Raw genomic sequence first — 57,671 nt, 5'->3', positions numbered from 1 at the left:
CTCCGGCCTGCGGGGCCTGCTCCTGCGTCGGGCCCGGCTCCGGCGCCGCGGGCGTCATCGCCTTGCGGTACGGGATCGTCAGCGTGATCAGCGCGGCCGCCACCGCGACCCCGCAGCCGATGAGCATCCCGGTGCGGAACGCGTCCTCGGACGGCAGCACGTATCCGCCCAGCGTCACCGTCATCTGGGACAGCACGACACCGATCACCGCGGACGACGCCGAGGTGCCGATGGAGCGCATCAGCGTGTTGAAGCTGTTGGCCGCCGCGGTCTCCGACTGCGGTACGCCACCCATGATCAGCGCGGGCATGGCCCCGTACGCGAGCCCGACACCGGCGGTGATCACGCACATGACGACCGTCAACTGCCAGGCGGCGCCCATCAGGAAGACCGAGATGCCGTAGCCGATCGCGATGACGACGCTGCCGAGGAGCAGGGTCACCTTCGGCCCCTGCTTGCCGGTGAGCTTTCCGCCGAGCGGTGCCACGATCATCATCATCAGGCCGCCGGGCATCATCCACAGGCCCATCGCCATCATCGACTGGCCGAGCCCGTAGCCCGTCTCCTTCGGGAGCTGGAGCAGCTGCGGCACGATCAGCGACGAGGCGTACATCGCGAAGCCGACGACGACCGAGGCCGCGTTGGTCAGCAGCACCTGCGGCCGGGCCGTGGTCCGCAGATCCACCATCGGCTGCTTCGTGCGCAGCTCCCACACGCCCCAGCCGAGCAGGACGACGACCGCGACGGCGAACAGGCCGAGCGTCGTGCCGCTGCCCCAGCCCCAGTCCGCGCCCTTGGACACGGCCAGCAGCAGGGCCACGAGCCCGATGCCCAGGCCGACGGCGCCCGCGTAGTCGAAGCCGCCCGCGTCCTCGCGGCGCCGCTCGGTGTCGGGGATCACGACCTTGTAGAGCACGGCGATGGCGGCGCTGAGGCCGGCCGACACCCAGAACAGCACCCGCCAGCTGCCGTAGTCCGCGACGGCGGAGGCGAACGGCAGGCCGAGCGCGCCGCCGATGCCGAGCGAGGCGCTCATCAGGGCGATCGAGGTGCCGAGCTTCTCCGGCGGTACGAGGTCGCGCAGCAGGCTGATGCCGAGCGGCACGAGGCCGACGCCCATGCCCTGGAGCCCGCGCCCGACGATCATCATCGTCAGGTTCGTGGAGAGCGCGGCGACGATCGATCCCGCGATCAGCGGCACGGTCGATATCAGCAGCATCCGCCGCTTGCCGTACAGGTCGCCGAGGCGGCCCATGATCGGCGTGGCCACGGCGGCGGCGAGCAGGGTGACGGTGACCACCCAGGTCGCGTTCGACGCGGAGGTGTCGAGGATCGACGGCAGCTCACCGAGCAGCGGCACGACCAGGGTCTGCATGACCGAGGCGACGATGCCGCCGAAGGCGAGGACGGCGACGATCCGCCCGGAGCCGGCCGAGTCCGTCGGACCCGCGCTTCCGGGCTTGGTGGCTTCCATGGCTGACGGTGCTCCTTAGTTCTTGCGGATTCCTGCTGGTTCCTGCACGGCGGGCATGTGCACCGTACAGTCGATGTGCATAATGCACAACATATGTATGGTGCACATCGCCCGTGATATACCTGCTGGGCAGGGAGTACGAGAAAGGTGAACGCGGTGAGTGACGGTGCGGGCAAGGACGAGACCACGCGCCAGGTCGAGTTCGAGACCATGCTGCTCGGCCGGCACGGCTATCTCTTCGGCTCGCGCTCCAGACCCGCCGACTGGCATCTCGACCGCAGCGCCTACATCCTGCTCACCCGCATCCAGCTCGTCGGCCCGATGTCGATCGGCCAGCTCAGCGACGCGACCGGGCTCGACGCGTCGACGCTCAACCGGCAGACCGCGGCGATGAAGCGCGCGGGGCTCGTCGAGCGGATCCCGGACCCGGACGGCGGGATCGCCCGCAAGTTCCGGATCACGCAGGAGGGCGAGAAGTCCCTCGACGACGACCGGGCCCGGTATCTCGGCATCCTCGAAGGGCTGCTGGACGACTGGAGCACGGACGAGGTCGCCGATTTCGCGGCGAGCCTGCGGCGGTTGAACCATGCCATCGAGCGCCTGGACGGGAGGCCGTGGCCGCGGCCTTGACGGGCCCTTTCGCCGTGGCGGGTCGAGGGCGTGTTCGCGGCTGCGGGCCGGTGGTCCTGCTGCGCGCGGTTCCCCGCGCCCCTGAAGCGAGCTCCGCTCGGCCAGGGGAAGGCGGCGCGCAGCGCATGCCTTCAGGGGCGCGGGGAACCGCGCGAGAAGCTCCACCGGCCCGCAGCCGCGTACCGGACATCACCCCGCTCACGGCGCCCGGGCGCATCAAGGCAGCGCCAACCCCCACGCCCCCTCGCGCACGGTCCAGGTCCGTCTGCGGACCGGGCCGCCGATGGCCACCGAGTCCGCCCGGTAGCGGAAGTCCTGGCCGGTCACGGTGACCGTACGGGCCTGAACGGTCAGCGGCGCCGCCGAGGGGCACCGCACCTCCACCCGGGCGAGCCCGGTCCCGGTCGTGGGTCCCACCGAGACCCCCTCCACCGGCTGGTCCAGGTCGACCAGGGTCACCCCGTCCGCCTCGACCCGCAGCCGTGCCGGGGCGGCGGAGTCCGGCGGAGCCACCCGTACGGGCCGCGCCGCCAGCGACCGCACCAGCGACCGGCACGTCCGCAGCCACGGCCGGGCGAGGGACGCGTCCGGGGCCTCCGCGACCGGCGGGATGCGCAGATCGCCGAGCACCACCCCGTCGCTGTCGTCGACCAGCAGATCGAGCCGGCGCTCCGCCCCGTAGAGCGCGGCGCGCGCGGCGGCGACCGTGCCGCCCGGCACCCCGAGGGAGCGCGCGAGGGACACGGACGATCCCACCGGCACCATCGAGAGCACCGCCCCGGCCAGCTCCCGCTCCCGGTGCAGGAGCGACACGGCACGCAGCAGCGCCCGGTCGTCACCGACCAGCACGGGCCGCCGCGCACCCCGCTTGGCCAGGGCTTTCGCGAAATCCTCCGGGTTCTGCGGCAGGCACACCTTGGCCGCCGCGCCCGCACACAGCACATCCTTGGCGATGCGCACGGACTCCCCGTCCGCGCGCCGGGCGAAGGGATCGACGATCACCAGAAGCTGCCGCGACAGCCCCTCGCTCGCATCGTCCGCGCGGTCAGATGGATGGTCCAAAGCCGCCACCTCGGCCTTGCCTCGCTTCCTCGGGTAGCATCTTTGTGCAAGAGCCCCTTGCGCTATTGCGCCAGGGGCTTCGTCTATTCCGGGGCACCCCAAGGCTCACGAAGGCCCGCCGCACCGACGCGGCGCCGGCCCCTGACCTTGGACATGCCCCGCCCGGAAGGGGTGTACGCCTGTGCCCGCACTTGTGCTGCTCGGTGCTCAGTGGGGTGACGAAGGCAAGGGAAAGGCCACCGACCTGCTCGGTGGATCCGTGGACTATGTAGTGCGCTACCAGGGCGGCAACAACGCCGGCCACACGGTTGTCGTAGGCGACCAGAAGTACGCGCTCCACCTTCTCCCTTCCGGGATCCTCTCGCCGGAGTGCACGCCGGTCATCGGCAACGGCGTCGTCGTCGACCCGTCGGTCCTGCTCTCCGAGCTGAGCGGTCTGAACGAGCGCGGCGTCGACACGTCCAAGCTCCTGCTCAGCGGTAACGCGCACATCATCACGCCGTACAACGTGACCGTCGACAAGGTGACGGAACGCTTCCTCGGCAAGCGCAAGATCGGCACCACCGGCCGCGGTATCGGCCCGACGTACGCGGACAAGATCAACCGCGTCGGCATCCGCGTCCAGGACCTCTACGACGAGTCGATCCTCACCCAGAAGGTCGAGGCGGCCCTCGAGGTCAAGAACCAGCTGCTCACCAAGCTCTACAACCGCCGCGCCATCGAGGCGCAGCAGGTCGTCGAGGAGCTGCTCGGCTACGCCGACAAGATCAAGGGCTACGTGGCCGACACGACCCTGATCCTGAACAACGCGCTCGACGAGGACAAGGTCGTGCTCTTCGAGGGTGGCCAGGGCACGCTGCTCGACATCGACCACGGCACGTACCCCTTCGTGACCTCGTCGAACCCGACCGCGGGCGGCGCCTGCACGGGTACCGGCGTGGGCCCGACGAAGATCGGCCGCGTCATCGGCATCCTGAAGGCGTACACGACCCGTGTCGGCGCGGGCCCGTTCCCGACGGAGCTCTTCGACCAGGACGGCGAGGACCTGCGCCGCATCGGTGGCGAGCGCGGTGTCACCACCGGCCGTGACCGTCGCTGCGGCTGGTTCGACGCGGTGATCGCCCGCTACGCGACCCGCGTCAACGGCCTCACCGACTTCTTCCTCACCAAGCTCGACGTCCTCACCGGCTGGGAGCAGATCCCGGTCTGCGTCGCCTACGAGATCGACGGCAAGCGCGTCGAGGAACTCCCGTACAGCCAGACCGACTTCCACCATGCGAAGCCGGTGTACGAGTACCTGCCCGGCTGGTCGGAGGACATCACGAAGGCCAAGACCTTCGCGGACCTCCCGAAGAACGCGCAGGCGTACGTCAAGGCGCTGGAGGAGATGTCCGGCGCCCCGATCTCGGCGATCGGCGTCGGCCCCGGCCGCGACGAGACGATCGAGATCAACTCGTTCCTGTAGGACGGCCGTTCTCGTGCGGCGGTTCTCGTGCGGCGGGTCTCGTGCGGGAGCTGCCGTGCGGCGGTTCACGTGCGGCGGTTCTCATGCGGGAGCTGCCGTACGGCCGTTCTCGTACGACGTCGAGTGCCCCGGTTCCGCCATTGGCGGGCCGGGGCACTTTTCGTGGGCCGTCAGCCCCCGAGCACCGCGCCGAACTGGGGCGTGCCGGCCGTGGACACGCCCACGGCCGAGGGGGACAGCGAGAGCGCGCCCGTCGTGGTGATCTTTCCGCCGCTGGACCTGAGGACGGTCAGCGCGCCGTTGCCCGCGTTCTCGCCGGCGACGCCGACGGCGAGGTCCGACCGGCCGTCGCCGTCGAAGTCCGACAGCAGGACGTCGGTGCCGAACTGGTCGCCGCGCTCGCTGCTGCCCGGGACCCCGGCCGTGGCCTGGGTGAAGCTCTGGGCGCCGGTACCGGTGACGCCCGAGGCCGAGCCGTACAGGACGGTCACGGCGCCGCTGTCGTCGGTGCCCGAGGCCGCGCCGTCCTCGGCGGGCGTGCCGACGACGATGTCGCTGTGCCCGTCACCGTTGACGTCGCCGACGCTGACCTCCCAGCCGAACAGGTCCGACGCCTCGCCCGTGCCGGGAACGCCCGCGGTGTCCTGGGAGATCGCCGTGGAGCCGCCGTCGGGCCCGGTGGCGGAGCCGTAGGTGACGTGGATGCTGCCGCCCGCGGAAGTGCCGGGCTGGCCCTCGGAGTTGGAGCCGTCGGCGGACAGGCCGGTGACCACGTCGCCGAATCCGTCGCCGTTGAGGTCACCGATGTCGCTGATGATGCCGCCCGGCAGCGCGGTGGCGGTGGCCGAGGGGCCGGACGTGGTGCCGGGCAGGTAGTAGTTGACGAGGTAGTCGCCGTCGCCGACGTGGTTGCCGCTGACGACGAGGTCGTCCCTGCCGTCGGCGTTCACGTCACCGGCCGTGAGCTTCCGCAGGTGGTAGGGGCTGCTCGTCCGCAGCGGGGTGCTGACGGAGGTGGCCGAGCCGACCGTGCCGGTCCTGGAGATGCCGCCCTTGAAGACGCGGACGTCCTTGGAGGTGTCCGCCGTGGCGAGGTCGGTCTTCGCGTCGCCGTCGAAGTCGCCCGCCACGACGTCGAAGCCGAAGCGGTCGTGGCTGGAGGGCGCCGGGTCCGCGATGGTCGTACCGCCCTTGAGGCCGCTGGAGGACCCCCACAGGACGGTGACGGTCCCGCCGTCGGTGTCCCCGGGCATGTCCTCGTACGGGGTGCCGACCGCGAGGTCCGTGAAGCCGTCACGGTTGAAGTCCCCCGGCGACGTGGCGTACCCGAACATGTCACCGGCCTCGGGCGTGCCGGGCACACCCGAGGAACTCTGGGTGAGCGTGGCGCGCTTGGCGGCGCCGATCCCGTTCGCCGAACCGTAGAACACCGTGATCTGCCCGGCCCGCGCCTGCCCGCCGACCGTGGCCTCGGGGGAGGAGACCGCGACGTCCGGGTACCCGTCGAGGTTGAAGTCGGCCTCGTGCGGCTGCGTCGCGGAGGCGCCGGGCACCGCCGACGCCGACCCGGCGGAGAGCGCGACCAGGCTCCCGGTGAGTGCGGCCGCGGCGGCGGTCGCGGCGGCGAGCCGGGCCCGGCCTGGTCTGTGGGCGGAGGTGCGCTTGTGCTTCGGCATGGCGGTGCTCCTGCGGCGGTTCACTGTGACGGTTGGCGCACAGGAGACTCGCGTGGGGTGCCGAAGGTTGTAGGTGCCGGGGCGCCGGAGCCGGGCCCCGCTCAGCCTCCCTTGGTGTAGGTGAACACCTGCTGGTGGCCCGTCGAGTCGATGAGGGTGCGGCGCAACGTGTTCGAGGACAGGAACTCGACCGTGCTCGGTGTGCCCTTGCGGCAGGCGGAGGACGGCTCGGCGACCACCGGGTCGGTGCCCGCGACCTGGAGGGAGGAGTCGGTGGCCGAGGCCAGCCGGCCCTTGAACACGCAGTGGTACGACGCGTAGTTCTCCTGCGTGCCGTCCTGGGTCAGCGTCAGGACCGTGTCGCCCGGCTCGCCCTGCTCGATGACGAGGACGCGGGAGATCGGGCCGTACGTGTTGCCCTTGTCGTTCGTCCACGTGCCGAGGAACTTCTCGGGTATGTCGCCCGCCGCCGACTGCGGGGTCTCGGCCGGTGTCGTGTTCTGCGGCGTCGGCGAGTCCTGGCCCTGCGTGGACGGCGTGGACGGCGTGGACGGGGTGGCCGAGGCCGGCGCCGACATCGAGGACGGCGTGCTGCCGGCCCCGGGCGACGGGTCCTTGCCGTCGTCCTTCATCAGCGCGTACACCGAGCCGCCCGCCCCGAGCGCCACCACCAGGGCCACCACGACCAGCGCCGCCGTGGAGCGGGCGCGGCGGGGCGGCTCCGCAGGCGGCAAGGTACCGAGCGGCGCCGGGCCGTAGGGCGGGGTCTGGCCCCAACTCCCCTGCGGGTAGCCGTAGGCGGGCTGGTGCGGGTAGCCGTACGCGGGCGGATTCGGCGTCGCCGCGGGAGCCGGCGGCGGGGCCGGGGCGTCCGCGCCCACCACCATCGTGGGCAGGTGGTTCACCGGAGGCGCGGCGCCGGGCCTGCCGGGGGGCGGCGGCGCGTTCGGCGGTTCGGCGGTCGGGCCGTCCCCCTTCGCGGTGCCCGCTGGGCCCGTCGCACCCACTGAGCCCACCGAGCCCACCGAGCCCACCGAGCTCTCGGGGTCCTCCGAGTCCAGCAACTGCACGGCATGGCGCCCCAGTTGGGCCACCAGCGCGCCAGGCAGCCACGGGTCGAGGGTGCGGCCGCCGACGCCGAGGGTGTCCTCGGCGCCGGTCCGCGCCAGGATCTCGTCGGGCGAGGGCCGCTCTCCCGGCTGCTTGCGCAGACAGTCCCGCACGAGATCCTGCAGGCCCTCCGGGAGGCCCGTCAGGTCCGGCTCCTCCTGGGCTATGCGGAACATCAGGGCGTGCACCCCGCTGTTGGACGTGCCGAACGGCAGCGCGCCGGTCGCCGCGTACGCGAGCACGGAACCCAGGCAGAACACGTCGCAGGCCGGGGTGATCCGGTCGCCGCGCACCTGCTCGGGCGCCATGAAGCCGGGCGAGCCGACGAGCGCGCCGGTCCGCGTCAGCCCGCCGTCGGTGACCGTCTCCAGGGCGCGGGCGATACCGAAGTCGATGACGCGCGGCCCGTCGATCGTGACCAGCACGTTCGACGGCTTCAGGTCGCGGTGGATGAGCCCGGCCGCGTGAATGTCCTTGATGGCGTGCGCGAGGCCCGCGGCGAGGATCCGCACCGAACGCTCCGGCAGCGCGCCGTAGTCGTGCGAGACGACCTGCTGCAGCGAGGGCCCGGCCACGTACGCCGTCGCCAGCCAGGGGATCTCCGCGCCCGTGTCCGCGTCCAGGACGCTCGCCGTCCAGGCCCCGCCGACCTGCCGCGCCGCCTGCACCTCCTGCCGGAAGCGGTTCCTGAACTCCTCCTGCTCCGCGAGCTCCTCGCGCACCAGCTTCACGGCGACGGTGCGCCCGCGCTCCGAGCGCGCGAGATACACCTGCCCCATGCCACCCGCGCCCAGGCGCCCCAGCAGTCTGTACGCGCCTATGCGCTGCGGGTCCCCTGGTCCCAACGCCTCAAGCCGCTCCATGTCGCGCCACCCTCCCCCGTACGTGTGCAACAAAACGAGAATAGTGCGGGTATACGACAGAGAGGGCGGTAGCGGCTTCTACAGTTCCGTAACGGACGTGTCGGATAGGGGCAGTTGACGCGCACCCACGCGACTCCCGTCCCCTTAACTCCCGCCAGGGGCGCCGTTAACCCGCCGTTCCCTAGCGTCCCCGGCATGGACAGCAGCCATTCCCTCGGCCAGCTCGCCGCCCATCTGGGCCTCGACCTCGCCGCCGTCACCCTCCTCACCTTCGGTGTGTTCTACCCACGCCATCGCAGGCGCGAGCTGGTGCCCGCCTATCTCGCCCTGAACACGGCCCTGTTCGCGGTGGTCGCCGCCCTCGGCGAGGTGGGCAGGGGCGGCGGACTCGCTCTGGGTTTCGGCCTGTTCGGCGTCCTGTCCATCGTCCGGCTCCGCTCGGACGCGCTGCGCCACCAGGAGGTCGCGTACTACTTCGTCACGCTGGTGCTCGGCCTGCTGTGCGGGCTGCGCGCGCTGGGCCTCGGCGTGACGGCGGCCCTCGCCGCGCTGCTCCTGCTCGTCGTCTACGTCGCCGACCACCCACGCCTGTACGCCCGCGACCGCCGGGCCGTCGTCACCCTCGACGCGGTGTACGCCGACGAGGGCGCGCTCCGGGCCGAGCTGGCGCGCACGGTCGGGCAGCCGTACGGCTGGACGGTGCGGGAGATCGACCACGTACGCGACCTGACCGTGGTGGAAGTTCGCTTTCGACAGACGGAAGTTCGGGAACAATGGGTGGCCCCCGTACGTCCGAAGAGCACGACCACCGTTACTGCCGCCCATCGACAGGAGACCGTGTGATCCCCGCCGTACGTGCCATCGGCCGCGCCGCACTCGCCGCCCGGCCCCTCTCCCTCGACGAACTCAACAGCAAGGCCGAACTGTTGGCCCGCCGGGACCACAGCTATCTCGTCCCGGTGGAGATCTTCGAGGACTTCGCGGCGCTGCTCACCGATCCGCGCCGCGCGGGCGGCCCGTTCCGCGCGCTGTCCGTGAACGGGCGGCGCTGGTTCGGCTACCGCTCCACGTACTACGACACGGCCGACCTGCGGACCTACCACGATCACCGGCAGGGGCGCCGGCTGCGCTACAAGATCCGTGAGCGCCTCTACCAGGACAGCGGGGAGCGGCAGTTCGAGATCAAGCTGAAGAACGGCCGCGGCGAGACGGTCAAGCACCGGCGCCGGGTGAGCGGCGACGCCCCGGTGCTCGACGAGGCCGGGCGGGGGTTCCTGGCCGGGGTCCTGAGCGGCGCGTACGGGCTCCCGTCCCCGGAAGGGCTGCGGCCCTCCCTGGTCACGGACTACCAGCGCGCGACGTTCGTCGCCGACGGGCAGCGGGTGACGTGCGACGCGGGTCTGGTCGTACGGGACGTCGTCGACGGGCGGGCCGTGCGGGCCTGCGGCGGGCTGGTGCTGGTGGAGACGAAGACGCGGGGCCACCTGACGGAGGCGGACCGGATTCTGCACCGGTACGGGGTGCGTGCCGCCGAGTTCACGAAGTACTGCGGGGGGTTCGCCGCGCTGCGCCCGGAACTCGGGGTGAACCGCTGGTCCCGCGCGGTGAAGCAGGCGTTTCCGCGGAGCGCCTCCTAGCTCGGTCGCTGTTGTCGGTGGGCGGCCCCGCGTCTCGTCGTGGCTGGTCGCGCAGTTCCCCGCGCCCCTGAAGCATGCGCTGCGCGCAGCTTCCCCGATGAGATGCCGCACGAAGTGCGCATCTCAGGGGCGCGGGGAACTGCGCGCAGCAGGACCACCGGCCGTCAGGTCGCGGCGAGACCCTGTGGGGCAGACGCGGATCTTTCAGGGGCGCGGGGAACTGCGCGAGAAGCCCCACCGGGCCGCAGACTCAGGCGAAAGCGGGCGCGGGGCACCCTCACGCGCCCCCTCGACCCGGCAGACGCGGATCCTTCAGGGGCGCGGGGAACTGCGCGCAGCAGGACCACCGGCCGTCAGGTCGCGGCGAGACCCTGTGGGGCAGACGCGGATCTTTCAGGGGCGCGGGGAACTGCGCGAGAAGCCCCACCGGGCCGCAGACTCAGGCGAAAGCGGGCGCGGGGCACCCTCACGCGCACCCTCGACCCGGCAGACGCGCCGCAGGCCACCGTAGGGTCACCACGGCGCCGGGTCCTGCGAAGGACACCTCGCCGCCGGACTCCTCCGCGGTGCGCCGCGCGATGGACAGGCCGAGCCCGGTGGACCCGCCCCCGCTGGCCCCCCGGGAGACGGCCCGCGCGGGCAGCCCGGGCCCCTCGTCGGCCACCACCAGCTCGGCCCCGCCCGCCGGCAGCTCCCGTACGCACACCCGGAAACCGACCCCGAGCGGCGTGTGGTCGAGCACGTTCCCGATCAACGCGTCGAGCGCGGCGGCGAGTTCGTCCTCCGGCACCGCGACCACCAGCGGAGCGTCCGGCACCGACACGTCGAGCGTCCGTTCCTGGTCGGAGACGAGCGGCTCCCAGAACGCCGTACGCTCCCGGGCCACCGCCACCAGATCCGCCCCGGCGGGCTCCCGCAACGGCCGCCGCGCCTTGCGGATCACCTCGTCCACGCCCCGCTCCAGGGCGGCGACACTCGCCCCTATGCGCTCCGCCTCCTCCGCGTCCCGCAGCCCCTCCGCGTCGAGCCGCAGCGCCGCGACGGGGGTGCGCAGCCGGTGCGCGAGGTCGGCGGCGTTCTCCCGCTCGGCGGTGAGCAGCTCGTCGATGCGGGCCGCGAGATGGTTCAACTGGGATGCCACGGAACGGAGTTCGGGCGGCCCGTCCGGCTCCACCCGCGCCGTGAGGTCACCGGTCGCGAGCCGGTCCGCGGTGCCCGCGAGCGCCCGCGTCGCGCCGACGAGCCGCGCCCCGAGCCGGTCCGCGAGCACCAGCCCGATGAGGACGAGCCCGACCCCGATCCCGGCGAGCGTCAGCCACGACGACAGCATGCCGTCGTACAACTGGCCCGTGCTCATGGTCACTTGGACCACGGCGGTGCCCGCGGCCGCGCCCTGGACCGGCACCAGGACCTGCCGTCCCCCGCCCGAGGGCTCGTAGGTGAACGCCCGCCCCTCCCGGGCGAGCCGCACCGCGTCGGTCACGGCGGCAGGGGCGCCGATGACCGCGCCGTCGGCGAAGACGATCGATGTCCCGGGCCCGGAAGCCGAGTTGACGCTCTCCACGGCCTGTTCGGCGTCGGCCCGCTCCGACGCCCGGCCCAGCGTGGGGCCCATCGCGGCGGCCACCCACTGCGCGCGGGCCGTCGCCTCCGCGGTCGCCCGGTCCGCGGCGTGGCTGCGGGTGAGCAGCGTGAGCGGGACGAGCAGCGCGGTGAGCACCAGGGCCGTGGTCGCGGCCGTGAGCAGGAGCAGGGTCCGGCGCATCTACGGCTCCTCGCTGCCCTGCGGTGCCATCAGCTTCACGCCCACCGTGCGCACCGTGTGCAGATAGCGCGGCGCCTGCGCGCTCTCCCCCAACTTCCGTCTCAGCCAGGACAGATGGACGTCGACCGTCTTGTCGGCACCGCCCAGCGGCTGCTGCCACACCTCGGCCAGCAGCTCCCGGCGCGAGACGACCTGGCCGGGGCGCCGGGCGAGATGCGCGAGCAGGTCGAACTCGCGCGGCGTCAGCTCCAGTCGGCGCCCGTCGAGGGTGACCTCGCGCGCTCCCGGGGACATCACGAGCCCGCCGACCCGGATCGGCTCCTCGGCGTCGCCGGGCAGCCCGAGCCGCCGCAGCACCGCCTTGACCCGCGCGTCCAACTGGGCCGCGCCGAACGGCTTCACGATGTAGTCGTCCGCGCCCTCGCCGAGCACGGACACCATCTCCGGCTCCTCGTCGCGGGCCGTCGCCACGATCACCGGTACGTCGCTGACGGCCCGCAGCATCCGCAGCACCTGCACGCCGTCCACGTCGGGCAGGCCCAGGTCGAGGACGACGAGGTCCGGGCGGTCGGTGACGGCGGCGTCGAGGCCCGTCATGCCGTTCGCCGCGGTGGCGACGGCGTGCCCTTTGTCGCTCAGGGCCCGCACAAGCGCTCCGCGCAGCGCCGGGTCGTCCTCTATGACCAGGAGATGGGGCATGGGGTCACCGTATTTCGTCTGCCGGGTGCGGTTCGTGGCGGTCTGCGGGTACTGCCCCTGGGCGAGCGGAGCTCGCTTCCAGGGGCGCGGGGAACTGCGCGAGAAGCCCCACCGGCCGGCACCCGGCGACGAACAAGCCGTCAATCGTCCGACTCCGCGACCCGCTCGGCCCGGGCCGAAGACCCCGCCCCGCACCGCACCCGATACTCAAGATCATCCGCATCGTCGTCCGAGGGTTCCACCTTCAGCCGCGCCACCCGCCCCGGCCCCCGTACGACGTCGTCGCCATCGATCTCGTAACCCCCCGCGGGGCTCCACGACACCAGGTACACGGTCCCGTCCGCCCCGCACTCCACGGTCGCCGAACCCCCGACGAACCGCAGCGTGCGCCGCCGGTCCGCCGAGGTCGAGGAACCGGGAGAGGCCCCGGACGACGGCCCGGCGGACGACGTCGCCGAGGCGAGGGCCCGCCGTACCGCCGCGTCGTCCAGGGTCCGGCCCCGGGGCCCCGTCCCGGCGCCCGCGGTCGCGTCCGCCCCCGCCAGTTGCCAGGCACCGAGCCCGCCCGCGGCCGTGCACACGGCCACCCAGGCCGCGGTCGCCGCCACGCTGCGCCACTTCATGCCGCCCACCCTGCCGGACGGTTTCCTAACGCCACGCTAAAAGCGGCCCGGTAACGACGGAGGGCGGCGGGGGCGACAGTCTGTCGGGTTCGGCGGCGTCCCACAGACAGGACGCCGATGGCACCCGGGTGCACCGGACATTTACCCTCGGCCCCATGACCCCTCAGCCGAATCCCCAGGTCGGCGCCGCCGTCAAGGCCGCGGACCGTGCGCACGTGTTCCACTCCTGGTCCGCACAGGAGCTCATCGATCCGCTGGCCGTCGCCGGTGCCGAAGGCTCGTACTTCTGGGACTACGACGGCAACCGCTACCTCGACTTCACCTCAGGTCTCGTCTACACGAACATCGGGTACCAGCACCCGAAGGTCGTCGCCGCGATCCAGGAGCAGGCCGCGACGATGACGACGTTCGCGCCCGCGTTCGCCATCGAGTCGCGCTCGGAGGCCGCACGCCTCATCGCCGAGCGCACCCCCGGCGACCTCGACAAGATCTTCTTCACGAACGGCGGCGCGGACGCCGTCGAGCACGCCCTGCGCATGGCCCGTCTGCACACGGGCCGCCCCAAGGTGCTCTCCGCGTACCGCTCGTACCACGGCGGCACCCAGCAGGCCATCAACGTCACCGGCGACCCGCGCCGCTGGGCCAACGACAGCGGCTCGGCCGGCGTCGTCCGCTTCTGGGCGCCGTTCCTGTACCGCTCGCGCTTCTACGCCGAGACGGAGGAGCAGGAGTGCGCCCGCGCGCTGGAGCACCTGGAGTCCACGATCCAGTTCGAGGGTCCGGCGACGATCGCCGCGATCATCCTGGAGACCGTCCCGGGCACGGCGGGCATCATGCTGCCGCCCAAGAGCTACCTGGCCGGTGTCCGTGAGCTGTGCGACAGGTACGGCATCGTCTTCGTCCTCGACGAGGTCATGGCGGGCTTCGGCCGCACCGGCAAGTGGTTCGCCGCCGACCTGTACGACGTCACGCCGGACCTCATGACCTTCGCGAAGGGCGTGAACTCGGGCTACGTGCCGCTCGGCGGTGTCGCGATCAGCGGCGCGATCGCCGAGACGTTCGCCAAGCGCCCGTACCCGGGTGGTCTCACCTACTCCGGGCACCCGCTGGCCTGCGCCGCCGCCGTCGCCACCCTCAACGTGATGGAGGAGGAGGGCATCGTCGAGCAGGCCGCGAAGACCGGCGCGGAGATCATCGAGCCCGCCCTGCGCGAGCTCGCCGAGCGGCACCCGTCGGTCGGCGAGGTGCGCGGCGTCGGCATGTTCTGGGCCCTGGACCTCGTACGGGACAAGGAGACGCGCGAGCCGCTGGTGCCGTACAACGCGGCCGGTGCGGACAACGCGCCGATGGCCGCGTTCGGCGCCGCCGCCAAGAAGAACGGCCTGTGGCCCTTCATCAACATGAACCGCACGCACGTCGTGCCGCCGCTGAACATCACGGAGGCCGAGGCCAAGGAGGGCCTCGCCGCCCTCGACGCGGCGCTCGCCGTCGCGGACGAGCACGTGGCGTAGGGGCGTTGCCAGGCGGGCCGTTGTCCGGTGGGCCGGGGGACCGGCCCACCTGGACGGCTCAGCTGAAGATGATCATCGAGCCCTGGGCCAGGCTGCGCGTCGCCGCCTGGTGCAGGCCCAGCCACACATGCCGCTCCCGCGCGAACGGACTGTCGTCCAACGGCACCGCGGCCGCCGGCTCCTCCAGGGCGGTCGGCCCGGCGGGCGGCGCCGGCGCCGACGGCGGGTTCGCCGGGTCTATGCCGATCGACGGCGCCACGTACTCCAGCTCCCGCAGCAGCGCGTGCGAGGAGCCCAGCGGGCCGCCTCCGGCGAGCAGTTCATCGTTCGACAGCGGTGTCCCGAAGTCGACCGGGACGTACGCGCCCGCGTGGTCGTAGTGCCAGACCAGGTGCGAGCTCTGCGCCGTGCTCTCGAACATCTCCAGCAACTGCTCGTAGTCCCCGCCGAGTTCGTCGACCGGCGTCACCGCGAGCCCGCACAACTGCAGCAGGTACGCGCGCCGCAGGAAGTGCAGCGCGTCGTAGTCGAACCCCGCGACCGGCGCCACGTCGCCCGACAGGCCCGGCATGTACGCGTAGACCGGCACCGGCGGAAGTCCTGCCTCGTGCAACGCCTTGTCGTAGAGCGCGAGTTCTTCGGCGAAGGGATTGTCGGGGCTGTGGCACAGCACGTCGACGAGGGGGACGAGCCACAGGTCACAGGCCAAGGGGGCTCCTTAGAGTCGGAGACGTCGAGGCGTCAGCGCCAGCGTAATGCGCGTCGGGCCGGGGCAGACCTGTCTTGCAGGTACCCACTGCGGATGGGGCCTACCGGCCCTCCCGGCCCCGCTCGCCGGTGATGCTCTCGACCAGCGCGAGCGAATCCGTGTTGTACGAGGCGATGATCGCGTGCGCGGCCCGCGCGTCCCTGCGGGAGAGGGCGTCCACCAGCTCGCAGTGCCCGGCCCACAGACGGCCCCGCAGCTCCCCGGCCCGGCGCAGATGCGGCACCGCGCACATCCAGGACTGCACCCGCAGCCGGTGGAAGAAGTCGGAGAGGTAGGAGTTCCCGAACAGCGCCGAGAGCTCCCGCCAGAACCGCAGGTCGTAGCCGATCAGGACGTTCAGGTCACCGGCGGCCGCGGCCCGGGCCGCCTCCTCGCCGCGGCGGCGCACCCCGGTCAGGGCGGCGGCCGTGACGGGGGCCTGCGGGGCGTTCTCGGCGAGCCCGCGGAAGATGCCGTCGGCGACCAGGCTGCGGGCCTCGATCATGGCCCGGTAGTCGGCGAGGGAGTACTCGTGGACGCGGAAGCCGCGGTGCTGGGCCGAATCGAGCAGGCCCTGCGCGGTCAGGTCGACCAGGGCCTCGCGGACCGGCGTCGCCGACACCCCGTACCCGTCGGCGATCTCCTTGACGGTGAACTCCTGGCCGGGCGCCAGCCGCCCCCCGAGGATCTCGTCGCGCAACGCGTCCGCGATCTGCTGGCGCAGGGTGGAGCGGGTGACGGTGGGACCGTCGGATGCGGGGGGCACGGTGCGGCTCTCCAGGGTGGCCGGGCGATTGTCGTCCGGCCACCCTAGCCCCGCCGCCGCGACTGCCGGGTTCCCCTTGTCGTGCGACTGCGGCCCGGTGGGGCTTCTCGCGCCCCGCGGCGGAGCCGCTGATCGGCACAGCCCCGCGCCCCTGGAGCGAGCTCCGCTCGCCCGGGGAGGCTGCGCGCAGCGCATGCCTCAGGGGCGCGGGGAACCGCGCGACCGGCCACGCCGAGACCCGCCCCCGGCGACGCGACCGAGAACCCCTACCTGGGCTCCGGCGGGCGCTGCCGGGGCATGTTCGGCCGGGCTCCGGGGGGCAGCGGGAAACGCCCCGGCCCGTTCGGCTCCGGCCCCCGCGCGGCAGCGCCCGGCACCGAGGACTGCATCACCAGCGGCGCCGGCCCCGACCGGAACTCCACCATCCAGTCCGCGGTCTCCGCCCGCACCAGCTCCGTCACGTCCTCGGAGAACCTCCGCAGCACCCCGAGACACCGCTCGGCCGCCTCGCTCGCCGTGCCGTCCGTCGGCCCGAGCACCTCGCGCACGTTCTCCGAGGCCCAGTCGAACTGCAGCACCTGCAACCGCCGCTGCACGGCCTGCGCGGTGGCGACGTCCCTTATCCACCCGGAGGTGAGCCCGAAGTACCGGTCGCATCCGACGCACGCCACGGCGAGCAGCAGGGACACGTACCCCCAGGGCGCGACACCCCCCGCCGTGCCCGTCAGATCGAGCAGCGGCAGCACGCCCCCGCACACGGCCCCGAGCGCCGCACCGGCGCGCAGCACCCGGGCCCCGCGCCGCTTCCACGCGCGGTCGGCGAGATACCAGGCCTGGGTCCGCAGGGCGCCCTGCTCCACCCACCGGTACAGCTCGTCGAGCCGCTCGGCGGGCTCACCCCAGTCGCCGAGCGGAAACGTCCGCCCCGTGAGGTCGCCCGTCCCGGGATCCTCCTGGGGCGGTCCTTCGGGCTGCATCTCCGGCTGGCTCACCCGGCACTCCCTCGACCTCTACTGGCTCTGCTGGCTCTACTGGTTACGGATGGGGCTGAATGTGCAGCATCTTCCTACCGCCCAATGGGTGGCCAAGGACCCGCTTTCGCGGGTTTTACCCCTAGAAGTGGGCCTTCATCGGGTATAGGAAAGCGGCCCATCTCACTCGAAAGAGTGCAGTGAAAGACCTCAGGGCGGTGGCCCCCGGGACCACGTAGGCTCGGTACGTACGCCGTATGCACGCCGTACGCAGACCGACAGAACGCACCCGGACCCCAGGAGCTGAATCGTGATCCCCGGTGGTGGCCAGCCCAACATGCAGCAGCTGCTCCAGCAGGCCCAGAAGATGCAGCAGGACCTCGCGAAGGCTCAGGAAGAGCTGGGGCGGACCGAGGTCGAGGGCCAGGCGGGCGGCGGCCTCGTCAAGGCGACGGTGACGGGCTCGGGTGAACTGCGGGCCCTGACGATCGACCCGAAGGCGGTCGACCCGGAGGACACCGAGACCCTCGCCGACCTCGTGATCGCGGCGGTGGCGGCGGCCAACGAGAACGCGCAGACGCTCCAGCAGCAGAAGCTGGGCCCCCTCGCCCAGGGTCTGGGCGGCGGCAGCGGCATCCCGGGCCTCCCCTTCTAGGCGCCGCGCCAACTACCGTACGTACCGAGCGACACCCCACCGGAAGGCAGCTGATCCGTGTACGAAGGCGTGGTCCAGGACCTCATCGACGAGTTGGGCAGGCTGCCCGGCGTCGGTCCCAAGAGCGCGCAGCGGATCGCCTTCCACATCCTGCAGGCGGAGCCGACGGACGTACGGCGGCTCGCGCAGGCCCTGATGGAGGTCAAGGCGAAGGTCCGCTTCTGCGCGACCTGCGGGAACGTGGCGCAGGAAGAGCTGTGCAACATCTGCCGCGACCCGCGCCGCGACCTCTCCGTCATCTGCGTGGTCGAGGAGCCGAAGGACGTCGTCGCGATCGAGCGGACCCGTGAGTTCCGGGGCAAGTACCACGTCCTCGGCGGCGCGATCAGCCCGATCGAGGGCGTCGGCCCGGACGATCTGCGGATCAGGGAACTGCTCGCCCGCCTCGCGGACGGCACGGTCACCGAGCTGATCCTCGCGACCGACCCGAACCTGGAGGGCGAGGCGACGGCGACGTACCTCGCCCGCATGATCAAGCCCATGGGCCTGAAGGTCACCCGCCTGGCCAGCGGCCTCCCCGTCGGGGGCGACCTGGAGTACGCGGACGAGGTCACCCTCGGCCGCGCCTTCGAGGGGAGAAGACTCCTAGATGTCTAAGACACCCGAGACACCCGAGACAACTCAGTCGCAGGTGCCGCAGGCGGCTCAGACGCCTGACGCGGTCACGCTGCACTCCACCACCCAGGACCCGAACGACTTCGCGGTCCAGATCTCCGACCAGGTCGAGTCGTTCATCGTCGCGGTCAGCGAGATCGCCAAGGGCGACGAGCCGGACTCCGCCGTGCCGTTCCTCCTCCTGGAGGTCTCGCAGCTGATGCTGGCGGGCGGCCGGCTCGGCGCGCACGAGGACATCCTCCCGGACGAGCGCTACGAGCCGGACCTCGGCCCGGAGCCCGACGTCGACGACCTGCGCGAGCGCCTGGCCCTCATGCTGGACCCGATCGACGTCTACTCCGAGGTCTTCGACCCGTACGAGCCCCGCAAGGCGCCCGTCGCGGCCCGCATCTCCGACGACCTGGCCGACGTCGTTACCGACCTGCGCCACGGCATGGCCCACTACCGCGCGGGCCGGGTGACCGAGGCCCTGTGGTGGTGGCAGTTCTCGTACTTCTCCAACTGGGGCTCCACGGCGTCCGCGACGCTGCGCGCCCTGCAGTCCCTGGTCGCCCACGTCCGCCTGAACCAGCCGCTCCCCGAGCTCGACGGCCTCGACACCGACGAGGACCTGTCGGCCGGCGAGGACGCCCTCGAGGAGGAGGCGGGCCGGGTCATGGCGGAGGAGATCGCGGGCCCGCTGGGGCTGCGCCCCGTCAAGTAGCGCTCCGGGCCCGGACCCACCCGGGCAGCTGTACGAGGAGCACCTGCAGCAGCACCGCGGCCACCGTCCCGACCACGATCCCCTGCCCGGCGAGGTCCCCGACGACGCCGGGCAGCCGGTCGGTCAGCGCCGCCCCCAGGCCCGGCACGCCGAGCCCCGCCATCACCGCGAGGACGGCCACGAGCACCGCCCGGTCGTCGTCGCGCACCCGGGCCAGGATCGTGATCCCCGCGAAGACCACCGAACCGGCCGCGGGCAGGAACAGGCCGCCGACCACCGGGGCCGGGGTCGCCACCAGCACCGCCGCCGCCTTCGGCAGGAAGGCGAGCGCGATGAGCACCAGCGCCGTGACCCGTACCGTGTGGCGGCTCGCGACCCGGGTCAGCCGGACGACGCCCAGGTTCTGCGCGTACGCCGTCGTGCCGAAGCCGCCGAACAGGCCGGAGACGAGCGAGCCGCCCGCCTCGCCCGCGACGCCGTTCGCCACGCGACGGTCGCTGAGACGTTCACCGGTGAGCTCCGCCGTCGTCTCGTAGCAGCCGACCGCCTCGGCGACGGCGGCCAGGAAGATCACGACCATCGTGACGGTGAGCGCCGGGTCGAAGTCCAGCGCCCCGTACGGCAGGAACGTGGGAAGGGCGAACCAGGCCGCGTCGCCGACCGCGGAGAAGTCGAGGCGGCCGGTGCAGGCGGCGAGCGCGTCGCCGACGACGAGGGCCACGAGGAAGGAGTACATGCGCAGGTCGCCGCGCTTCAGGAACCCGCAGACGACGACGGTCGCACAGGTCGCGACGGCCGGCAGGACGACGGCGGGTGACGCGAAGTCGGCGGCTGTCGAGTCGCCGCCGAAGAACTCCAGGAACGTGAACTGTGCCAGGAGCAGCCCCACGAGGAGCATCACCGTGCCGGTCACCGCGGGCGTGAAGACCTTACGGATGTGGCGCAGGGCGCCCGTCACCGACGCCAGCAGCACCAGCGCCGCGCCGATCACCAACCCGGTCGTCGCCGCGGCCAGTTGACCGCTCTTGGCCGCGGCGATCGCCATCGCGTCGAACGCCGACGACGGGCCCTCGACGATCGGCAGCCGGACCAGTTTCGTGGTCTGGACGAGCGTGGCGAGGCCCGCCGCCAGGAAGGTGACCGTGACCAGGCTCGTCGCCAGGCCGGAGGAGAGGCCGCCGACACCGGCGATGAACAGCGGGTCCAACCACACGTTGGACACCAGGAGTTGCTGGACGCCGAGGAGCAGGGTCCGAGGCAGCGGGGGCTTGTCGTCGATGCCGTGGACGAGGTCGAGGGAAGCCTCGCGCGAGGGCGCCGGCACGGTCGTGGTCGCGGGGGTGGTCGTCGTCATCGCGTCGTCACCCCGGCCTTCTCGGCGAGGCCCTGCATCGACCGTGCGATCCGGCCGTGCGTGCGCAGGGCGTCCGTGAGACCGGCCAGGACCGGTTCGCCCCGGTCGACCAGGACGCGGCCGCCGACCATCGTCGTCCAGGCCCGCGCGGGGCCGCAGCGCAGCCAGGCCTCCACCGGGTCGCTGTACGCGCCGGCCAGGGCGACCTCGTGCAGGTCCCAGATCACCAGGTCCGCACAGGCGCCGGGGCGCAGATGCCCCAACTCGTCGGCCCTGCCCAGGCATTGGGCCGAGCCGCGGGTCGCGATGTCGAGGGCGTCGCGGGCCGTCATCGCGGCCGGGCCGCCGCGGTAGCGCCCCAGCAGCAGGGCGCCCCGCGTCTCCATCCACAGCGACGCGTGGTCGGTGGACGCCGAGCCGTCGCAGCCGAGGCCGACCGGCAGGCCGAGCTCGCGCATCTCGCGGACCCGGGCCGTGCCGCCGCCGATGAGCATGTTGGAGCTGGGGCAGTGGGCGACACCGACCCCGGCGGCGGCGAGCCTCGCCAGCTCCGCGTCGTTCGGGTGGATGCAGTGGGCGACCCACGACCGGTCGGTCAGCCAGCCCGTGTCCTCGAAGTACTCGACGGGACGGCAGCCGTACGTCTCCAGGCAGTACGTGTCCTCGTCGGGGTCCTCGGCGAGGTGGGTGTGGAGGCGGACGTCGTGGCGTTCGGCCAGCTCGGCCGTCGCCGTCATCAGCTCCTTGGTGACCGAGAAGGGGGAGCAGGGGGCGAGCGCCACGCGGACCAGCGCCCCCGGGGCGCGGTCGTGGTGGGCCGCGATGACGCGTTCGCTGTCCGCGAGCACCTCGTCCTCGGTCTGGGTCACCGAGGACGGTGGCAGGCCGCCGTCCTCCACCGAGCGCGTCATCGAGCCGCGCGTGGCGTGGAAGCGGAAGCCGATGTCCTTGGCCGCGTGGATCCCGGCGTCCACGAGGTACGGGCGCGGATGGACGTACAGGTGGTCCATGGACGTCGTGCAGCCGCCCATGAGGAGCTCGGCCATGCCGACGTACGTCGACACGTACACGGCCTCCTCGTCGAGCGCGGCCCAGAGCGGGTACAGCGTGGTCAGCCAGGAGAAGAGGCTGCCGTTGACCGCGGGCCCGTAGGAGCGCGTGAGGTTCTGGTAGATGTGGTGGTGGGTGTTGATCAGGCCCGGTGTCACCAGGCGGCCCGCCGCGGAGATCACCTCGCGGGCGGCGGGCTCGGAGCCGGGCGCGCCGACGGCCGCCACGCGCCCGTCCCGTACGGCCACCCAGCCGCCGGGGATCTCCCGCTCGCCGTCCACGACGAGCAGGCGGGCGTCCTTGACGAGTACGTCGAACACTTCGGGTACGTCGAACGCATCGGATACGTCGAACATTTCGGGCACGGGTGCCACGGGCAACCTCCGGAACGCAGCGGCCGGTCGGGACTCTTCAGCGCGCTGCCCTGTCCCGGTGCCGTGCGAGCGATCCGGATCGTCACCGTCTGCGAGAGACGGACGGGCCTGGGTCGGGAACGTAGGGAGGGAGGGTTACGGACGGCGGCTCCGGGGATTTCGGTGACGTAACCCTGTCCGTGTGAGCCGCCCCACTTTCCCGGTTGCCCTTCACAAGGCGCGGGCATGCGCTTGTGCGGAGCGGCCGGACGCCGGTTGCCGAAGACCTGGTGATCAACTCGTGGGCGGGACATCTCACGATGCGATATCGCCGGGGCGGATTTCGGCCGCTCGTTAAACTGAGCCGACCGCAGTACGCATACGTACATGCGGTGACAGACGGACTGAGCGAGGAGCGCACGTGGGCCTTGTCGTGCAGAAGTACGGAGGCTCCTCCGTTGCAGATGCCGAGGGCATCAAGCGGGTCGCCAAGCGCATTGTGGACGCCAAGAAGAACGGCAACCAGGTGGTTGTCGTGGTGTCCGCGATGGGCGACACGACGGACGAGTTGATCGATCTCGCCGAGCAGGTATCTCCGATTCCTGCCGGACGAGAGTTCGACATGCTGCTGACCGCCGGAGAGCGGATCTCCATGGCCCTGCTGGCCATGGCGATCAAAAACCTGGGCCACGAGGCCCAGTCGTTCACGGGCAGTCAGGCCGGCGTCATCACCGACTCGGTGCACAACAAAGCCCGGATCATCGACGTCACGCCGGGGCGTATCAAGGAGTCCCTGGACGACGGCAACATCGCCATCGTCGCCGGGTTCCAGGGTGTGTCGCAGGACAAGAAGGACATCACCACGCTCGGTCGCGGTGGGTCCGACACGACGGCCGTCGCCCTGGCCGCCGCGCTCGACGCCGAGGTCTGCGAGATCTACACGGACGTCGACGGCGTGTTCACCGCCGACCCGCGCGTCGTGAAGAAGGCGCGGAAGATCGACTGGATCTCCTTCGAGGACATGCTGGAGCTCGCCAGCTCCGGTTCGAAGGTGCTGCTCCACCGCTGCGTGGAGTACGCCCGCCGCTACAACATCCCGATCCACGTGCGGTCCAGCTTCAGCGGGCTGCAGGGCACCTGGGTCAGCAACGAACCGCTCGTGAAGAAGCAAGGGGCAGAGTCCGTGGAGCAGGCGATCATCTCCGGTGTCGCGCACGACACCTCCGAGGCGAAGGTCACCGTCGTCGGCGTCCCGGACAAGCCGGGCGAGGCCGCGAAGATCTTCCGGGCCGTCGCGGACGCCGAGATCAACCTGGACATGATCGTCCAGAACGTCTCCGCCGCGTCCACCGGGCTGACGGACATCTCCTTCACGCTCCCCAAGACCGAGGGCCGCAAGGCCATCGACGCCCTGGAGAAGCAGAAGGCCAACGTCGGCTTCGAGTCCCTGCGCTACGACGACCAGATCGCCAAGATCTCCCTCGTGGGCGCCGGTATGAAGACGAACCCGGGTGTCACGGCCGGGTTCTTCGAGGCGCTGACCGACGCGGGCGTCAACATCGAGCTGATCTCCACCTCGGAGATCCGCATCTCCGTCGTCACGCGTGCCGACGACGTGAACGAGGCCGTGCGCGCCGTGCACTCCGCCTTCGGACTCGACTCGGACTCCGACGAGGCCGTGGTCTACGGAGGCACCGGCCGCTGATGGCCGAAACTCTGGCAGGGCGTCCGACGCTCGCGGTCGTGGGAGCGACCGGGAGCGTCGGCGCCGTTCTGCTGCAGATCCTGTCGCAGCACGCGGACATCTGGGGCGAGATCCGGCTGATCGCCTCGCCCCGCTCGGCCGGGCGCAAGCTCACCGTGCGCGGCGAGGAGGTCGAGGTCCTCGCGCTGGCGGAGTCCGCGCTCGACGGGGTCGACGTCGCGCTGTTCGACGTACCCGACGAGGTGGCCGCCCGGTGGGCGCCGATCGCCGTGTCCAAGGGCGCCGTCGTCGTCGACAACTCGGCCGCCTTCCGGATGGACGCCGACGTTCCGCTCGTCGTCCCCGAGGTCAATCCGCACGCCGCGCGCGTGCGGCCGCGCGGCATCGTCGCGAGCCCCAACTGCACGACCCTGTCGATGATCGTGGCGGTCGGCGCGCTGCACGCCGAGTTCGGGCTGCACGAGCTGGTCGTCTCCTCGTACCAGGCGGTGAGCGGGGCCGGCCGGGCCGGCGTCGAGACGCTGCGCGCGCAGCTCTCCCTCGTCGCGGGGATGGAACTGGGGACCAGCCCCGGTGACGTACGACGTGTCGTCGGCGACCGGACCGGGCCGTTCCCCGAGCCCGTCGCGCTGAACGTCGTGCCGTGGGCCGGGTCGCTCGCCGAGGGCGGCTACTCCTCGGAGGAGATGAAGGTGCGGGACGAGTCCCGCAAGATCCTCGGGCTGCCCGACCTGAGGGTCGCCGTGACCTGTGTCCGGGTGCCCGTCGTCACGACGCACTCCCTGACCGTCCATGCCCGCTTCCAGCGCGAGGTCACCGTGGACAAGGCGCGCGAGATCATCGCCACCGCGCCCGGCGTCGTGCTCTTCGACAACCCGGCCGCGGGGGAGTTCCCCACGCCCGCCGACGTGGTGGGCACCGACCCGACGTGGGTGGGCCGCGTGCGGCGCTCGCTCGACGATCCGGCCGGGCTCGAACTCTTCGTGTGCGGGGACAACCTGCGCAAGGGGGCCGCGCTGAACACCGTGCAGATCGCCGAACTGGTGGCGGCCGAGTTCAGCGGGGCGTGACCCCCGGCACGGCCTGTCCAGCCTTGTGTGTATCTGCCACCGTTCGTCTCCGTCCGCACTGCGGGCCGCCCCTTCCCATATTCGGATCGACTCCTAAGATCTGTGTAGGTTCTGTGTATGTGGCGCTGGTCCATACCACTTGAACCGGGGCCTTGGAGCGTTCGAAGATTCCCCTCCCCGTTCTGCAACCGCATGCAGGACGGGGAGCGTCTTTGCGGGCGCCCTTCCGAGGTGTCGTCTCGCACAGAGCAACCAAGGGCATAGGGGAAGAGCAGGTACGCATGTCGGCATTTGACGCGGCGCCAGCGGTGACGGTGGCGAAGTCTGTCGCAAATGGGGCGCCGGACGCGTACAACCCTGACGGGGGGAAGCGTGTCCAACAGTCGTGGCAGCAGAGGTACTGGAATTCACAGCGGTACAGGCGAGGGGCGCAGCGGCCCTGCGCCCACCCCTTGGTGTGCGTCGTCCCCGCGGGGGCGCGCCCGGCGGCATGCCGGTGATCGCCCCCATGCCCGCGCGCATACCGGCGCAACTGCAGGGCGCTGACGAGACGATGGCGGCCGGCACCACAGTCGATCACCTCACCGAGACGTATCGCGCCCATTACCGCTCCCTGCTGGGGCTCGCGGCGCTGCTCCTCGACGACACCGCCTCCTGCGAGGACGTCGTCCAGGAGGCGTTCATCCGCGTCCACTCGGCGCGCAAGAGAGTGCGCGACCCGGAGAAGACGCTCGCGTATCTGCGCCAGACGGTCGTGAACCTGTCGCGGTCCACGCTGCGTCGGCGCATCCTCGGCCTGAAGCTGCTCACCAAGCCGATGCCCGACATGGCGAGCGCGGAGGAGGGTGCGTACGACCTTCTGGAGCGCGACGCCCTGAAGAAGGCGCTCAAGGGCCTGCAGCGGCGCCAGCGCGAGGTCCTCGTCCTGCGCTATTTCGCGGACATGACCGAGGCTCAGGTCGCCGAGGCGCTCGGGATATCCCTCGGCTCGGTGAAGGCGTACGGCTCTCGCGGTATCGCGGCCCTGCGGGTCGCCATGGAGGAGCCGGTATGAGCCCTGCCACCCCCCGTGAGCCGGACGACTGGCCCGGTACGCACGAGCAGCACACGCAGGACCGACATGCTGGGAACTCAACTGTGAACGACGGACCCCGTCGTCCGGCCGATGCGGCGGCCGACGACGCGAGCGGCTCCGAGCCCCACGGCGGGACCGGTGCCGATTCCGGCGCCGGCCTCGGAGACGACGAACTCGCACTGCGGCGCATGATGCGGCAGGCCGTCGCGGAGATCGGCCCTCCCGGTAACACGGACGCGGCACTCGACCATCTGCGCCGGGCGGTACCGGCGCGGCGGGCCCGCAGGCGGCAGGCCACCGTCGGCGCCATCGCCGCCGGCGTCTTCGTCGCGATGGCGGTGCCCGCGGTGCTGCACGTGACGAACTCGACGACCTCCGGCGACCGGCCCTCCATCGCGGGCAACAGCACGGCGACCCAGGGCAGCGGCGGCTCGGGAAAATCCGCCGGAGCCGGCGGTCACGACTCCGCCGGCTCGCCCTCGCACTCCAAGGACAAGGGCAAGGACGGGAACAAGGGCAAGAAGGGCGACCAGGGCAAGGGCTCGGGCAGCGGCGCGACCGCGGGCACCGATCCGGCGTCCACGGCCGCCGCGTCCTCCCCGACCTGTGACGCGAACGAGCTGGGCACCCCGGTGCCGACCGTCGGCCAGCCCGACGCGGGCGGCACGGTCTACGGCTCCTTCCGCGTCACCAACACCTCCACCGACAACTGCACGGTGGACAGCGGCGGCAGCCTCGTCACCATCGCCCAGGGCGCGGCCGACCCGGCCAAGGTGAGCGTCGTCGACCACACCTCCGGCGACCGGGCGGCAGGTCTGCCCGACCCGTCGACCGAGCCGAGCCAGCTGGTGCTGGAGCCCGGCAAGGCGTACGAGGTGCGGTTCGCCTGGGTGCCGTCCGCGCCGTGCACCCCCGCGGGGGGCGGCAGCGGAGGCACCGGCGGTGGCGAGGAGCCCTCGCCCTCCCCGTCGACGAGCGGCGACACGACGCCGACGGCCGGGGACAGCGCGGACACCGCGCAGCTGGCGACGCAGTTGGGGTCAGAGGGGACCGAGGACGGCAGCGTCGTCGTGTCGCACACGGCGGAGCCCGGAGCGCCTGCCGCCGCCGCGACGATCCCCGACGCGTGTGCGGGAACCGTGTACCGGACGGGGCTGCTGCCCGCGTCGTGACCGTGAGGTCCTAGGGCCTGTCTTCACGCTCCCGTCGTCGCCCGGAGGGCGGCCTCGCGGCGTCAACGGGGTCTCCCCTGCTCGAACGGAGTTGAGAGCTTGGGAGAGCACGTGCCAGGCGTCGCGAGGCAGACGGGAGTTTGGCCCTAGGAGGTGGCCACGCCCAGCTCCGCGTCGCGGAGGGCTTCGGCCTCCCGGCGGACCAGGCGGAACCACATGAAGACCACGAAGCCCGCGAAGACGAACCATTCGCCGGTGTAGCCGAGGTTCTGGAACGCCTTCAGGTCCAGGCCGCTGCCCGAGGGGGCGGTGGCCGGGACCGCCGTCATGGTGGCGTCCGCCTTGTCGAGCGTGACCCAGGCGTCGTAGACGTCGTACGGCACGACGTTCACCAGGGACGCCGCGCTGATCATGCCGAGCTGACCGGAGGGCAGGCCGCCGGCCGCGGTCACCCCGTTCGAGCCCTGCGACTCGGACGCCTGGAGCGCGCCGACCACCGTGACGTCGCCCTTCGGCGGGGCGGGCGCCTTCGCGGCGGACGCCGTGCCGGGCAGCCAGCCGCGGACCACCGGCAGCGCCTTGCCGGTGCCGTCGACCTTGAGCAGCGTCACGACGTAGTAGCCGTCGCGGCCGTCCAGGTCGCGGTTCGGGACCAGGAGCTGCTTGGCGTAGTGGCCGGTCGTGGTGGCCCGCTTGCCGGAGGTCTCGGTGGTGACGGGCAGCAGCGAGGCGAGCGGCTCGGCCGCGGCCTTCTTGTCCGTCCTGGTCTGTTCCGTCGCGGACCGGTGGTCCTGCACCCGGTCCTCGAAACGGCCGAGCTGCCACGAGCCCATGAAGACGCAGAAGGGGATCGCGAGCAGCACGAAGAGGTGGATCCCCAGCCAGCGGGGGGTCAGCAGGAACCGGTACACGCCTTCCACGGTACGGGTCCGATATAAAGCCCTTTCCTGCGACCCCCCACCTCATGCCGGGCGGGACGTACGGCCGGCCGCGGTGTCAGCTCGGCAAGTGGCGCCGCGCGAAGTCCAGTTCGAGCGCGACCTGCTTGATGCGCTCGTCGACGACGAGGGAGCCGTGCCCGGCGTCGTACCGGTACACCTCGTGCACGGCGTCGCGGGCCGCGAGCCGGGCCACGTAGTTGTCGATCTGGCGGATCGGGCAGCGCGGGTCGTTGAGCCCCGCCGAGAGGTAGACCGGGGCCTTCACGTCGTCGACGTACGTGAGCGGGGACGACGCCGTGAAGCGGTCCGGCACCTCCTCGGGGGAGCCGCCGAAGAGCGTGCGGTCGAGGGCCTTGAGGGCCTCCATCTCGTCCTCGTACGCCGTGACGTAGTCCGCGACCGGGACCGCCGCGAGGCCCACCGCCCAGGCGCCCGGCTGGGTGCCGAGGCCGAGCAGGGTGAGGTAGCCGCCCCAGGAGCCGCCGGCCAGGACGAGACGCTCGGGGTCGGCGAGGCCGGACGTGACCGCCCACTCCCGCACCGCCGCGATGTCCTCCAGCTCGATCAGGCCGACGCGGTGCTTGAGCGCGTCCGTCCACTCCCGGCCGTAGCCGGTCGAGCCGCGGTAGTTGACCCGGACCACCGCGTACCCGTGGTCGATCCAGGCCGCCGGGCCCGCCGCGAAGGAGTCCGAGTCGTGCCAGGTGGGGCCGCCGTGGATCTCGAAGACGGTGGGCAGCGGGCCGCTCGCGCCCGCCGGCTTCTGTACGAGGGCGTGGATGCGGCCGCCGGGACCCTCCACCCACACGTCCTCCACCGGCACGGACGCGGGGGCGCGCGGGCCGGGCGGATCGAGGACGACGTCGCCCGTGGTCGAGCGGACGACCGGCGGCTGGGCTGCCGACGACCACAGGTACTCGACGCTGCCGTCGGGCCGGACCGTGGCGCCGGAGACCGTGCCGGGCGGGGTGTCGATCTTCGTCAGCGCGCCGGTCGCGAACTCGTACCGCCACAGGTCGCCGCGGGCCTCGAACTCGTGGGCGATCAGCAGGGCCGAGCCGTCCTGGTACCACTCCGCCGACACGTCGCCCGGCAGGTCGAGGGCGAGGTCGGTCTGCTCGCCGGAGGCGATGTCCCACACCATCGGCTCCCAGCGGCCGCGCCGCTGGTGCCCGACGAGGAGCCGGGTGTCGCCCTCCACGGGCGCGAAGCCGAGCACTTCGAGGCCCAGCTCCTCCTCGCCGCCCCTGGTGTCGTCGAGCTCGGCGACGGTCGACCCGTCGAGCCGGACGACGCGCAGCGCCGAGTGCATCGCGTCGCCGTGCTCGGTGTGCTCGATCGCGATCAGGGTGCCGTCGTGGCTCAGGTCGCCGACGCCCGCGGACTCGCGGTGCCGGTAGATCTCCACGGGCTCGTCGGAACCCGGCCGCACGACATGGATCGTCGTCCCGTCCTCGTCCGTGGACCGGCCGACGACCGCCGTGTGCCCGTCGCGGCCGATGGCGAGCCCCGCCGGGTAGGAGGGCTCCAGGCCCGGGACCGCCTCGGTGTCCGGGCCGCCGGCGAAGGGCTGGCGCAGCCAGACGCCGAACTCGTCCCCGTCCTTGTCGTTGAACCACCAGATCCACGCGCCGTCGGGGGAGAGCACCCCGTCCGTCGTCCCGTTCGCCCGGTCCGTCGCCCGGCGCTGGGTGTCCGTCGCCCGGTCCCACGCGTAGAGCTCGTACGTCCCCGTGGCGTTCGACACGAACAGGGAGTGGTCCGGGGCGTCCTCGGCCCAGTCGGGCAGGGACACCCGCGGCGCCCGGAAACGCTTCTCCCAGTCGGGCATGGACCCGTTGCTGTCACTCATGGCCCCCATAGTGCCTGCCCGCACCGCCCGGACAAGACCCTCCGGCGATCGAGGAACGGGGCCGGGGAGGGGTTCCGTGGCCCAGGACAGGCGCTCGTGCCCGGAGCCTGGCAGGTGACCTGGCCTCGGGGCGCGGTGAAAACGCAGGGCGGGCACGGCGTGACCCGGCCGGGGGGTGGGTTCCGAGGGGAGCGGCCGGGTCCGCCCGCAGGTGCTCCCGCTGAGCTTGTGCCTGCCATGCGCCGACGGGCGCGCAGAGAGCCGCGATGGAGGATGAACAGCACCGACATCGCTCATCCGTGCGTCCCCCGGTACGCCGACGGTGAAGGGAATGTACGCCCGCGAGCACCGCCCCGGAATACCTCGCGCATATATCTGTGAAACCGGGTTGCGGAGTGATGCCGTCCGTCGGCCGGGAGGCACGTGCCGCATGCCCATGGTCCTGCCGGCGCCCCGAGTGGCGGACCCCGGCCGTCCGGGTGAGGCTGGCCGGGTGACCCGGGGGCGGCGACGGGAGACGTGAGCGATGTTCGAAAGCCTCGGGCGGTTCGTGGTCCGCAGGCCCTGGTGGGTCATCCTCGGCTGGGTCGTCGTGGCGGCCGCCGTGATCTCCCTGGCCCCCAAGCTGACCTCCAGCTCCGACGAGGCGAGCTTCCTGCCCGACTCCTACGAGTCGATCGAGGCGTCCGCCGTCCAGGAGTCCGAGTTCCCCAAGCAGCAGAACATCGGCGCCGTCATCGTCTTCCAGCGCGCCGACGGCAAGCGGATGACCGCCGCCGACTCCGCCGAAGTCATCCGCGTATCGCGGGAGTTGACGGCCAAGGACATCCCGAAGGTGGAGGCCGTCGTCCCCGGACAGCCGTCCCCGAACCGGCTCGTCCAGACCTCGATGGTCGCCATGCCGAAGCTGACGGACCCCGCCGACACGTCCGAGCAGGACGCGGTGAAGACCCTGCGCACCGACCTCCAGCAGGCGATCGACGGCACGGACCTCACGGCCGGCGTCACCGGCTCCGCCGCCACCGCCCTCGACGAGTCCGAGGCCTCCGAGCGCGCGGGCCTCCTCGTCGGCGTCGGCACGATCGTCATCATCGTCGTGCTGCTCCTGCTGATCTTCCGCAGCCCCATCATCGCGCTGCTCCCGGTGGTTCTGATCGGCCTCATCTCGCCGCTCGCGACCGGCCTGATCGCCTCCGCCAACAAGGCGTTCGACATGAAGGCGGACTCCTCGATCCAGGAACTGCTCACCGTCGTCCTGTTCGGCGTCGGCACGGACTACATCCTGTTCCTGCTGTTCAGATACCGCGAGGCGCTCCGGGCGGGGGAGGACCCCAAGAGCGGCATGGTGCACGCCGTGGAACGGGTCGGCGAAGCCATCACCTCGGCGGCCGGCGCGGTCATCGTCGCCTTCGCCGCGCTCGCGCTCTCCACCCTCGGCATGCTCAGGTCGATGGGCCCGGCCCTCGCCATCGCCGTGTTCGTGACCCTGTGCGCGGGCCTGACCCTCGTCCCGGCCGTGGTCTCCCTCCTCGGCACCAAGGTCTTCTGGCCCTCCAAGTCCTGGCAGCGCGAACCGCAGGGCGCGGGCTTCGCCAAGCTCGGCGCCTCGATCGCCCGCCGGCCCGCCGTGTGGGCCCTGGTGTCGGCGCTCTTCATGGGCGTACTGGCCCTGGGCGCCCTCGGCTACAAGGCCAACTTCGACCTGTCGACGTCCTCCCTGCCCAAGACGAAGGAGTCGATGGTCGCCCTGCAGAACCTGGAGAAGGGCTTCCCCGCGGGCACGACCGACCCGACGAGCGTCTACCTGACGTCGACGTCGGCGGACACGCCCCTGACGGCGGCCATGACGGCGGAGTTCCGGAAGTCCCTGGCCGATGTCGACGGCGTCGGCACGGTCTCCGCCGCCACGCCGAGCAAGGACGGCACCGCCGCGGCCTTCAGCGTCGTACTCGACGATCCGCCCGCCTCCGAAGCGGCGATGGACACGGTCAAGGACGACCTGCGCCCGGCCGCCCACGCGGACGCGCCGGAGGGGACGCGGGCGCTGGTCGGCGGCATCACCGCGGTGTACGTCGACATCAACAAGGCGGTGGACCGGGACTATTCGGTGGTCTTCCCCGTCGCCGCGCTCTGCATCATGGTCATCCTCGGACTGCTCCTGCGCAGCCTGGTCGCGCCCTGGTACCTGATGGTGTCGGTGGCGCTCGGCTTCGGCGCGACGCTCGGGGCGACGTCCTTCCTCTTCACGCAGATCGGCAGTCAGCCGGGGCTGATGTTCATGCTCCCGGTGATCATGTACTTGTTCGTGGTCGCGCTCGGCACGGACTACAACATCCTGATGGTGTCCCGGCTGCGCGAGGAGGCCCGCGCGGGCAGGAGCCCGCACGAGGCGGCGGGCACGGCGGTGCGGCACTCCGGGCCGACGATCGCCTCGGCGGGCGTCATCCTGGCCGGCACCTTCGCGACGCTGATGCTGGCCGGCAACTCCACGCTCTCCCAGATGGGGTTCGCGCTGTCCTTCGGCATCGTGATCGCGGCGTTCGTGATGGCGATGGTGTTCACCCCGGCCCTGACGGCCCTGATCGGCCACGCGGCGTGGTGGCCGGGCCATGGGGACCGTCACAAGTAGTGGTGCGGGTTACGTCGTGGCTGGTCGCGCAGTTCCCCGCGCCCCTGAAAGATCCGCGTCTGCCCCACGGGCGCTTCGTCGCGATCCGACGGCCGGTGGCCCTGCTTCGCGCAGTTCCCCGCGCCCCTGAGGCATGCGCTCCGCGCAGCCTCCCCTGGGCGAGCGAAGCTCGCTTCAGGGGCGCGGGGAACGGCGCGAGAAGTCCCCACCGGCCGTCACGCGTCGACGAAGCCGGCTTTCAGGGGCGCGGGGCTGTGCCGATCAGCGGCTCCGCCGCGGGGCGCGAGAAGTCCCCACCGGGCCGCACCCGCTGAACAAGCGCACCCGGCAGGCGCGAAGGTGCCGGCCGCCACCACCCGCACCCGGCGAACAAGCGCACCCGGCAGGCGCGAAGGTGCCGGCCGCCACCACCCGCACCCGCTGAACAAGCGCACCCGGCACACGCGAAAGTGCCGGCCCCCCCACCCGCACCCGGCGGAGCCCTACGCGCCGCCCACCATCAGCATCCGCACCACGATCCCGGCCACTCCCGCACCCCCGACCCCGAGGAACAACGCCCCGGCAACCACCCGTGCCCGCAGCACCCGGTACCGCTCCTCGTACTCCCCGCGCAACGAACCGGCCCGCCCGACCGCCTCCCGCCACAGCTCCCGCCGAAGGCTCAAGTAGGCGTCGACATAGGCCCGTTGGACATCCTCCGCCTGCGTCTCGGTCAGCCAAGGAACCCGTTCCGTGAACCGGTGGGCCGCGACCCGCCCCTCCGCACGCGCGGCCTCCACCATCAAGTAGCCCTCGATCTCCCGGATCACCGCGCACCCCGCACCAGCTCGGGCTCGGGCTCAGCGGCAGCGCCACCGTGCCGCAGATCGAACGCCGGCGACTCCGACCGGATCCGCGGCAGCGCGACGAAGTTGTGCCGCGGCGGCGGACACGACGTCACCCACTCCAGTGAACGCCCGTACCCCCAGGGGTCATTGGTCTCCACCGGCACCCCGTACTGCGCGGTCCGCCACACGTTGTAGAGGAACGGCAGGAACGACATGCCGAGGACGAACGAGAAGATCGTCGAGACCGTGTTGAGCCCGGTGAGACCCTCCACCGCAAGATAGTCGGGCACCCGCCGCAGCATGCCCCGCGCACCCAGCCAGTGCTGCACGAGAAACGTCCCGTGGAACCCGACGAACAGCGTCCAGAACGTCACCTTCCCCAGCCGCTCGTCGAGCATCTTCCCCGTGAACTTCGGCCACCAGAAATGGAATCCGGAGAACATCGCGAAGACGACGGTCCCGAAGATGACGTAATGGAAGTGCGCCACCACGAAATACGTCTCGCCCACATGGAAGTCGAGCGGCGGCGCCGCCAGGATCACGCCCGTGAGCCCGCCGAACGCGAAAGTGATCAGGAACCCGATCGCGTAGAGCATCGGTGTCTCGAACGACAGCGAGCCCTGCCACATCGTCCCGATCCAGTTGAAGAACTTGACCCCCGTGGGCACCGCGATCAGGAACGTCATGAAGGAGAAGAAGGGGAGCAGCACCCCGCCCGTGACGTACATGTGGTGCGCCCACACCGTCACCGAGAGCCCCGCGATCGCGATCGTCGCGCCCACCAGACCCTGGTAGCCGAACATCGGCTTGCGGCTGAACACCGGGATCACCTCCGAGATGATCCCGAAGAACGGCAGCGCGATGATGTACACCTCCGGATGCCCGAAGAACCAGAAGAGGTGCTGCCACAACAACGCGCCGCCGTTCGCGGCGTCGAAGACGTGCGCCCCGAATTTCCGGTCCGCCTCGAGCGCGAACAGCGCGGCGGCCAGCACGGGGAAGGCGAGCAGCACGAGGACGCCCGTCAGCAGCACGTTCCACGTGAAGATCGGCAGCCGGAACATCGTCATTCCCGGCGCGCGCATGCACACGATCGTCGTGATGAAGTTGACCGACCCGAGGATCGTGCCGAACCCGGAGAACGCCAGACCCATGATCCACATGTCGGCGCCGATACCCGGCGAATGGACGGCGTCCGACAGCGGCGCGTACGCGAACCAGCCGAAATCCGCCGCCCCTTGCGGGGTGAGGAATCCGCCGACCGCGATCAGTGAACCCAGCAGATAGAGCCAGTACGCGAACATGTTCAGCCGCGGGAAGGCCACATCGGGCGCCCCGATCTGCAACGGCATGATCCAGTTCGCGAACCCGGCGAACAGCGGCGTCGCGAACATCAGCAGCATGATCGTGCCGTGCATCGTGAACGCCTGGTTGAACTGCTCGTTCGACATGATCTGGGTTCCTGGGCGGGCCAGTTCGGCCCGCATGAACAGGGCGAGCACCCCGCCCAGACAGAAGAACCCGAACGCCGTGACCAGATACAGCGTGCCGATGGTCTTGTGATCGGTGGTGGTCAGCCACCGCACCGCCTTGAAGCCTTTCGTCCCTCTCATGCCCGGTACGTGTCCGGGCCCGCCCCGCGCGTCACGGCGCACCCCCGCCGGAAAACTCACACACCCCACCTGTGAACATCGGGGCACAGCCGGACACCTACGGTCCATGAGCACGGACGCATCACGAGCAGCGACAGCACCCGCATGAGTACGAGGACGAACCCGACGGACGACGCCTTCGCGGCGGCCTACCGCGCCCACTACTGGGCCGTCAGCCGCTTCGTGGCGCGCCGCCTCGACCCCGGCGCCGCCCACGAGGTCGAGGAGGTCGTCGCCGACGTCTTCTCCATAGCGTGGCGGCGCCGCGCGGAACTCCCGCCCGAGACGCCGCTGCCCTGGCTGTACGCCGTCGCCCGCAACTGCCTCGCCAACACCGTGCGGGGCCTCGGCCGCCGGCGCCGCCTGCTCGACCGCATCGGCCACCACGAGACGGCCCACCGCCGGCACGTCGTCGCGGGCCCCGACACCGAGGCGCCCGGCGCCTGGATCCACGAGGCCCTCGCCCGCCTGAACCCCGCCGACCAGGAGGCCCTGCGCCTGACCACCTGGGAGGAGCTCGGCGTCGACGAACTGGCCGTCGCCCTGGAGTGCAGCCGCGGCGCCGCCGCGATGCGCCTGCACCGGGCCCGGCGCCGCCTCCGTGCCGAGATCGACCGGATGAACATGACCGTGACCGCAGGAGACCGCGCCCGTGACTGACTACCCGCGCCACGACGGCACCTGGGACGACCTCGACGAGCTGGCGCTGCTCCGCGCCGCGAACCCCGTCCCCGCCGGCGACCCCCGCTACGCCGACGGCCGCCCCCTGCACCACACCGCCGAACGCGCCCTGAACCAGCTCCTGCACCGCGGCCGGCGCGCCCGCCGCACCCTCGTGCTGCGCGCCGAGGCCGCCGTGTGCGCGGTCGCCGCGCTGCTCGTCCTCGGACTCTCCTACGTGGCCGCGCCCCCGGCGACGGCCGCCCCAGCCCCGCTGGACCTCCGCACCCCGGCGTCCGCGCTGCCGCTCACCACCCTCGCCGCCCGCGCCGACGCCGCCGCCCGCGACGGCCGGCCCGCGCTGCGCGAAGGCGCCCGCGTCCACACCTGGGAACCGGGGCGCGACGCCCCCCGCGTCCAGGCGCGGACCCGCACCACGCCCTCGCCGCACGCCGCCGACGTCCTGCGCCGCGACCTCGACGCCCTGCGCCACGACGGCACCCCTCAACTCCTCGACGCCGTGGACGAGTTGCTCGACACGTGGACGCTCGGCGCCCGGGAGTCCGCCGCGCTGGCCCGGGTCCTCGCCGACGCCGACGGGCTCGAACCGGCCGGCGCGGTCACCGACCGGCTCGGCCGGTCCGGCCAGGCGTACGTCTACGCGGACCGGGACACCGGGGTGCGGCGCATGCTGATCCTGGCGCCGGGGGACGGCCGCGTCCTGGGCCTGGAGGCGATCCGCACGGAGTCGGGGGACGTGCTGGCGTACAGCGCGTGGCAGAGGTAGGGCGGGTTCGCCTTCGTGTGCGGGTCCGGTGGGGGCTGTGCCGATCAGCGGCTCCGCCGCGGGGCGTGAGAAGCCCCCACCGGCCCGCAGCCGAACCGCAGGTCACCGCAACCCGTGCCGCCGCGCCACCATCCGCTCGGCCGCGCCGCGCGACAGCACCCGCCGCAACGCGAAGACGACCGGCGCATTGCTCCCCACCGCGTACAGCGGCCGGGGCCGCCCCGCCTCCACCGCGGAGACCACCTTCGCGGCGACCTTCTCCGCGGAGATCCCGTTCGCCTCGTTGCGGTTGAGCGCGGCGAGCATCGTGTCGTACGCGGCCCGGAACGGCGACCCGTCCGCCACGTACTGCGTGCGCCGCTCGCTGATGCCGGTGGCGATCGAGCCGGGCTCGACGGTCGTGATGCCGACCCCGTACGGCGCGTACTCCCGCCGCGCCGCGAGCGCGAACCCCTTGATCGCGGCCTTCGACGCGACGTACGACGAGCGGTAGGCGAGCGGGAAGCTGGCCAGCATCGAACCGACCATGACGACCCGCCCGCGCCGCCGCTCCCGCATCCCGGGCAGCAGCAGCTGGCTGAGCCGCACGGCCCCGAACACGTTGAGCTGGAAGAGCCGCCGCACGGCGTCCATCGGCAGCTCCTCGAAGGGCCCGCTCTGCGACTCGCCGGCGTTGTTGATCAGCACGTCGACGTCCCCGGCCGCCGCCGCGCACGCCTCGATGCTCGCCTCGTCGGAGAGGTCGAGCGCGAGGTAAGTGACGCCTCGCACCGGGGCGTTGACCTTCTCCGGGTTGCGGCTGGTCCCGTACACCTTGTATCCGCGTGCCACCAGCGCGGCGGCGACGGCCGCCCCGATGCCCGACGACGCGCCCGTCACCAGCGCCGTGCCCCGGGCGCTCACGCGAGGCTCCGTGCCAGCGCGCGGCCCGCGGCCCGGCCGGAGAAGATGCAGCCGCCGAGGAAGGTGCCTTCGAGCGCGTTGTACCCGTGGACGCCGCCACCGCCGAACCCGGCGACCTCCCCGGCCGCGTACAGCCCGTCGAAGACGGAGCCGTCCTCGTGCACGACCTGCGAGTCGAGGTTCGTCTCCAGGCCGCCGAGCGTCTTGCGGGTCAGGACGTGCAGCCGTACGGCGATCAGCGGGCCCTGCGCCGGGTCGAGCAGGCGGTGCGGCTTGGCGACGCGCGTGATGCGGTCGAACAGGTACGAGCGCGCGTTGCGCACGGCCATGAGCTGGAGGTCCTTGGAGTAGCCGTTGCCGACCTCCCGGTCCCGGGCGACGATCTCCCGCTCGACCTGCTCGTAGTCCAGGGGAGTCGACGGGGTGAGCTCGTTCATCCCCGCCACCAGGTCCTTCAGGTTCTCGCGCACGACGAAGTCCTCGCCGTGGTCGAGGAACGCCTGCACCGGGCCCGGCGCCCCCTTCTTCACCCGCTGCAGCACGAGCTTCAGGTCCTTGCCGGTGATGTCGGGGTTCTGTTCGCTGCCGGAGAGCGCGAACTCCTTCTCCACGATGGCCCGGGTCAGGATGAACCAGGTGTGGTCGTGGCCCGTCCCCGTGATGTGCTTGAGCGTGGCGAGCGTGTCGTGCCCGGGGAAGAGGGGCGCGGGCAGCCGCTGCCCGGTGGCGTCCAGCCACAGCGACGACGGACCCGGGATGATCCGGATCCCGTGGCCGGGCCAGATCGGGTCCCAGTTCTTCAGGCCCTCCGTGTAGTGCCACATGCGGTCGCGGTTGACGACGGAGGCCCCGGCGCCCTCGGTGATCTCGATCATCCGCCCGTCGACGTACGCGGGAACGCCCGTCACCATCGACTCGGGCGCGGCGCCCATCCGCTCGACGGGCCAGTTCTTCCTGACCAGTTCGTGGTTGCCGCCGATGCCGCCGGAGGTGACGACGACGGCCCGCGCCCGCAGCTCGAAGTCGCCGACGACCTCGCGGGACGAGGCGACACCGCGCGGCTCGTCCGAGGGCGCGAGCAGCGAGCCGCGCACGCCGACCGCCTTGCCGTCCTCCACGATCAACTCGTCCACCTGGTGGCGGTACTTGAAGGTGACCAGGCCGCGCTCGGCCGCCTCCATCACCGGCTCCCGGAACACCCGCACGACCTCCGGGCCCGTGCCCCAGGTGAGGTGGAAGCGGGGCACGGAGTTGCCGTGCCCGGTCGCGGTGCCGGCGCCGCGCTCGGCCCAGCCGACGTTCGGAGTGACCTTGAGCCCGAGCCCGTACAGGTAGTCGCGCTTCTCCCCGGCCGCGAACCGCACGTACGCCTCGGCCCACTTGCGCGGCCAGCGGTCCTCGACCTCCCGGTCGAAACCGGCGGAGCCCATCCAGTCGGCGAGGGCCAGCTCGTAGGAGTCCTTGATGCCCATGCGGCGCTGCTCGGGGCTGTCGACGAGGAAGAGCCCGCCGAGCGACCAGAAGGCCTGCCCGCCCAGGTTGGCCGCGTTCTCCTGGTCGACGAGCACCACCCGCTTGCCCGCCTTGGTGAGTTCGTACGTGGCGACGAGCCCCGCGAGCCCGGCTCCCACGACGATGACATCGGCACTGGCGTCACTCACGGTTGCTCCCTCGGTGTGCTGTAGGCGTTGAGTACGTTCATGAACAGGGCCTGCCTGCGTTCCCGTACGGCGGTGTCGCCGGGCCGCATCAGTACCTGCACGGAGGTTCCGTCGTGCACGGCCACCAGGGCGTCACCGAGGGCCTGTTCATCGGTGACGCGCCGTCCGAGCCGGGCCAGGGCGGCCGCGAACACCGGCAGGATCGCGTCCCGGATCGCGGTCTCCCGGGCGGCCATCACCCGGCGCAGGCCCGGATTGCGCAGCGCGTGCGCGGTGAACTCGGCGGTGATCCGGTACCAGGCGTCGTCCACCGGTGTGGCGTCGACGGCGGCCCGCACCGCGGCCTCGGGGTCACGGGGGTCGATCCCGGCGAGGGCAGCCCGCACATCGTCGAGCATCCGCGCCGAGCGCTCCTCCCACAAGGCCAGGAACAGTTCGTCGAGGGAGGAGAAGTTCGAGTAGAAGGCGCCGCGCGTGAACCCGGCTCGCTCACAGACCTGTTCGACGGTGGAGCGGCCGAAGCCCTCCTCGGCGAACACCTGGAACGCGGCGTCGAGCAGCCGCTGCCGGGTGCGGGCACGCCGTTTGGTCACCGTGCCGGGCATCCTCACCTCGCTCGGACATGTAGGCGGATACGCAAATGGATACAGGAACGTATTCGATACGTTCCTGTATCCACAAGGGTCCGGCGAGAGTCCCGCGTCCCGGCTCAGCCGGTGAAGATCTCGATGAACGACCAGGCGGCGAGCACCAGCATGCAGACACCGCCCACCCGCTGCACCGTCTTCAGCGGCACGCGCTTGGCGATGAACCGGCCCGCGATCAGCGCGAGGCCCGAGACGGAGATCAGCGCGGCGAACGAACCGATGGCGGTCGACCACGTCCCGTTCGTGGCGGCCAGGTTGGCGGTGGTGATCTGGGTGAGGTCGCCCCACTCGCCGATGAACACGGCCATGAAGGCGGTGCCGAAGACGGGCCAGAAGCCGGTCACGGTCTTCGCGCCCGCCTCGTCGTCGCCGTCCTCGTCGTCGCCGCCCTTGAGCAGCATGTAGGCGCCGAACAGGAACATCAGGCCGGAGACCAGCTTCACGCTCCAGCCGGGCAGCAGGCTGAGCAGCGAACCGGCGCCGACCGCGATGGCGACGTGCACGGCGAACGCGGCGGACGTCCCGAACCAGACGTACAGGGGCTTCATCCGGGTGCCCATGGCCAGCGAGGCGAACATGGTCTTGTCCGGGAGTTCGGCGAGGAAGATCAGGCCGAAGGCGGTGACGATCGCCAGGGGATCGAGATGCATGGGTGGTCGGGTCTCTCTGTACGGGCCGCGCCCGGGCCCGTGAACCCACCCGCTCCGGGGGACCACTCGACCCGGCAGCGGCACATGGGCAGGCTGCCTGGTCGAAGGTCTCGCCCGCCCTCACCGCGGTGCGGCGTGGGCCCGGCCACCGGGAGCCGGGGCTCCAGTGTGTCGACGACCGGTTCGCGGGGCTACTCCCCTTCGCTTACGCCATCCAGGGTACAGGGGGAGCCCGGGAGCCGCACGCCGCGCGTGCCGTCGGCCTTCCGCACGGCAACCGAGCGAAGCGGCCGCGGCCGTTCGAGTGCAGTTGCGTAACTCGCCGTAATCGCCTCCTTCCTCACATAAGCGAAGTGTGTGAAGTTCGCAACATTGATCACTGTGGGTCACTGTGGAGGCGGCCATGCGCGGCGCGAGAGACCTGTTCCGACGATTGCGGGTGCCACGGCGTGCTCCTGTCCTGGGAACGGCGTTGCTGTCGGTGCTCGCCGTCGTGGCGGCGCCGCTGCCGGTGTTCGGCGCGGCGGGCGCGGCCCCCGCACAGCCGGCACGCGCGGCCGCGGCCCCGGTTCCTGCGGAGCCGACCGAGGTCTACAAGGAGGACTTCGAGAACCCGCCCGCGGCTCCGGCGCTGCTCTCGGGCTACACCGGTGCCCCGCCGCGGAACATGACGTACACGGCGGACCCGGGCTGGCTCAAGGGCTGCAACGGCTGGGTGCTGAACAAGGCCGACTCGGCCGGGTACGCGCCCGGCACCGCCGACTGCGGCTCGTGGTGGAACTCGACCCGCGAGCTGGCCAACGTGCTGGGTCAGCTGAACGGGTCGGCGAACGCCGACAAGAACCACGCGGTGGCCGCCTTCACCGTCACGGCTCCCAGGGCGAACTCGGTCGAGTTCGAGACGAAGAACCCCATCGACGTCACCCCCGGCCGCTTCTACACCTTCTCGGTCTCCTCCGCGGCCTACAACTGCGGTGTCTCGGGACCGCAGTTGAAGTTCTTCCTGATGGACGGGACGACGGCGATCTCCACGTCGTCGAAGGCCATCAACCCGTGCACCGACCCCGGCGCGAGGACCATCGGCAGCGCGAAGGCGGTGCACACGACCAGTGACGCCCCCGTGCTGTTCAACGGCAGCACGCTGGGCGTGCGCATGGTGAACGCCAACGGCAGCAACGCCGGGAACGACGCGGCCTTCGACGACATCCAGGTCCTGGACGTCACCCCGCGCGTGGACAAGGCGTTCACCCCCGCGGTCGCGGCGACGGGCGGCACGTCCACGCTGACGTTCACCGTCACCAACACCTCGGACCTGCGGGCGAAGAAGGGCTGGTCCTTCAAGGACAGCCTGCCCGCGGGCCTGACCGTCGCCGACCCGCCCGCCACCAGGACGACCTGCGCCAACGGCTCGGTCACGGAGGGGACGGGCAGCAACTCGCTGGCGCTCAAGGGCGACCTGACCGACGGGCAGTCCTCCTGCACGCTGAGCGTGGACGTCACGGCGGCCAAGGGCACGTACAAGAACTGCCCGGAGAACATCGGCGACGTGAAGGGGCTGGACGGGCCCACGGAGTGCGCGACCGTCACCTTCGCCGACCCCCGGTACACGATCACCAAGACCTCCACGCCGGCCTCCGGCGCGCAGGCGAAGCCGGGCGACAAGGTCGGCTACACGGTGACCGTGGAGAACACGGGACCGGTTCCCCTGACGGCCCCGGTCACCGACGACCTCACCGCCGTCCTCGACGACGCGACGTACAACAACGACGCCAAGTCCACGACGAGTACGCCGAGTTGGGCCTCGCCGAAGCTCACGTGGTCGGGGAGACTCGACCCCGGGGCGAAGGTCACGCTCACGTACTCCGTGACGCTGAAGGACCCGGCGACCGGTGACGGGAAGGCCACCAACAAGGTGACCGGCTCGTCCGTCTCCAACTGCGTCACCGGCAAGGAGGACGGCTGCACCACCACGGTCACCGTCGACAAGCCACCGCGCGGCGGCTACTGCACGGACGTCGCGTACCTGTCGCAGTACCTCGGCGGGAAGACCGGCCTGTACGCGGTCGACCTCGTCACCGGCGCGCAGACCCAGGTGGCCGAGACATCGCCCGGCGCGTCGATCGGCTACAGCCCGCTCGACGGCGCGGTCTACGGCGTCAGCACGGACGGGAAGCTCGGCCGCTACAACCCGGCGACCGGCTCGCTCACGACCACCGACGTCAAGGGCTGGCCCGGGGGCAGCACCCCCACGGCCAACTCGGCGGCGAACTCGGTCGACGGCTCCCTGCTGTACGTCCGCGACTACGGCAGCGGCAACCTGTACACGATCGACATCGACCCGGCGAGCCCGACCTACTCGTCGGTCGTCAGGACGGTCAGGACCGACGACCTGAACGGCGGCGGCAACAGCTACGGCAACGTGGCCGACTGGGCGGTCAACCCCGCCGACGGATTCCTCTACGGCATCCTCGGCGACAACAGCACCCTGTGGCGCCTCGACCCGGCCACCGGCGACGCCACCAACCTCGGCGTCCACAAGACGCCGGTCGCGGCCTACGGCGGCGTCTGGTTCGACAACCTCGGCACCTTCTACGCGGCGAACAACGACACCGGCGTCATCTACGCGATCGACCTGTCGGCCTCGTCCGCCTCGGCCCCGATCGCCAGGGACCAGGTCCCCGACGCGTACCGGGCCGCCAAGTCCAACGCGACCACGGGCAACGACGCGGCCGGATGCCTGAAGGACTACGACTTCGGGGACGCGCCCGACTCGTACGGCACGACCAAGGGCAAGGGACCGGTCGCCGCGATCGACAAGTCCCTGACGCTCGGCCGGAACGTCTCCTCCGAGCGCCAGGCCCGCACCCCCGGCGACGACCAGGCGCTCAACGCCCTCGGCGACACCTTCGACGACGGCGTCACCACCTGGCCGAAGATCACCACGGACACGCGGTCGTACGAGGTGCCGGTCACCCTCACCAACACCACCGGCGCGGCGGCCACGCTCTCCGGCTGGGTCGACTTCGACGGCAACGGCACCTTCGACGCCGGTGAGCTGGCGTCCGTGGCCGTCCCCGCCGGGGCGACCTCGGCCCGGCTCAACTGGTCGGGGATCAGCGGGCCGAGGACCGGCGCCACGTACGCCCGGCTGTGGCTGCGGGCCGGCACGGTCACCTCGCCGAGCCCGACCGGCGACGGAGACACCTCGCGGACCGTCATCGGGGAGATCGAGGACTACCCGGTCACCGTCGAGCGGGCCCCGGTCAGCTCGATGAGGATCACCAAGTCCGCCGACCGGACCACGGTCACCCCAGGCGCCACCCTCGGCTACACGGTGACCCTCACCAACACCGGTGAGACGGCGCTCGACGACACCACCGTCACCGACGACCTGTCGAAGGTCCTCGACGACGCCACGCTCTCCGGTACGCCCACCGCGACCGGCGGCACCCTCACCGTGAACGGCACCACCGCCACCTGGACCGGCGACCTCGCCGTCGGCGCCACGGTCACCCTCACCTACACGGTCAAGGCGAAGGCGGCCGGCAGCGGCGACGGCGTCCTCGCCAACAAGGTCACCGGGCCCAGGATCTCCAACTGCCCGCCGGACTCCACCGACGCGGCCTGCACCACGACCGCCAGGCTGTCCGCGGTGGAGATCGTCAAGCGCAGCGACAACCCCGAGCCCAAGCCCGGCGACAAGGTCACCTACACGGTCACCGCCACCAACACCGGCCGCACGCCGGTCGGCGGCGCCGTCGTCGACGACCTGAGCAGGGCGCTGGACGATGCCACGTACGGCGCCGACGCCGAAGCCTCCTCCGGCCAAGTGACGTACGACGAGCCGAAGTTGACGTGGAACACCGAGATCCCCGTCGACGGGAAGGCCACGCTCACCTACTCGGTGACGCTCAAGGACCCGGCCACCGGCGACGGCTCCCTGGCCAACGCGGTCACCTCGACCCTCCCCGGCACCAACTGCCCGGAGGGCTCCACCGACCCGAAGTGCTCCACCACCACCGGGGTCCCGTCCCTGGACATCGAGAAGAGCGCGTCCGCCTCGCGGGCCGAGCCCGGCGACAAGGTCACGTACACGGTGACCGTCACCAACACCGGGAAGGCCGGGTACAAGGACGCCCTCGTCACCGACGACCTGGCGAAGGTCCTCGACGACGCCACGTACAACGGCGACGCGCGGGCCACGTCCGGTGACATCGCCTACGACCGGCCCGAGATCCACTGGCGGGGCGATGTCGCGGTCGGCGCGACGGTGACGCTCACCTACTCGGTGACCGTGGGCTCCCCGCCCCAGGGAGACAAGGTCCTGACCAACACGGTGACCGGGCCGCCCGGTTCCACCTGCGCCGACGAGTGCACCACCGAGACGCCGGTCGCGACCCTCCGGATCGCGAAGAGCGCCTCGGTGACCGAGGCCAGGCCGGGGGACACGGTCACCTACACGGTGACCGTCACCAACACCGGCAAGGCCGACTACAAGGACGCCACCTTCACCGACGACCTGTCGAAGGTCCTCGACGACGCCGCGTACCGCGCCGACGTGAAGGCGGCCGGCGGCCGGGTCACGTACAGCGCGCCGGAGGTGCGATGGACCGGTGACGTCCCGGCCGGCGAGTCGGTGACCATCACGTACTCGGTGAAGGTCGCCGACCCGCTCAAGGGCGGCAAGGGCGACCAGGAGCTGACGAACGTGGTGACCGGGCCGCCCGGTTCCACCTGCGTCGACGAGTGCACCACCGAGACGCCGGTCGCCTCCCTGGAGATCACCAAGGCCGTGCGGCCGGCCGGGTCGGCGAACCCCGGCGGCCGCGTCGACTACACCCTCACCGTCACCAACCCGAGCAAGGCCGACTACAAGGGCGCGCGGGTCACCGACGACCTGACCGAGGTCCTGGACGACGCCACGTACGAGCGGGACGCGAAGGCGAGCGACGGCACGGTCACCTACACCGAGCCGGTGCTGACCTGGACCGGCGACGTCGCCGCCGGGCGGACCGTGACGGTCACCTACTCGGTGACGGTCGACGAGGCGGCCGGCCTGGGCGACAAGGAACTGAGGAACGGCGTCACCGGTCCGCCGGGATCCGACTGCCCGGCCGGTTCCACCGACCCGAAGTGCACGACGACCGTGGGCGTCGGCACGTACGAGATCGAGAAGACCTCGGACGGCGCGAAGCCCGTCGTCCCCGGCGACAAGGTCACCTACACCGTCGTGCTGACCAACACCGGGAAGGGCACCTACCGGAACGCGACGTTCGCCGACGACCTGGCGGGCACCACCGACGACGCGACGTTCAACCGGGACGCGAAGGCGACCGGCGGCACGGTCGGGGCGACCGCCGGGGCCGTGGAGTGGAGCGGTGACATCGCCGCGGGCAGGACGGTGACGATCACCTACTCGGTGACCGTCTTCGACGACCCGGACAAGCTCGGCGACCGCACGCTCAAGAACGCGGTCGTCGGCCAGGAGGGCAGCAACTGCCCGCCGGCCGGCGGGAGCGACCCGAAGTGCTCGGTCACCGACCCCGTCGCCTCGCTCGACATCGGCAAGAGCAGCGACAACGCGGCCCCGAAGCCCGGCGACAAGGTCACGTACACGGTGACCGTCACCAACGAGAGCCCGGACGCCGCCTACCCGGACGCGGAGTTCACCGACGACCTGACGAAGGTCCTCGACGACGCCGCGTACGCCGGTGACGCCGCCGCCACCTCCGGCACCGTCTCCTACGACCGGCCGAAGCTGTCCTGGAAGGGTGACGTCCCCGCCGCCGGCACCGTCACGGTCACCTACTCCGTGACCGTCGGCACCCCGCCGGGCGGCGACAAGAAGCTGGCCAACGCGGTCACTTCGGACAGTCCGGGAACCAACTGCCCGGCCGGTTCGACCGACCCGGCGTGCGGCACCGACGCCGGTATCGCCACCCTCACGCTCAAGAAGTCCGTGTCGCCGAAGAACCCGAGGACCGGCGACACCGTCACCTACACGGTGACCGCCACGGCCGACGGCGAGGCGGACTACCCGGGCGCCACGTTCACCGACGACCTGACGAAGGTCCTCGACGACGCGGCGTACAACGACGACGCCGAGGCCACCACCGGTGCGGTGTCCTACGCCGAACCGAGGCTGACCTGGACCGGTGACCTCGCGCAGGGCGCCACGGCCACGGTGACCTACTCGTTCACCGTCTCCGGTCCCGGTGACGGCGACGGCCGGTACGTCAACGGCGTGGTCGGCCCGCCCGGCTCCAACTGCCGCGAGGGCGGCACCGACCCGGACTGCGTGAGCGTCCTGCCCAGCCCCGAGTACGACTTCGGGGACGCGCCGGACAGCTACCGGACCACCCGGTCGCGCGGCGGCGCGTTCCACGAGATCGTCCCCGGCCTGCGGATCGGCGGCACCGTCGCCCCGGACCGGGACGGCCACCCGCACGCGAAGGCCGGTGACGACGCGGACGACGACGGCCTGCGCACCGTCACGGTGTACCAGCACCAGGACCGGTACACCGTGAACGTGCCGGTGACCAACGAGACCGGCCGCGACGCCACCCTCGCCCTGTGGATCGACAAGGACGAGGACGGCACCTTCGACGACGACGAGGTGGTCACCGCGACCGTCCCGGCGGGCGCCACCGACTGCCCGCTGACCGTGACCGGCATGTCCGGGACGGCCGCGGGGACGACGTTCGCCCGGCTGCGGCTCTTCGGCGACGACAGCGCGGCGGCCGCGAGCCGGGCGCTGAGGGCGGCCACCGAGCCGGTCCGCCCGACCGGATTCGGCGGGCCCGGCGAGGTCGAGGACTACACGGTCGTCGTCGAACCCGCCCACCTGAAGATCGTCAAGACGGCGTCCGCGACCGAGGTGAAGCCCGGCGACAAGGTGACCTACACCGTCACCGTCGCCTCCAGCGGCCCCGGCGCGTACTCCGGCGCGACGTTCACCGACGACCTCACCGAGGTCCTCGACGACGCCGCGTACAACGACGACGCCGAGGCCACCGCGGGCGAGGTCTCCTACGCCGAGCCGAAGGTGACCTGGTCGGGCGAGGTGCCGGCCGGGGAGACCGTCACCGTCACCTACTCCGTCACCGTGGCGGACCCGGTGCGCGGCGACCGGAAGCTGGCCAACGTCGTCACCGGGCCCACCGGATCCACCTGTGAACCCGGCTCGTCCGACGCCGGCTGCACCACCACGACCGAGGTGCCTCCGGCCCCGGGGCAGCCCGTGCCGACCCCGACCCCGACTCCGGGCGGCAACCCGCCCGGTACGACCCCCGACCACCCGGCACCGCCCGCCGCGAGCCTGCCGGACACCGGCTCGTCCGCGGCCACCACGGTGTTCGTCGCCCTGGCCGGAGCCCTCGCACTGGCCCTCGGCGTGCTCCTGATGGTCGCCGTGCGCCGAGGCCGCAGGAACGCGGGGTAGGGCGGGGTAAGGCGGGGCGGCGCAGGGTGAGAAAAGGCCGGAGGGCCGGTACCGAACTCGGTACCGGCCCTCCGGCCTTGCGTACGGCTGTCGTTGCGGCTGTTGTTACGGCTGCCGTTACGGCTTCCGTTGGCCGAGGATGCAGAACTCGTTGCCCTCGGGGTCCGCCAGGACCACCCACGGCTGTTCGCCCTGGCCGATGTCGACCCGCTTCGCGCCGTGCGCCTCGAAACGGGCCACCTCGGCGGCCTGGTCATCGGGCCTGAAGTCGAGATGCAGGCGGCTCTTGGACCGCTTCGCCTCGTCGAGCCGGACGAAGTCGATCCCCGGTGTGCGGTCCGGCGCCGGACGGATCTCGAACTCGTCGTCGGACGAGTGGACGACGACCCAGCCGAGCGCGTCGGCCCACCACCGCCCCAGCGCCGCCGGGTCCGCGGAGTGGACGACCACCTGTTCCCAATCCAGAGCCATCTGCGGAGTGTAGGGCCGCCCGGGCCACCGGATCAGGAAATCGACGATCTTGTCGGAGCGGCGGGATCAGCCCGCGGGCGCCGCGGGGAGCCGCTCGCGCAGCGTGCCGGCGAACTCCTCGGCACGGGCCAGCTGGGTGCGCAGATCGGCGACCCGCTGCTGGGCCGCCTGCTCGAAGTGCCGTACGCGGTCCAGGAGCCGCTCGCGCTCCGCCGGGGGCAGCTCCGCGCCGGTGTCGAGGCGGTCGGTGGCCGCCAGCAGGTCGCGCATCTCGTCGAGGGTGAAGCCGAGCGGCTTCATGCGGCGGATGACCATGAGACGGGCGACGTCGGACTCCGTGTAGAGACGGAAGCCGCCCTGGGACCGGGCGGAGGGGGCGACCAGGCCGGTCTCCTCGTAGTGCCGGATGGTGCGCAGCGACAGCTCGGTCCGTGCGGCGACCTCGCCGATCTGCATGTGCTCGCCGCTCACGCGCCTGCCTTCCTCGTCATCGTCCGCACGGCATTCTCTCGTCCGGACGGCTTCGATCTCTACCCTAACGTCAGGGTAGAGTTGCCCGTGCGGGCCGGCGGGACAGCTGTCCCGTACCGCCGTGTCGGGCCGATGACGCCCCGGCGGGACCGATGCCGGCCAAGAGCAGGAGAGAGCGAGCGGATGCCCATGTCCTCCCGCGCCGCCGCCTGCCCGCCGTGATGCGTCGCCCCTGAGCGGCGGTTCGCCGCTCACCCCAGACTTCCGTATGCCCTCCCGTACGCCCCTCCCGCTCCCGGAGGCCGGGCGTGCCCGATCACGACAGGTACCGCCCCTGTGTCTGCCCCTGTGTCCGTCCCCGCGTTCGTCTCCGCGTTCGTCTCCGCGCTCAGGCCCGACTGGATCCGTGACCCGAAGGTGTGGCGCACCGAGGTGCTGGCCGGCCTCGTCGTCGCCCTCGCCCTGATCCCCGAGGCGATCTCGTTCTCGATCATCGCCGGGGTCGACCCCGCGATCGGCCTGTTCGCCTCCTTCACCATGGCCGTCACGATCTCGATCGTCGGCGGGCGCCGCGCCATGATCTCCGCCGCCACCGGCGCCGTCGCGCTCGTCATCGCCCCGCTGAACCGGGAGCACGGCTTCGGTTACCTGGTGGCCGCCGTCATCCTGGCCGGCGTCTTCCAGGTCGTCCTGGGCGCGCTCGGCGTCGCCAAGCTGATGCGGTTCGTGCCCCGCTCGGTCATGGTCGGCTTCGTCAACGCGCTGGCCATCCTCATCTTCACCGCGCAGCTGCCGCAGATGACCGACGTGCCGTGGGCCGTCTACCCGCTGCTCGCGGCGGGCCTGCTGCTGATGGTGTTCTTCCCGAAGGTCACCAAGGTGGTCCCGGCGCCGCTGGTCTCCATCGTCGTCCTGACCGTGATCACCGTCGCGGCGGGGATCGTGGTGCCGACCGTGGGCGACCAGGGCGCGCTGCCCTCGTCCCTGCCGGTGCCGGGGCTGCCCGACGTGCCGTTCACCTTCGAGACGCTGAAGACCGTCGCCCCGTACGCGCTCGCCATGGCGCTGGTCGGCCTGATGGAGTCGCTGATGACGGCGAAGCTGGTCGACGACATCACCGACACCCGCTCCAACAAGACCCGCGAGTCCATCGGCCAGGGCATCGCCAACATCGTCACCGGCTTCTTCGGCGGCATGGGCGGCTGCGCCATGATCGGCCAGACGATGATCAACGTACGGGTGTCGGGCGCCCGCACCCGCCTCTCCACGTTCCTGGCGGGCTCGCTGCTGATGGTGCTCTGCATCGTCTTCGGCCCGCTCGTCTCCGACATCCCCATGGCCGCGCTCGTCGCCGTGATGGTGATGGTGTGCTTCGCGACCTTCGACTGGCACTCCATCGCGCCCAACACCCTGAAGCGGATGCCGGCCGGTGAGATCACCGTCATGGTGCTCACCGTCGCCGTCGTGGTCGCCACCCACAACCTCGCCATCGGCGTCGTCGTCGGCACGGTCACGGCCATGGTCATCTTCGCCCGGCGGGTCGCCCACCTCGCCGAGGTCACCGCGGTCACCGACCCCGAAGGCCACCAGGTCGTCTACCGGGTCTGCGGCGAGCTCTTCTTCGCCTCCTCGAACGACCTGGTCACGCAGTTCGACTACGCGGGCGACCCCGACAAGGTCGTCATCGACCTCTCCGCCACCCACGTCTGGGACGCCTCCTCCGTCGCCGCGCTCGACGCGATCGAGACGAAGTACGCCCAGCGGGGCAAGCAGGTGGAGATCACGGGCCTCAACGAGCCGAGCGCCCACCTCCACAAGAAGCTCAGCGGCGAACTGACGGGCGGGCACTAGCTCCTTGCGCGGCTGACCAGTGCGGTGATGCCTGAGATTGACACCTGCGGGGCTCCGGCTACTCTCAATATTGCTAAGAATATTGGTAATCAATGAGCTGAGGCAATATGGGCGCCGATCCGACCATCGAGCCGTACCGGTGGCGATGGCTGATCCTGGTGGTGATGATCGTCGCGGAGGTCATGGATCTCCTCGACGCCTCGATCGTCAACGTCGCGGGTCCCGCACTCGAGGAGTCCCTCGGCGCCGGTTCCGTCGGGCTGCAGTGGGTGATCGGCGGCTACGCCCTCACGCTGGGGGCCGGCCTGGTCCTGGGCGGCCGGCTGGGCGACCGCTACGGGCGGCGCCGGATGTTCCTGACCGGACTGGCGGGCTTCACACTGAGCTCGCTGCTGTGCGCGCTGGCGCCGAACATCGAGTCCCTGATCGCCTTCAGGCTGCTCCAGGGCGCCGCGGGGGCTGTGCTGCTCCCGCAGGGCCTGGGCCTGCTGCGGGAGAACTTCTCCGGCCCTGAGCTCACCAAGGTCTTCGCGATCTTCGGTCCGGTGCTCGGCCTGGGCGGCATCATCGGCCCGGTGCTCGGCGGCTTCCTCATCGAGGGCGACTTCTTCGGCCTCGGGTGGCGCTCGGTGTTCCTGGTCAACCTGCCCATCGGGCTCGCGGCCCTGGCCATCGCGGCGAAGTTCGTCCCGAGGAAACAGGGCGACCGCACCGTACGCGTCGACCTGGCCGGCGCGGGCCTGGTGATGGCGTCCTGCGCGCTCCTCGTCCTGCCGCTGAACCAGGGGCAGGAGGCCGGCTGGCCGCTGTGGACCTGGCTGTGCATGGCCGCCTCCGTCGTCGGGTTCGGCCTGTTCGCGCTGCGGCAGCGCCGCACCGCCGCGGCGGGCCGCGAGCCCCTGGTGACCCCGGCCCTGCTCCGCAAGCCCGCCTTCACCGTCGGGCTCGGCGGTATCGCCCTGTTCTTCGGCGGACTGATCGGCACGCAGCTCGTGCTCACGCTGTACCTGCAGATCGGCCGGCACTTCAGCGCCGGTGACGCGGGCCTGGGCAACCTGCCGCTCGCGGTGGGTACGGCGATCGGCGGCGCGGTGAGCGGCGCTTTCCTCGCCGACCGGATCGGCCGCAAGGTCCTCCAGGTCGGGCCGGTGATCCAGCTCGCCGGCGCGGCGCTGCTCTGGTTCGAGCTCGACGGTCTCAGCGCCGATTCCTTCTCGATCTGGGACATCGCCCCGGGTGTGACGGTGGCCGGTGTCGGGGCGGGCATGGTGATCGCCGCCCTGTTCAGCTTCATCCTCGCCGCGGTCGACGACGACGAGATCGGCTCCGCCTCCGGAGTGCTGTCCGCGGTGCAGGCCATCGGCGGCTCCATCGGTGTGGCGATCTTCGGCTCGGTGTTCTTCGCGCAGGTCAGGGCCGGCGACTTCACCGCGGGCTTCCATCACGCGCTGATCGTCCAGGCATGCCTCCTCGCGGCGTTCCTGGCCATCACCTTCCTGCTGCCGAAGAAGGGCCGGCCCGAGGAAGACCAGCACGGCATCGATCCCACCGCCCACGACAGCGGTTACGCCACTGTGTGATCCCCGGTCGGGTACGGCCCGAACGGCGGCCCGCGGGACCGGGGCGCCGCCCGTGTGCATCATTGATTGCCGACGCCCTCAGCAATCCAGGAGCAGCTCCCACGCCATGACTGCCAACCAGCCCACCGAACCCCAGCCCGCGGCCCCGGTGGACGGTCCCCTCCGTGACCGGCTGCGGAATCTGACGCGCCGCCAGCAGCGGTTCGAGCGGTACCTGGGCCGGCAGATGCACGTCGATCCCGCAGGGCTCGCGGTGATGGACCGCCTGGTCAGCGCCGGACCGGCGACGCCGAGCGAACTGGCCCGCGAACTCAGTACATCGACAGCGGCGATGACGCTGGTCATCGACCGCCTGGCCGACGGCGGCCACGTGAGCCGCCGGCCGCACCCCAGCGACCGGCGCAAGGTGCTCGTGACCCCGGCGGAGCACTGGGAGCAGGCCGCGTTCGAACACGTGGAGCCCCTTGTCGTGGGCATCGAGGAGATCACCGAGTCCATGACAGCTGAGGAACAGGCCACGGTGGCGGCGTTCCTCGAGAGGGCAGTGGCCGCGTACGACCGCGCGACCAAGGCGTAGGCGGCCACCGCCCGGACAACTCCAGGAGACGCGGCGAGGGCCTGAGCTCCGGTCTCCGCCGGTCCTGGGCCGGGCTCCGGTGCGCTACCTGCCCGATTGCCCGAGCGACCTCGCCGCCTCCGGGCCACGGCCCTGCCCCGTGCCGCGCATGACTCGGATCCTCGATCGGGGACCTGCGCGATGCCGAGCGTCACGATCACGAACTGATCATGACCGGGTCCGGCCGGATCCCTGGGTCCCTGTCACGGTTCTCGACGCGGAGACCGTCTTCGGCGGCTGAGCCGCTCCATCGGCAGCGAGTTCAACGAGGTCGCGCAGGGCGGGGCCGGGTTCCGTCGGGCTGGAGCGGCGCTCGCCTCAGGCCGTGGTCGTCGAATCGGAGGATTCGGCGGCCCTTCGGTACTCGGCGTTGATGCGTTGGGCTTCTTCGAGCTGGTCCTCGAGGATGACGATCCGGCATGCGGCCTCGATCGGGGTGCCCTGGTCGACGAGCTCACGCGCGCGGGCCGCGATCCGCAGTTGGTAGCGGGAGTAGCGGCGGTGCCCGCCCTCGGAGCGCAGAGGCGTGATCAGCCGTGCCTCGCCGATGGCGCGCAGGAAGCCAGGAGTGGCGCCGATCATCTCGGCGGCCCGGCCCATGGTGTAGGCGGGGTAGTCGTCGTCATCGAGACGGCCCAGCGAGTTGTCTGCTGTCATTTCACCTCTCTGCGGAACGCGTGGAGGGGCCCTGGTGCCGTACGGCACCAGGGCCCCGAAGGAACTACTACACCATCTGCCGACCATGATGCTGCGTCGGCCTTCTGTTTCCGCATGACCGTCCGGAATGCCGACGGGAGTGCGGGGATCGCGGATGCGTGACCGGAGACCACCTGCCTATCGATGTCCTGCGGTACCCGGGGTTCAGTCCTGTGCCCGGGCGATCCTGATGGCGATCGATTCCTCCGTTCTTCCCTCTGAGTGACTCTCTTGCAAAACCGTGAACTGCACGGCCTCCTGCTGCGGCGGCCCCTGATCACTGCGGGCCACCCGGTCCGGTGGTCAGCCCCGTCGCCGTCGTGCGAAAACCCTGGCTCCGAAACTCCACCACCGCACCGTGATGCGTGCGTTGCTGCCCGGCAGTTCGTGTCTGCCGGACTCTGCTCGATCTCGGCTACAACAGAAACCATAACCACGTGAGTGCCTAATGTCTACTCTGGTGAGGATAGATTTTTGGATGCCCGACGATGAGGTAATCCTCTGTGTCGCCCTATGGATGGCTGAGGAGGCCGGACCTGCAGCGCAAGGACGACGGCCCGGCACGCAGTGAGGGCCCGACCGGTCGTCCCGGTCGGGCCCTCACTGCTGTTCTGGTGTCGTCTCGCGCCCGCCCTCGTCGGCTCAGGCCACGCTGGTCCCCAGCATCGCGGAAGCCCGCTGGAGCGGGCTGACGGTGAGCGCGGGCGCGGCCGTCGGGACCGTACGGCAGGTGAAGCCGAGTCGGGTCATGGCCCGGACGACCTCGCCGGCACTGAAGTCACGGCGGTCCTGGCGGGTGATCACCTGGCCGACCTGCTTGACGGGGTACCGGCGCCGCCCGATGGTCACGGACTCACCGGTGACCGGCTCGGGCTTGACGCCCTTCATCGTGTGCAGCACATCGGCCTTGGTCAGGTCGAACGGGAAGCGGGCGATGACACAGCGCATGAGACCTCACAAGGAGAGGGGGGGAGGTGGGACCGACCGTGGTGAGGGATCAACCGGCGAGGCCGAGGACGGCCAGGGTGCTGCCGTGTCCGTCACCCACGGGCAGGATGCCGGGCCGGTCGCAGCCCTCCGGGTGCTCGGCTTCGGCCGTCGCCCGTGGCGAGGGAAATGGTCCGCTGTCCCCGCTGATGTCACGCAGGCGGATCCGGTCCGTGTATCCGGAGCCGTCACGGACGGCGGTGAGCCGGGCCAGGGTGATCAGACCGGTGCGCCTGCCGTCCTCGTCGCAGACGAGCAGGTGCCCGACTCGGGCGCCGGCCATGACGGACAGCGCGACCTCGACCGTCATGTCGCCCCAGACCCGCGGTCCGGCTTCCTCCGCGGTATCGACCACCCCCGTGCGCGTGGCGTCGGCGTTCGTCGGGTGGAGCTGCATCTGAACCAGCGTCAAAAGATGTCTCCTACAAAGAAGGATCAGCTTCCTGATCACGAAGGTGCCAGGCGTCGCGCGGCAGAAGGGATGTCGCGGACACGGCCTAGGCCGCCTTCTCGACACGGCGCTGCTGTACGGACGCGCGCCGGCTCGCCGAAGCGGGACGGCGACGGCCACGGGAGGCTGCGCCGCGCTTGGGGCGTTCGTCCACCGGCGCGGTGATGACGACCGGAATGCCGGAGGGAGTACGGGCGCCGGTGATGCGGTGCAGTTCCGGCTCGCCGGAGCGGACCTGGGTGACCTGCGGGCGGATCCCGGCGTCCGACATGAGGCGGACCATGCCGCGGCGCTGGTTCGGCGTGACGAGGGTGACGACGCTGCCGGACTCGCCGGCGCGGGCGGTCCGGCCGCCGCGGTGGAGGTAGTCCTTGTGGTCGGTCGGCGGGTCGACATTGACGACGAGGTCGAGGTTGTCGACGTGGATGCCGCGGGCGGCGACATTCGTGGCGACGAGCACGGTGACGTGCCCGGTCTTGAACTGCTTCAGGGTGCGGGTGCGCTGGGGCTGTGACTTCCCGCCGTGCAGCGCCGCGGCGCGCACGCCGCTGTTGAGCAGGTCCTGGGTCAGTCGGTCGACGGCGTGCTTGGTGTCCAGAAACATGATCACGCGGCCGTCGCGGGCAGCGATCTCGGTGGTGGCGGTGTGCTTGTCGGCGCCCTGGACATGCAGAACGTGGTGCTCCATCGTCGTGACCGCACCGGCCGACGGGTCGACCGAGTGGACGACGGGGTCGGTCAGGTAGCGGCGCACCAAGAGGTCGACGTTGCGGTCCAGCGTGGCGGAGAACAGCATGCGCTGCCCCTCGGGGCGCACCTGGTCGAGCAGCGCGGTGACCTGTGGCATGAAGCCCATGTCCGCCATCTGGTCGGCTTCGTCCAGCACGATGATGCCGACCTGGTTCAGTCGGCAGTCACCACGGTCGATGAGGTCCTTGAGACGGCCCGGGGTCGCCACCACGATCTCGGCTCCGCCGCGCAGCGCACTGGCCTGCCGGCCGATCGACACCCCGCCGACGACCGTGGCCAGGCGGAGCCTGACGGAGCGGGCGTACGGAGTGAGTGCGTCGGTCACCTGCTGGGCGAGCTCGCGGGTGGGGACGAGGATCAGCCCCAGCGGCTGGCGGGGCTCGGCGCGCTGTCCGGCGATGCGGGAGAGCAGGGCGAGCCCGAAGGCGAGGGTTTTGCCGGAGCCGGTGCGCCCGCGGCCCAGAATGTCACGGCCCGCGAGGGAGTTCGGCAGCGTCGCGCCCTGGATCGGGAACGGTACGGCGACGCCCTGCCTGCCGAGTTCGGCCAGCAACGGCGCGGGCATGTCGAGATCGGCGAAGCCCTCCACGGCGGGAAGCGCGGGAGTGATCGTCGCGGGGAGCGCGAACTCACCCTGCGGCGCAGCGGTCCGACGGCCGTAACCGCCGGACCGGGCCGGTCCGGCACTGCTTTTACGGGTGCGGGTGAAGCGGTCATTCGTGCGTGTGCGGTTCATAGGGGAACCTTCCTCGATGCGGTGCATATCAAGGAATTCCCGCAAAGATGAGCAGCGCAGAGAATTGCAAGAATGTACCGATGGTGAACGACGGTGAATCTGGCCGGCGAAGAACATGTGCGGGCGCGGTCACTGAAATGAGAGGCGCGGTGAGGATGTGGCATCCGGGGCGCCGGTCCCGCAGGAAAACCGCTGCGGGAAATGCATGCAGCTGGGGCCCGCACCCCGAAGGATGCGGGCCCCAGCTGCAAAGTACGCGTCAGCGTCAGGCGGGAACGATGTTCTCGGCCGTCGGGCCCTTCTGGCCCTGCGCGATGTCGAAGGTCACCTTCTGGCCTTCGAGAAGCTCGCGGAAGCCCTGGGCGGCAATGTTCGAGTAGTGGGCGAACACGTCGGCGCCGCCACCGTCCTGCTCGATGAAGCCGAAACCCTTTTCCGCGTTGAACCACTTCACGGTGCCACTGGCCATGTCGATCTCCTTTGGGGCAGTACATCGGCATCCACACTCTGCGAATACCGTGTCGCCGCGATGATCACCCCGCCGGAAAATACCGGTCATACAAAAGCGCCCCCGTCTTGATATTCGATCGGGAGCACTCGAAGTTTCGGGAACCACAACTGCAACTGAAAAGACAGTAGCACGTCTCGGCGGCCTCTGCGTGTCGAAGAATTCCATTCCGCTCGTCGCGCCAAAAACTCTTCCCGCACGGCCGGTTAAACTCTCCCTTCGCGAACGTAGAAATTAATTCTCCCGGAGCGCAACGTTCTGTGGACGCGCGCTGTCCGGCCGCCGGCTCGGATGAAGGAACACGCCGGCTCGAACCGGTGCGATGAAGCAACCTGCTGCCGGTCGTACGTCCTGCCGCCCCAGTCGGGCATGCCCGGCACCGGCCAGGAGCGAGCGATGCGACCGCACTTGAGGGTGCTCACGCCGACAGCTCCGTGTCCGTGCAGGCCGGGAGATTGGGGTGAGGTGGCGCCGAGGGGGGGGCCCCCAACATGCCGCCGTGGAAGCCCAGTTCGCGCCGGTCGGCCCGTGAGATCGGCCTCGGTGCGGGCCCTGCGGAGTAGAGTCGAACCACGAGACCTTTGACGTGTCCGGCGGTTGCCCTGGCTTGGGAAAGCCTCCGTCGCAACCGGCCATCTCCGAGATCTGCTGCCCGCCAGCCAGGAGACCGGACATGGCACCCGACAGCACACCCCTCACCACACCCCTCACCGTCGTCCTCGCCACCGACAGCTTCCTGATCGGGGACGGCCTCGCCGCGCTGCTCGCCGACACCCCCGACATCAAGATCGTGGGCCGGGTCCGCCACCCCGACGACCTGGTGGCCGTGGTCGAGGGCCATGAACCGGACGCGGTCATCATCAGTCTGCGCACACCCGTCGTCACCACCATGGCCACCCTCGAAGCGGCCCGCCGCCTGCGCACCGACCATCCGGGGGTCGGCATCGTCGTCATCTCCGACCGCGGCAACGGCTTCGCCCTGGAACTCCTGCGCGGCGGCGCCTCACGGATCGCCTACCTCCTGGACGACCGGATCCCGGGCATCGACACCGTGCTCGGCGCGCTGCGGGACATCCGTGCCGGCCAGACCGT

The 57,671-nt window shown here is 71.4% G+C and carries 46 protein-coding genes and 1 pseudogene (1 of these 47 running past the window's edge); 20 read left to right on the top strand and 27 right to left on the bottom strand.

Annotation, left to right across the window (positions count from 1 at the left end):
* Positions 1 to 1,474 carry the 5' portion of an MFS transporter gene (locus B072_RS0107025; RefSeq protein ID WP_018529232.1) on the bottom strand. Its footprint begins 14 nt before the window's first position, so only the first 1,474 of its 1,488 coding nucleotides appear in the window; its start codon is at positions 1,472 to 1,474; its stop codon lies off the left edge, out of view.
* Positions 1,475 to 1,684: 210 nt separating this feature from the next.
* Between B072_RS0107025 and B072_RS0107020 the strand changes: the two genes are divergently transcribed.
* Positions 1,685 to 2,104: a MarR family winged helix-turn-helix transcriptional regulator gene (locus B072_RS0107020; RefSeq protein WP_051127120.1), complete on the top strand. Its 420-nt coding sequence runs from the start codon at positions 1,685 to 1,687 to the stop codon at positions 2,102 to 2,104.
* Positions 2,105 to 2,320: 216 nt separating this feature from the next.
* Here the strand turns inward: B072_RS0107020 and B072_RS0107015 are convergent, their stop codons facing one another.
* Positions 2,321 to 3,166 carry a hypothetical protein gene (locus B072_RS0107015; protein WP_051127112.1) on the bottom strand — a complete coding sequence of 282 codons (846 nt, stop codon included), beginning with the start codon at positions 3,164 to 3,166 and terminating at the stop codon, positions 2,321 to 2,323.
* Positions 3,167 to 3,347: 181 nt separating this feature from the next.
* Here B072_RS0107015 and B072_RS0107010 point away from each other — a divergent pair, with 181 nt between their 5' ends.
* Complete coding sequence (locus tag B072_RS0107010) at positions 3,348 to 4,631, top strand: adenylosuccinate synthase (RefSeq protein ID WP_026245532.1); 1,284 nt, start codon at positions 3,348 to 3,350, stop codon at positions 4,629 to 4,631.
* A gap of 170 nt (positions 4,632 to 4,801) precedes the next feature.
* On the opposite strand, the gene B072_RS42650 is transcribed toward B072_RS0107010, so the two are convergent.
* A complete protein-coding gene (locus B072_RS42650; RefSeq protein WP_018529228.1) occupies positions 4,802 to 6,307 on the bottom strand; it encodes an FG-GAP-like repeat-containing protein in 1,506 nt (501 codons plus the stop codon).
* 101 nt (positions 6,308 to 6,408) lie between these two features.
* Positions 6,409 to 8,280, bottom strand: coding sequence for a serine/threonine-protein kinase (locus B072_RS0107000; RefSeq protein ID WP_026245531.1), 1,872 nt, complete (start codon positions 8,278 to 8,280; stop codon positions 6,409 to 6,411).
* Positions 8,281 to 8,475: 195 nt separating this feature from the next.
* On the opposite strand from B072_RS0107000, the gene B072_RS0106995 reads away from it, so the two are divergent.
* Together B072_RS0106995 and B072_RS0106990 are read left to right on the top strand one after the other, a co-directional pair.
* Positions 8,476 to 9,123 carry a DUF4956 domain-containing protein gene (locus tag B072_RS0106995; protein WP_018529226.1) on the top strand — a complete coding sequence of 216 codons (648 nt, stop codon included), beginning with the start codon at positions 8,476 to 8,478 and terminating at the stop codon, positions 9,121 to 9,123.
* Positions 9,120 to 9,917, top strand: coding sequence for a polyphosphate polymerase domain-containing protein (locus B072_RS0106990; protein ID WP_018529225.1), 798 nt, complete (start codon positions 9,120 to 9,122; stop codon positions 9,915 to 9,917). Before B072_RS0106995 ends, B072_RS0106990 begins: the two co-directional genes overlap by 4 nt.
* Positions 9,918 to 10,383: 466 nt before the next feature.
* Here B072_RS0106990 and B072_RS0106985 read toward each other — a convergent pair whose 3' ends face one another.
* The 3 genes from B072_RS0106985 to B072_RS0106975 form a co-directional block, all read right to left on the bottom strand.
* Complete coding sequence (locus B072_RS0106985; RefSeq protein ID WP_018529224.1) at positions 10,384 to 11,682, bottom strand: sensor histidine kinase; 1,299 nt, start codon at positions 11,680 to 11,682, stop codon at positions 10,384 to 10,386.
* Positions 11,683 to 12,381 carry a response regulator transcription factor gene (locus B072_RS0106980; protein WP_018529223.1) on the bottom strand — a complete coding sequence of 233 codons (699 nt, stop codon included), beginning with the start codon at positions 12,379 to 12,381 and terminating at the stop codon, positions 11,683 to 11,685.
* 140 nt (positions 12,382 to 12,521) lie between these two features.
* The gene (locus tag B072_RS0106975; protein WP_018529222.1) at positions 12,522 to 13,004 is read right to left on the bottom strand and encodes a hypothetical protein; all 483 of its coding nucleotides are present in this window, start codon (positions 13,002 to 13,004) and stop codon (positions 12,522 to 12,524) included.
* A gap of 155 nt (positions 13,005 to 13,159) precedes the next feature.
* Here B072_RS0106975 and B072_RS0106970 point away from each other — a divergent pair, with 155 nt between their 5' ends.
* Positions 13,160 to 14,515 (top strand): aspartate aminotransferase family protein, encoded by a 1,356-nt coding sequence (locus tag B072_RS0106970; RefSeq protein WP_018529221.1) that lies wholly within the window; start codon positions 13,160 to 13,162, stop codon positions 14,513 to 14,515.
* A 58-nt stretch (positions 14,516 to 14,573) separates the two neighbouring features.
* On the opposite strand, the gene B072_RS0106965 is transcribed toward B072_RS0106970, so the two are convergent.
* The 3 genes from B072_RS0106965 to B072_RS0106955 all read right to left on the bottom strand — a co-directional run bounded on the left by B072_RS0106965 (position 14,574) and on the right by B072_RS0106955 (position 17,021).
* On the bottom strand, positions 14,574 to 15,224 hold the full coding sequence (locus B072_RS0106965) for a hypothetical protein (RefSeq protein WP_018529220.1): 651 nt from the start codon (positions 15,222 to 15,224) through the stop codon (positions 14,574 to 14,576).
* 100 nt (positions 15,225 to 15,324) lie between these two features.
* The gene (locus B072_RS0106960; RefSeq protein WP_018529219.1) at positions 15,325 to 16,029 is read right to left on the bottom strand and encodes a GntR family transcriptional regulator; all 705 of its coding nucleotides are present in this window, start codon (positions 16,027 to 16,029) and stop codon (positions 15,325 to 15,327) included.
* Between the two features lie 266 nt (positions 16,030 to 16,295).
* Complete coding sequence (locus tag B072_RS0106955) at positions 16,296 to 17,021, bottom strand: SLATT domain-containing protein (RefSeq protein ID WP_018529218.1); 726 nt, start codon at positions 17,019 to 17,021, stop codon at positions 16,296 to 16,298.
* A 289-nt stretch (positions 17,022 to 17,310) separates the two neighbouring features.
* On the opposite strand from B072_RS0106955, the gene B072_RS0106950 reads away from it, so the two are divergent.
* The 3 genes from B072_RS0106950 to B072_RS0106940 are packed head-to-tail and all read left to right on the top strand — an operon-like array spanning position 17,311 to position 19,033.
* Positions 17,311 to 17,655 (top strand): YbaB/EbfC family nucleoid-associated protein, encoded by a 345-nt coding sequence (locus B072_RS0106950; RefSeq protein WP_026245530.1) that lies wholly within the window; start codon positions 17,311 to 17,313, stop codon positions 17,653 to 17,655.
* A gap of 57 nt (positions 17,656 to 17,712) precedes the next feature.
* Positions 17,713 to 18,312, top strand: a complete 600-nt coding sequence (recR, locus tag B072_RS0106945) for a recombination mediator RecR (RefSeq protein WP_018529216.1) — start codon at positions 17,713 to 17,715, stop codon at positions 18,310 to 18,312.
* Entirely contained in the window at positions 18,305 to 19,033 is a 729-nt protein-coding gene (locus B072_RS0106940) for a DUF5063 domain-containing protein (protein WP_078506326.1), read from the top strand. The genes recR and B072_RS0106940 overlap by 8 nt, the downstream gene beginning before the upstream one ends.
* Here the strand turns inward: B072_RS0106940 and B072_RS0106935 are convergent.
* Together B072_RS0106935 and B072_RS0106930 are read right to left on the bottom strand one after the other, a co-directional pair.
* Positions 19,026 to 20,387, bottom strand: a complete 1,362-nt coding sequence (locus tag B072_RS0106935; RefSeq protein WP_018529214.1) for a uracil-xanthine permease family protein — start codon at positions 20,385 to 20,387, stop codon at positions 19,026 to 19,028. The genes B072_RS0106940 and B072_RS0106935 overlap by 8 nt on opposite strands.
* On the bottom strand, positions 20,384 to 21,793 hold the full coding sequence (locus tag B072_RS0106930) for an 8-oxoguanine deaminase (protein ID WP_018529213.1): 1,410 nt from the start codon (positions 21,791 to 21,793) through the stop codon (positions 20,384 to 20,386). The genes B072_RS0106935 and B072_RS0106930 overlap by 4 nt, the downstream gene beginning before the upstream one ends.
* A 418-nt stretch (positions 21,794 to 22,211) precedes the next feature.
* Here B072_RS0106930 and B072_RS0106925 point away from each other — a divergent pair, with 418 nt between their 5' ends.
* The 4 genes from B072_RS0106925 (at position 22,212) to B072_RS0106910 (ending at position 26,812) form a co-directional block, all read left to right on the top strand.
* Entirely contained in the window at positions 22,212 to 23,495 is a 1,284-nt protein-coding gene (locus B072_RS0106925; protein ID WP_018529212.1) for an aspartate kinase, read from the top strand.
* Positions 23,495 to 24,565, top strand: coding sequence for an aspartate-semialdehyde dehydrogenase (locus B072_RS0106920; RefSeq protein ID WP_018529211.1), 1,071 nt, complete (start codon positions 23,495 to 23,497; stop codon positions 24,563 to 24,565). Before B072_RS0106925 ends, B072_RS0106920 begins: the two co-directional genes overlap by 1 nt.
* Before the next feature lie 490 nt (positions 24,566 to 25,055).
* Positions 25,056 to 25,619, top strand: a complete 564-nt coding sequence (locus B072_RS0106915; RefSeq protein ID WP_018529210.1) for a SigE family RNA polymerase sigma factor — start codon at positions 25,056 to 25,058, stop codon at positions 25,617 to 25,619.
* Between the two features lie 83 nt (positions 25,620 to 25,702).
* Positions 25,703 to 26,812, top strand: coding sequence for a hypothetical protein (locus tag B072_RS0106910; protein WP_018529209.1), 1,110 nt, complete (start codon positions 25,703 to 25,705; stop codon positions 26,810 to 26,812).
* Positions 26,813 to 26,958: 146 nt separating this feature from the next.
* Here the strand turns inward: B072_RS0106910 and B072_RS0106905 are convergent, their stop codons facing one another.
* Both B072_RS0106905 and B072_RS0106900 read right to left on the bottom strand, forming a co-directional pair.
* Positions 26,959 to 27,723, bottom strand: coding sequence for an SURF1 family protein (locus B072_RS0106905; RefSeq protein ID WP_018529208.1), 765 nt, complete (start codon positions 27,721 to 27,723; stop codon positions 26,959 to 26,961).
* A gap of 85 nt (positions 27,724 to 27,808) precedes the next feature.
* A complete protein-coding gene (locus B072_RS0106900) occupies positions 27,809 to 29,605 on the bottom strand; it encodes a prolyl oligopeptidase family serine peptidase (RefSeq protein ID WP_026245527.1) in 1,797 nt (598 codons plus the stop codon).
* Between the two features lie 526 nt (positions 29,606 to 30,131).
* On the opposite strand from B072_RS0106900, the gene B072_RS42645 reads away from it, so the two are divergent.
* Positions 30,132 to 32,234 (top strand): MMPL family transporter, encoded by a 2,103-nt coding sequence (locus tag B072_RS42645; RefSeq protein ID WP_018529206.1) that lies wholly within the window; start codon positions 30,132 to 30,134, stop codon positions 32,232 to 32,234.
* Between the two features lie 482 nt (positions 32,235 to 32,716).
* Here B072_RS42645 and B072_RS0106890 read toward each other — a convergent pair whose 3' ends face one another.
* Together B072_RS0106890 and ctaD are read right to left on the bottom strand one after the other, a co-directional pair.
* Entirely contained in the window at positions 32,717 to 33,043 is a 327-nt protein-coding gene (locus B072_RS0106890) for a hypothetical protein (RefSeq protein ID WP_018529205.1), read from the bottom strand.
* Positions 33,040 to 34,674 carry a cytochrome c oxidase subunit I gene (gene ctaD, locus B072_RS0106885; protein WP_026245526.1) on the bottom strand — a complete coding sequence of 545 codons (1,635 nt, stop codon included), beginning with the start codon at positions 34,672 to 34,674 and terminating at the stop codon, positions 33,040 to 33,042. Before ctaD ends, B072_RS0106890 begins: the two co-directional genes overlap by 4 nt.
* Positions 34,675 to 34,818: 144 nt before the next feature.
* Here ctaD and B072_RS0106880 point away from each other — a divergent pair, with 144 nt between their 5' ends.
* Together B072_RS0106880 and B072_RS0106875 are read left to right on the top strand one after the other, a co-directional pair.
* Complete coding sequence (locus B072_RS0106880) at positions 34,819 to 35,373, top strand: RNA polymerase sigma factor (protein ID WP_018529203.1); 555 nt, start codon at positions 34,819 to 34,821, stop codon at positions 35,371 to 35,373.
* Positions 35,366 to 36,160: a hypothetical protein gene (locus tag B072_RS0106875; protein WP_018529202.1), complete on the top strand. Its 795-nt coding sequence runs from the start codon at positions 35,366 to 35,368 to the stop codon at positions 36,158 to 36,160. Before B072_RS0106880 ends, B072_RS0106875 begins: the two co-directional genes overlap by 8 nt.
* A 102-nt stretch (positions 36,161 to 36,262) precedes the next feature.
* Here B072_RS0106875 and B072_RS0106870 read toward each other — a convergent pair whose 3' ends face one another.
* The 4 genes from B072_RS0106870 to B072_RS0106855 form a co-directional block, all read right to left on the bottom strand.
* On the bottom strand, positions 36,263 to 37,063 hold the full coding sequence (locus B072_RS0106870; protein WP_018529201.1) for an SDR family oxidoreductase: 801 nt from the start codon (positions 37,061 to 37,063) through the stop codon (positions 36,263 to 36,265).
* A complete protein-coding gene (locus B072_RS0106865) occupies positions 37,060 to 38,724 on the bottom strand; it encodes an FAD-binding dehydrogenase (protein ID WP_018529200.1) in 1,665 nt (554 codons plus the stop codon). The genes B072_RS0106870 and B072_RS0106865 overlap by 4 nt, the downstream gene beginning before the upstream one ends.
* Positions 38,721 to 39,317, bottom strand: coding sequence for a TetR/AcrR family transcriptional regulator (locus B072_RS0106860; protein WP_234018810.1), 597 nt, complete (start codon positions 39,315 to 39,317; stop codon positions 38,721 to 38,723). Before B072_RS0106860 ends, B072_RS0106865 begins: the two co-directional genes overlap by 4 nt.
* Positions 39,318 to 39,433: 116 nt before the next feature.
* Entirely contained in the window at positions 39,434 to 40,021 is a 588-nt protein-coding gene (locus B072_RS0106855; protein ID WP_018529198.1) for a TMEM165/GDT1 family protein, read from the bottom strand.
* 403 nt (positions 40,022 to 40,424) lie between these two features.
* On the opposite strand from B072_RS0106855, the gene B072_RS45445 reads away from it, so the two are divergent.
* Positions 40,425 to 47,462 (top strand): isopeptide-forming domain-containing fimbrial protein, encoded by a 7,038-nt coding sequence (locus B072_RS45445; RefSeq protein ID WP_078506322.1) that lies wholly within the window; start codon positions 40,425 to 40,427, stop codon positions 47,460 to 47,462.
* A 117-nt stretch (positions 47,463 to 47,579) separates the two neighbouring features.
* Here the strand turns inward: B072_RS45445 and B072_RS0106845 are convergent, their stop codons facing one another.
* Together B072_RS0106845 and B072_RS0106840 are read right to left on the bottom strand one after the other, a co-directional pair.
* Positions 47,580 to 47,933: a VOC family protein gene (locus tag B072_RS0106845; protein WP_026245524.1), complete on the bottom strand. Its 354-nt coding sequence runs from the start codon at positions 47,931 to 47,933 to the stop codon at positions 47,580 to 47,582.
* A 66-nt stretch (positions 47,934 to 47,999) separates the two neighbouring features.
* Complete coding sequence (locus tag B072_RS0106840) at positions 48,000 to 48,404, bottom strand: MerR family transcriptional regulator (protein ID WP_018529195.1); 405 nt, start codon at positions 48,402 to 48,404, stop codon at positions 48,000 to 48,002.
* Positions 48,405 to 48,752: 348 nt separating this feature from the next.
* Here B072_RS0106840 and B072_RS0106835 point away from each other — a divergent pair, with 348 nt between their 5' ends.
* The 3 genes from B072_RS0106835 (at position 48,753) to B072_RS0106825 (ending at position 52,412) form a co-directional block, all read left to right on the top strand.
* Positions 48,753 to 50,255, top strand: coding sequence for a SulP family inorganic anion transporter (locus B072_RS0106835; RefSeq protein ID WP_018529194.1), 1,503 nt, complete (start codon positions 48,753 to 48,755; stop codon positions 50,253 to 50,255).
* Positions 50,256 to 50,362: 107 nt separating this feature from the next.
* The gene (locus B072_RS0106830) at positions 50,363 to 51,835 is read left to right on the top strand and encodes an MFS transporter (protein WP_018529193.1); all 1,473 of its coding nucleotides are present in this window, start codon (positions 50,363 to 50,365) and stop codon (positions 51,833 to 51,835) included.
* Between the two features lie 106 nt (positions 51,836 to 51,941).
* Positions 51,942 to 52,412, top strand: coding sequence for a MarR family winged helix-turn-helix transcriptional regulator (locus tag B072_RS0106825; RefSeq protein WP_018529192.1), 471 nt, complete (start codon positions 51,942 to 51,944; stop codon positions 52,410 to 52,412).
* A 357-nt stretch (positions 52,413 to 52,769) separates the two neighbouring features.
* On the opposite strand, the gene B072_RS0106820 is transcribed toward B072_RS0106825, so the two are convergent.
* The 5 genes from B072_RS0106820 to B072_RS0106800 form a co-directional block, all read right to left on the bottom strand.
* Complete coding sequence (locus B072_RS0106820) at positions 52,770 to 53,108, bottom strand: MerR family transcriptional regulator (protein WP_018529191.1); 339 nt, start codon at positions 53,106 to 53,108, stop codon at positions 52,770 to 52,772.
* Between the two features lie 681 nt (positions 53,109 to 53,789).
* On the bottom strand, positions 53,790 to 54,095 hold the full coding sequence (locus B072_RS0106815; RefSeq protein ID WP_018529190.1) for an SCO5918 family protein: 306 nt from the start codon (positions 54,093 to 54,095) through the stop codon (positions 53,790 to 53,792).
* Between the two features lie 49 nt (positions 54,096 to 54,144).
* Complete coding sequence (locus B072_RS0106810; RefSeq protein WP_018529189.1) at positions 54,145 to 54,546, bottom strand: CBS domain-containing protein; 402 nt, start codon at positions 54,544 to 54,546, stop codon at positions 54,145 to 54,147.
* 85 nt (positions 54,547 to 54,631) lie between these two features.
* Positions 54,632 to 56,071, bottom strand: a complete 1,440-nt coding sequence (locus tag B072_RS0106805) for a DEAD/DEAH box helicase (protein ID WP_018529188.1) — start codon at positions 56,069 to 56,071, stop codon at positions 54,632 to 54,634.
* A 265-nt stretch (positions 56,072 to 56,336) separates the two neighbouring features.
* Positions 56,337 to 56,540 carry a cold-shock protein gene (locus B072_RS0106800; RefSeq protein WP_018529187.1) on the bottom strand — a complete coding sequence of 68 codons (204 nt, stop codon included), beginning with the start codon at positions 56,538 to 56,540 and terminating at the stop codon, positions 56,337 to 56,339.
* A 712-nt stretch (positions 56,541 to 57,252) separates the two neighbouring features.
* On the opposite strand from B072_RS0106800, the pseudogene B072_RS0106795 reads away from it, so the two are divergent.
* Positions 57,253 to 57,671: pseudogene (locus tag B072_RS0106795) on the top strand (response regulator); the annotation flags it as partial.

The sequence above is a fragment of the Streptomyces sp. HmicA12 genome (assembly GCF_000373565.1).
Taxonomy (GTDB): Bacteria; Actinomycetota; Actinomycetes; order Streptomycetales; family Streptomycetaceae; genus Streptomyces.
This window is presented reverse-complemented; position numbering and strand designations above follow the sequence as displayed.

Bases quoted from the DNA above. Each gene is read 5' to 3' on its own strand.
- B072_RS0106880 (WP_018529203.1), top strand. From the start codon at position 34,819: ATGAGTACGAGGACGAACCCGACGGACGACGCCTTCGCGGCGGCCTAC.
- B072_RS42645 (WP_018529206.1), top strand. From the start codon at position 30,132: ATGTTCGAAAGCCTCGGGCGGTTCGTGGTCCGCAGGCCCTGGTGGGTC.
- B072_RS0106975 (WP_018529222.1), bottom strand. From the start codon at position 13,004: ATGAAGTGGCGCAGCGTGGCGGCGACCGCGGCCTGGGTGGCCGTGTGC.
- ctaD (WP_026245526.1), bottom strand. From the start codon at position 34,674: ATGAGAGGGACGAAAGGCTTCAAGGCGGTGCGGTGGCTGACCACCACC.
- B072_RS0106830 (WP_018529193.1), top strand. From the start codon at position 50,363: ATGGGCGCCGATCCGACCATCGAGCCGTACCGGTGGCGATGGCTGATC.
- B072_RS0106800 (WP_018529187.1), bottom strand. From the start codon at position 56,540: ATGGCCAGTGGCACCGTGAAGTGGTTCAACGCGGAAAAGGGTTTCGGC.
- B072_RS0106980 (WP_018529223.1), bottom strand. From the start codon at position 12,381: ATGCCCCATCTCCTGGTCATAGAGGACGACCCGGCGCTGCGCGGAGCG.
- B072_RS0107020 (WP_051127120.1), top strand. From the start codon at position 1,685: ATGCTGCTCGGCCGGCACGGCTATCTCTTCGGCTCGCGCTCCAGACCC.
- B072_RS0106825 (WP_018529192.1), top strand. From the start codon at position 51,942: ATGACTGCCAACCAGCCCACCGAACCCCAGCCCGCGGCCCCGGTGGAC.
- B072_RS0106915 (WP_018529210.1), top strand. From the start codon at position 25,056: ATGCCGGTGATCGCCCCCATGCCCGCGCGCATACCGGCGCAACTGCAG.
- B072_RS0106995 (WP_018529226.1), top strand. From the start codon at position 8,476: ATGGACAGCAGCCATTCCCTCGGCCAGCTCGCCGCCCATCTGGGCCTC.
- B072_RS0106940 (WP_078506326.1), top strand. From the start codon at position 18,305: ATGTCTAAGACACCCGAGACACCCGAGACAACTCAGTCGCAGGTGCCG.
- B072_RS0106985 (WP_018529224.1), bottom strand. From the start codon at position 11,682: ATGCGCCGGACCCTGCTCCTGCTCACGGCCGCGACCACGGCCCTGGTG.
- B072_RS0106900 (WP_026245527.1), bottom strand. From the start codon at position 29,605: ATGAGTGACAGCAACGGGTCCATGCCCGACTGGGAGAAGCGTTTCCGG.
- B072_RS0106855 (WP_018529198.1), bottom strand. From the start codon at position 40,021: ATGCATCTCGATCCCCTGGCGATCGTCACCGCCTTCGGCCTGATCTTC.
- B072_RS45445 (WP_078506322.1), top strand. From the start codon at position 40,425: ATGCGCGGCGCGAGAGACCTGTTCCGACGATTGCGGGTGCCACGGCGT.
- B072_RS0107000 (WP_026245531.1), bottom strand. From the start codon at position 8,280: ATGGAGCGGCTTGAGGCGTTGGGACCAGGGGACCCGCAGCGCATAGGC.
- B072_RS42650 (WP_018529228.1), bottom strand. From the start codon at position 6,307: ATGCCGAAGCACAAGCGCACCTCCGCCCACAGACCAGGCCGGGCCCGG.
- B072_RS0106820 (WP_018529191.1), bottom strand. From the start codon at position 53,108: ATGACAGCAGACAACTCGCTGGGCCGTCTCGATGACGACGACTACCCC.
- B072_RS0106935 (WP_018529214.1), bottom strand. From the start codon at position 20,387: ATGACGACGACCACCCCCGCGACCACGACCGTGCCGGCGCCCTCGCGC.
- B072_RS0106970 (WP_018529221.1), top strand. From the start codon at position 13,160: ATGACCCCTCAGCCGAATCCCCAGGTCGGCGCCGCCGTCAAGGCCGCG.
- B072_RS0106815 (WP_018529190.1), bottom strand. From the start codon at position 54,095: ATGCGCTGTGTCATCGCCCGCTTCCCGTTCGACCTGACCAAGGCCGAT.
- B072_RS0106805 (WP_018529188.1), bottom strand. From the start codon at position 56,071: ATGAACCGCACACGCACGAATGACCGCTTCACCCGCACCCGTAAAAGC.
- B072_RS0106920 (WP_018529211.1), top strand. From the start codon at position 23,495: ATGGCCGAAACTCTGGCAGGGCGTCCGACGCTCGCGGTCGTGGGAGCG.
- B072_RS0106845 (WP_026245524.1), bottom strand. From the start codon at position 47,933: ATGGCTCTGGATTGGGAACAGGTGGTCGTCCACTCCGCGGACCCGGCG.
- B072_RS0106930 (WP_018529213.1), bottom strand. From the start codon at position 21,793: ATGTTCGACGTATCCGATGCGTTCGACGTACCCGAAGTGTTCGACGTA.